The sequence below is a fragment of the Microvirga zambiensis WSM3693 genome (assembly GCF_016735695.1).
Taxonomy (GTDB): domain Bacteria; phylum Pseudomonadota; class Alphaproteobacteria; order Rhizobiales; family Beijerinckiaceae; genus Microvirga; species Microvirga zambiensis.
The window spans coordinates 56,723-112,710 of sequence record NZ_JAERQD010000019.1 but is presented as its reverse complement, the minus strand read 5'-3'; the positions used below and the strand labels follow the sequence as shown (position 1 = coordinate 112,710).

The 55,988-nt window shown below is 64.3% G+C and carries 56 protein-coding genes (2 of these 56 running past the window's edge); 25 read left to right on the top strand and 31 right to left on the bottom strand.

Going from position 1 to position 55,988, the window contains the following annotated elements; translation table 11 throughout:
• Both ubiB and ubiE read right to left on the bottom strand, forming a co-directional pair.
• A protein-coding gene (gene ubiB / locus JKL46_RS16235) for a 2-polyprenylphenol 6-hydroxylase (RefSeq protein WP_201834651.1) crosses the window boundary here: on the bottom strand, positions 1-732 show its beginning. 843 nt of this gene lie to the left of the window's left edge; only the first 732 of its 1,575 coding nucleotides appear in the window; the start codon lies at positions 730-732; the stop codon falls past the left edge of the window.
• A 3-nt stretch (positions 733-735) separates the two neighbouring features.
• A complete protein-coding gene (ubiE, locus tag JKL46_RS16230) occupies positions 736-1,485 on the bottom strand; it encodes a bifunctional demethylmenaquinone methyltransferase/2-methoxy-6-polyprenyl-1,4-benzoquinol methylase UbiE (RefSeq protein WP_201834649.1) in 750 nt (249 codons plus the stop codon).
• 95 nt (positions 1,486-1,580) lie between these two features.
• On the opposite strand from ubiE, the gene mutM reads away from it, so the two are divergent.
• The 10 genes from mutM to JKL46_RS16180 all read left to right on the top strand — a co-directional run bounded on the left by mutM (position 1,581) and on the right by JKL46_RS16180 (position 13,544).
• Positions 1,581-2,474, top strand: a complete 894-nt coding sequence (gene mutM / locus JKL46_RS16225) for a bifunctional DNA-formamidopyrimidine glycosylase/DNA-(apurinic or apyrimidinic site) lyase (RefSeq protein ID WP_201834647.1) — start codon at positions 1,581-1,583, stop codon at positions 2,472-2,474.
• A 282-nt stretch (positions 2,475-2,756) separates the two neighbouring features.
• On the top strand, positions 2,757-3,530 hold the full coding sequence (locus tag JKL46_RS16220; RefSeq protein WP_201834645.1) for an enoyl-CoA hydratase: 774 nt from the start codon (positions 2,757-2,759) through the stop codon (positions 3,528-3,530).
• A gap of 3 nt (positions 3,531-3,533) precedes the next feature.
• The gene (locus JKL46_RS16215; protein ID WP_425493277.1) at positions 3,534-4,337 is read left to right on the top strand and encodes a TSUP family transporter; all 804 of its coding nucleotides are present in this window, start codon (positions 3,534-3,536) and stop codon (positions 4,335-4,337) included.
• A 175-nt stretch (positions 4,338-4,512) separates the two neighbouring features.
• Positions 4,513-4,779 carry a 30S ribosomal protein S20 gene (gene rpsT, locus JKL46_RS16210; protein WP_099509771.1) on the top strand — a complete coding sequence of 89 codons (267 nt, stop codon included), beginning with the start codon at positions 4,513-4,515 and terminating at the stop codon, positions 4,777-4,779.
• Between the two features lie 851 nt (positions 4,780-5,630).
• Positions 5,631-7,061, top strand: a complete 1,431-nt coding sequence (dnaA, locus tag JKL46_RS16205; protein ID WP_246529349.1) for a chromosomal replication initiator protein DnaA — start codon at positions 5,631-5,633, stop codon at positions 7,059-7,061.
• 136 nt (positions 7,062-7,197) lie between these two features.
• On the top strand, positions 7,198-8,316 hold the full coding sequence (gene dnaN / locus JKL46_RS16200; RefSeq protein ID WP_201834641.1) for a DNA polymerase III subunit beta: 1,119 nt from the start codon (positions 7,198-7,200) through the stop codon (positions 8,314-8,316).
• A 258-nt stretch (positions 8,317-8,574) separates the two neighbouring features.
• On the top strand, positions 8,575-9,756 hold the full coding sequence (gene recF / locus JKL46_RS16195; protein ID WP_201834639.1) for a DNA replication/repair protein RecF: 1,182 nt from the start codon (positions 8,575-8,577) through the stop codon (positions 9,754-9,756).
• Between the two features lie 61 nt (positions 9,757-9,817).
• Positions 9,818-10,432 (top strand): LysE family translocator, encoded by a 615-nt coding sequence (locus JKL46_RS16190; RefSeq protein WP_201834637.1) that lies wholly within the window; start codon positions 9,818-9,820, stop codon positions 10,430-10,432.
• 196 nt (positions 10,433-10,628) lie between these two features.
• Positions 10,629-13,055 (top strand): DNA topoisomerase (ATP-hydrolyzing) subunit B, encoded by a 2,427-nt coding sequence (gene gyrB / locus JKL46_RS16185; protein ID WP_201834635.1) that lies wholly within the window; start codon positions 10,629-10,631, stop codon positions 13,053-13,055.
• Positions 13,056-13,136: 81 nt separating this feature from the next.
• A complete protein-coding gene (locus JKL46_RS16180; RefSeq protein ID WP_201834633.1) occupies positions 13,137-13,544 on the top strand; it encodes an ester cyclase in 408 nt (135 codons plus the stop codon).
• Positions 13,545-13,601: 57 nt separating this feature from the next.
• Here the strand turns inward: JKL46_RS16180 and JKL46_RS16175 are convergent, their stop codons facing one another.
• Positions 13,602-13,784 (bottom strand): hypothetical protein, encoded by a 183-nt coding sequence (locus JKL46_RS16175; RefSeq protein ID WP_201834631.1) that lies wholly within the window; start codon positions 13,782-13,784, stop codon positions 13,602-13,604.
• A 252-nt stretch (positions 13,785-14,036) separates the two neighbouring features.
• Here JKL46_RS16175 and JKL46_RS16170 point away from each other — a divergent pair, with 252 nt between their 5' ends.
• The 6 genes from JKL46_RS16170 to JKL46_RS16145 all read left to right on the top strand — a co-directional run bounded on the left by JKL46_RS16170 (position 14,037) and on the right by JKL46_RS16145 (position 21,007).
• Positions 14,037-14,672 carry a MarC family protein gene (locus JKL46_RS16170; protein ID WP_201834629.1) on the top strand — a complete coding sequence of 212 codons (636 nt, stop codon included), beginning with the start codon at positions 14,037-14,039 and terminating at the stop codon, positions 14,670-14,672.
• 166 nt (positions 14,673-14,838) lie between these two features.
• Entirely contained in the window at positions 14,839-16,008 is a 1,170-nt protein-coding gene (locus JKL46_RS16165) for a patatin-like phospholipase family protein (protein ID WP_201834627.1), read from the top strand.
• A 30-nt stretch (positions 16,009-16,038) separates the two neighbouring features.
• Positions 16,039-16,791 (top strand): acetoacetate decarboxylase, encoded by a 753-nt coding sequence (locus JKL46_RS16160; protein WP_201834625.1) that lies wholly within the window; start codon positions 16,039-16,041, stop codon positions 16,789-16,791.
• Positions 16,792-17,092: 301 nt separating this feature from the next.
• Entirely contained in the window at positions 17,093-19,492 is a 2,400-nt protein-coding gene (locus JKL46_RS16155) for a bifunctional diguanylate cyclase/phosphodiesterase (protein ID WP_201834623.1), read from the top strand.
• Positions 19,493-19,631: 139 nt separating this feature from the next.
• Positions 19,632-20,387 carry a bestrophin-like domain gene (locus JKL46_RS16150; protein ID WP_201834621.1) on the top strand — a complete coding sequence of 252 codons (756 nt, stop codon included), beginning with the start codon at positions 19,632-19,634 and terminating at the stop codon, positions 20,385-20,387.
• Positions 20,388-20,488: 101 nt separating this feature from the next.
• The gene (locus JKL46_RS16145; protein ID WP_201834619.1) at positions 20,489-21,007 is read left to right on the top strand and encodes a DedA family protein; all 519 of its coding nucleotides are present in this window, start codon (positions 20,489-20,491) and stop codon (positions 21,005-21,007) included.
• Here JKL46_RS16145 and JKL46_RS36585 read toward each other — a convergent pair whose 3' ends face one another.
• From JKL46_RS36585 to JKL46_RS16110, 8 genes are all read right to left on the bottom strand, one after another.
• A complete protein-coding gene (locus JKL46_RS36585; RefSeq protein ID WP_343074071.1) occupies positions 21,008-22,054 on the bottom strand; it encodes an efflux RND transporter permease subunit in 1,047 nt (348 codons plus the stop codon). It abuts the gene before it with no gap.
• Positions 21,981-24,176 carry an efflux RND transporter permease subunit gene (locus tag JKL46_RS16140; RefSeq protein ID WP_343074068.1) on the bottom strand — a complete coding sequence of 732 codons (2,196 nt, stop codon included), beginning with the start codon at positions 24,174-24,176 and terminating at the stop codon, positions 21,981-21,983. Before JKL46_RS16140 ends, JKL46_RS36585 begins: the two co-directional genes overlap by 74 nt.
• A complete protein-coding gene (locus JKL46_RS16135; protein WP_201834616.1) occupies positions 24,173-25,357 on the bottom strand; it encodes an efflux RND transporter periplasmic adaptor subunit in 1,185 nt (394 codons plus the stop codon). The genes JKL46_RS16140 and JKL46_RS16135 overlap by 4 nt, the downstream gene beginning before the upstream one ends.
• 90 nt (positions 25,358-25,447) lie before the next feature.
• Positions 25,448-25,759 (bottom strand): hypothetical protein, encoded by a 312-nt coding sequence (locus JKL46_RS16130; RefSeq protein ID WP_201834614.1) that lies wholly within the window; start codon positions 25,757-25,759, stop codon positions 25,448-25,450.
• A gap of 113 nt (positions 25,760-25,872) precedes the next feature.
• Positions 25,873-26,340, bottom strand: coding sequence for a DUF6790 family protein (locus JKL46_RS16125; RefSeq protein WP_201834612.1), 468 nt, complete (start codon positions 26,338-26,340; stop codon positions 25,873-25,875).
• A 74-nt stretch (positions 26,341-26,414) separates the two neighbouring features.
• Entirely contained in the window at positions 26,415-26,894 is a 480-nt protein-coding gene (locus tag JKL46_RS16120; RefSeq protein WP_201834610.1) for a DUF992 domain-containing protein, read from the bottom strand.
• Between the two features lie 146 nt (positions 26,895-27,040).
• Positions 27,041-28,417, bottom strand: coding sequence for an FAD-containing oxidoreductase (locus JKL46_RS16115; RefSeq protein ID WP_201834607.1), 1,377 nt, complete (start codon positions 28,415-28,417; stop codon positions 27,041-27,043).
• On the bottom strand, positions 28,414-28,878 hold the full coding sequence (locus JKL46_RS16110; RefSeq protein ID WP_201834605.1) for a DUF4126 family protein: 465 nt from the start codon (positions 28,876-28,878) through the stop codon (positions 28,414-28,416). The genes JKL46_RS16115 and JKL46_RS16110 overlap by 4 nt, the downstream gene beginning before the upstream one ends.
• A 156-nt stretch (positions 28,879-29,034) precedes the next feature.
• Here JKL46_RS16110 and JKL46_RS16105 point away from each other — a divergent pair, with 156 nt between their 5' ends.
• The gene (locus JKL46_RS16105) at positions 29,035-29,295 is read left to right on the top strand and encodes a hypothetical protein (protein WP_201834603.1); all 261 of its coding nucleotides are present in this window, start codon (positions 29,035-29,037) and stop codon (positions 29,293-29,295) included.
• Between the two features lie 811 nt (positions 29,296-30,106).
• Positions 30,107-30,772, top strand: coding sequence for an FABP family protein (locus JKL46_RS16095; RefSeq protein WP_201834599.1), 666 nt, complete (start codon positions 30,107-30,109; stop codon positions 30,770-30,772).
• Positions 30,773-30,869: 97 nt separating this feature from the next.
• Here JKL46_RS16095 and JKL46_RS16090 read toward each other — a convergent pair whose 3' ends face one another.
• Together JKL46_RS16090 and JKL46_RS16085 are read right to left on the bottom strand one after the other, a co-directional pair.
• Positions 30,870-31,295, bottom strand: a complete 426-nt coding sequence (locus JKL46_RS16090) for a DoxX family protein (protein ID WP_201834597.1) — start codon at positions 31,293-31,295, stop codon at positions 30,870-30,872.
• A 28-nt stretch (positions 31,296-31,323) separates the two neighbouring features.
• Positions 31,324-31,755 (bottom strand): VOC family protein, encoded by a 432-nt coding sequence (locus JKL46_RS16085; RefSeq protein WP_201834595.1) that lies wholly within the window; start codon positions 31,753-31,755, stop codon positions 31,324-31,326.
• A gap of 64 nt (positions 31,756-31,819) precedes the next feature.
• On the opposite strand from JKL46_RS16085, the gene JKL46_RS16080 reads away from it, so the two are divergent.
• Positions 31,820-32,530: a winged helix-turn-helix transcriptional regulator gene (locus tag JKL46_RS16080; RefSeq protein WP_201834593.1), complete on the top strand. Its 711-nt coding sequence runs from the start codon at positions 31,820-31,822 to the stop codon at positions 32,528-32,530.
• On the opposite strand, the gene JKL46_RS16075 is transcribed toward JKL46_RS16080, so the two are convergent.
• From JKL46_RS16075 to JKL46_RS16065, 3 genes are all read right to left on the bottom strand, one after another.
• Entirely contained in the window at positions 32,527-33,267 is a 741-nt protein-coding gene (locus JKL46_RS16075; protein ID WP_201834591.1) for a dienelactone hydrolase family protein, read from the bottom strand. The two genes, JKL46_RS16080 and JKL46_RS16075, sit on opposite strands and share 4 nt — an antisense overlap.
• Positions 33,268-33,340: 73 nt before the next feature.
• On the bottom strand, positions 33,341-33,631 hold the full coding sequence (locus JKL46_RS16070) for an HNH endonuclease (protein WP_201834589.1): 291 nt from the start codon (positions 33,629-33,631) through the stop codon (positions 33,341-33,343).
• Positions 33,632-33,701: 70 nt separating this feature from the next.
• Complete coding sequence (locus JKL46_RS16065) at positions 33,702-33,902, bottom strand: hypothetical protein (protein ID WP_201834579.1); 201 nt, start codon at positions 33,900-33,902, stop codon at positions 33,702-33,704.
• A gap of 172 nt (positions 33,903-34,074) precedes the next feature.
• On the opposite strand from JKL46_RS16065, the gene JKL46_RS16060 reads away from it, so the two are divergent.
• Complete coding sequence (locus tag JKL46_RS16060) at positions 34,075-34,890, top strand: MipA/OmpV family protein (protein WP_201834577.1); 816 nt, start codon at positions 34,075-34,077, stop codon at positions 34,888-34,890.
• A gap of 71 nt (positions 34,891-34,961) precedes the next feature.
• Here the strand turns inward: JKL46_RS16060 and JKL46_RS16055 are convergent, their stop codons facing one another.
• From JKL46_RS16055 to JKL46_RS16015, 9 genes are all read right to left on the bottom strand, one after another.
• Positions 34,962-35,351: a 6-carboxytetrahydropterin synthase gene (locus JKL46_RS16055; protein WP_201834575.1), complete on the bottom strand. Its 390-nt coding sequence runs from the start codon at positions 35,349-35,351 to the stop codon at positions 34,962-34,964.
• A gap of 213 nt (positions 35,352-35,564) precedes the next feature.
• Positions 35,565-36,197 (bottom strand): type B chloramphenicol O-acetyltransferase, encoded by a 633-nt coding sequence (gene catB / locus JKL46_RS16050; RefSeq protein WP_201834573.1) that lies wholly within the window; start codon positions 36,195-36,197, stop codon positions 35,565-35,567.
• Positions 36,198-36,275: 78 nt separating this feature from the next.
• Complete coding sequence (locus JKL46_RS16045; protein WP_201834571.1) at positions 36,276-38,207, bottom strand: putative bifunctional diguanylate cyclase/phosphodiesterase; 1,932 nt, start codon at positions 38,205-38,207, stop codon at positions 36,276-36,278.
• 32 nt (positions 38,208-38,239) lie between these two features.
• Positions 38,240-38,728, bottom strand: a complete 489-nt coding sequence (locus tag JKL46_RS16040; RefSeq protein ID WP_246529348.1) for a putative pterin-binding protein — start codon at positions 38,726-38,728, stop codon at positions 38,240-38,242.
• 248 nt (positions 38,729-38,976) lie between these two features.
• A complete protein-coding gene (locus JKL46_RS16035; RefSeq protein ID WP_201834567.1) occupies positions 38,977-39,915 on the bottom strand; it encodes a ring-cleaving dioxygenase in 939 nt (312 codons plus the stop codon).
• Positions 39,916-40,152: 237 nt separating this feature from the next.
• A complete protein-coding gene (locus tag JKL46_RS16030) occupies positions 40,153-41,589 on the bottom strand; it encodes a M20 family metallopeptidase (protein WP_201834565.1) in 1,437 nt (478 codons plus the stop codon).
• Positions 41,590-41,859: 270 nt separating this feature from the next.
• Positions 41,860-43,710, bottom strand: coding sequence for an ABC transporter ATP-binding protein (locus tag JKL46_RS16025; protein ID WP_201834563.1), 1,851 nt, complete (start codon positions 43,708-43,710; stop codon positions 41,860-41,862).
• Between the two features lie 188 nt (positions 43,711-43,898).
• Positions 43,899-45,443: a helicase HerA domain-containing protein gene (locus JKL46_RS16020; RefSeq protein ID WP_201834561.1), complete on the bottom strand. Its 1,545-nt coding sequence runs from the start codon at positions 45,441-45,443 to the stop codon at positions 43,899-43,901.
• Between the two features lie 144 nt (positions 45,444-45,587).
• Positions 45,588-47,099 carry an MDR family MFS transporter gene (locus JKL46_RS16015; protein ID WP_201834687.1) on the bottom strand — a complete coding sequence of 504 codons (1,512 nt, stop codon included), beginning with the start codon at positions 47,097-47,099 and terminating at the stop codon, positions 45,588-45,590.
• 199 nt (positions 47,100-47,298) lie between these two features.
• On the opposite strand from JKL46_RS16015, the gene JKL46_RS16010 reads away from it, so the two are divergent.
• From JKL46_RS16010 to JKL46_RS15995, 4 genes are all read left to right on the top strand, one after another.
• The gene (locus tag JKL46_RS16010) at positions 47,299-48,486 is read left to right on the top strand and encodes a DNA glycosylase AlkZ-like family protein (protein ID WP_201834686.1); all 1,188 of its coding nucleotides are present in this window, start codon (positions 47,299-47,301) and stop codon (positions 48,484-48,486) included.
• A 224-nt stretch (positions 48,487-48,710) separates the two neighbouring features.
• Entirely contained in the window at positions 48,711-49,463 is a 753-nt protein-coding gene (locus tag JKL46_RS16005; RefSeq protein ID WP_201834559.1) for a phosphatase PAP2 family protein, read from the top strand.
• Positions 49,460-50,005 (top strand): regulatory protein RecX, encoded by a 546-nt coding sequence (locus JKL46_RS16000; RefSeq protein ID WP_201834557.1) that lies wholly within the window; start codon positions 49,460-49,462, stop codon positions 50,003-50,005. Before JKL46_RS16005 ends, JKL46_RS16000 begins: the two co-directional genes overlap by 4 nt.
• Positions 50,006-50,081: 76 nt before the next feature.
• Complete coding sequence (locus tag JKL46_RS15995; protein ID WP_201834555.1) at positions 50,082-50,699, top strand: DUF2239 family protein; 618 nt, start codon at positions 50,082-50,084, stop codon at positions 50,697-50,699.
• Here the strand turns inward: JKL46_RS15995 and JKL46_RS15990 are convergent.
• The 5 genes from JKL46_RS15990 to JKL46_RS15970 all read right to left on the bottom strand — a co-directional run bounded on the left by JKL46_RS15990 (position 50,683) and on the right by JKL46_RS15970 (position 54,875).
• On the bottom strand, positions 50,683-51,222 hold the full coding sequence (locus JKL46_RS15990) for a GNAT family N-acetyltransferase (protein WP_201834553.1): 540 nt from the start codon (positions 51,220-51,222) through the stop codon (positions 50,683-50,685). The two genes, JKL46_RS15995 and JKL46_RS15990, sit on opposite strands and share 17 nt — an antisense overlap.
• 22 nt (positions 51,223-51,244) lie before the next feature.
• The gene (locus JKL46_RS15985) at positions 51,245-51,505 is read right to left on the bottom strand and encodes a TackOD1 domain-containing metal-binding protein (RefSeq protein WP_201834551.1); all 261 of its coding nucleotides are present in this window, start codon (positions 51,503-51,505) and stop codon (positions 51,245-51,247) included.
• A 9-nt stretch (positions 51,506-51,514) separates the two neighbouring features.
• A complete protein-coding gene (locus JKL46_RS15980) occupies positions 51,515-52,570 on the bottom strand; it encodes an HlyD family secretion protein (protein ID WP_201834549.1) in 1,056 nt (351 codons plus the stop codon).
• Between the two features lie 11 nt (positions 52,571-52,581).
• Positions 52,582-53,823: a glycosyltransferase family 2 protein gene (locus JKL46_RS15975; protein ID WP_246529347.1), complete on the bottom strand. Its 1,242-nt coding sequence runs from the start codon at positions 53,821-53,823 to the stop codon at positions 52,582-52,584.
• A 419-nt stretch (positions 53,824-54,242) separates the two neighbouring features.
• Complete coding sequence (locus JKL46_RS15970) at positions 54,243-54,875, bottom strand: DUF1345 domain-containing protein (RefSeq protein WP_246529343.1); 633 nt, start codon at positions 54,873-54,875, stop codon at positions 54,243-54,245.
• A 117-nt stretch (positions 54,876-54,992) separates the two neighbouring features.
• On the opposite strand from JKL46_RS15970, the gene JKL46_RS15965 reads away from it, so the two are divergent.
• Positions 54,993-55,415, top strand: a complete 423-nt coding sequence (locus JKL46_RS15965; protein WP_201834545.1) for an OsmC family protein — start codon at positions 54,993-54,995, stop codon at positions 55,413-55,415.
• Between the two features lie 116 nt (positions 55,416-55,531).
• Here the strand turns inward: JKL46_RS15965 and JKL46_RS15960 are convergent, their stop codons facing one another.
• Positions 55,532-55,988, bottom strand: partial view of a TRAP transporter substrate-binding protein gene (locus tag JKL46_RS15960; protein WP_201834543.1) — the final stretch only. The gene runs 527 nt beyond the window's last position; 457 of the gene's 984 nt are visible here — the last part of the coding sequence; the start codon falls outside the window, past its right edge; it ends in the stop codon at positions 55,532-55,534.

Here is a 55,988-nt window from a genome sequence, read left to right as displayed (position 1 = left end):
GGTGGTGAGCACGTCGCGGGCGGTCAGATCCCATTCCGGCTTCGGCACGCGGAAATCCGGATCGTCCTTGGTGTTCTCCGCCAGTTCGGAGACGGCGGCCGCCTCGAGTCGCAGGTCCATCTCGACGGCGACGGAGCGGGCAAGGGCCTCGACGATCTCGAGCGGCTTGAGGCGGCGCGCATCGGGCACCACGCGCTCGAACAGACGGGCGGCCGCGCGCATGGCCTGAAGATCGCGGGCGAAGCCCTCGCGCACGCCGGGCCGCACCACCTTTACCGCGAGGATCTCGTCGCCCTCGGGCGTATGGATGCGCGCCCGGTGAACCTGTGCGATGGAAGCGGCCGCAATCGGCTCGCTGAATTCCAGGAACAGCTCGTCGACGCTCCGGCCGAGCGCGGCCTCGACCATGCGCACCGCTTCCGCGCGTGGGAAGGGCGGCATGCGGTCCTGCAGGCGCTCCAGGTCGCGGGCGGCCGCCACGCCGACGATGTCGGGACGGGTCGCCAGGAACTGGCCGAACTTCACATAAGAGGGCCCGAGCCGCGTCAGCGCCTTGGAGAGCCGTGCCGCGCCGTCGCCGGCCTGCGGCCGCTCGATGATCCGCGCGATCCGCAGACCCAAGCGGGCGGAGGGCGGCAGGGCGCTCGGATCGACGAGGGCAAGCGCGCCTTCACGCGCCAGGACGAAACCGGCGCGCAGGTTGCGGGCAAGATGAACGAGGCTGCCGATCACGTGTCAGATCTTCCAGCCCGAATGAATGGCGACGACGCCGGCCGTCAGCGCCCGGTGCGTAACGCGCTTGAAGCCTGCCTCCTCGATCATGCGCGCGAAGGCTGCCGGCGTCGGGAAGCGGCGGATCGATTCCACCAGATACTGATAGGATTCCGCATCCCCCGTCACCATGCCGCCGAGCTTCGGGATGACGTTGAAGGAATAGGCGTCGTAGATTTTATCGAGAACGGGCACGTCGACCTTCGAGAATTCGAGGCAGAGGAAGCGTCCGCCGGGTTTCAGAACTCGATGCGCCTCGCGCAAAGCCGCATCGATGCGCGGCACGTTCCGGATGCCGAAGGCGATGGTATAGGCATCGTAGGTCTTGGATTCGAGCGGCAGTTCCTCCGCATTGGCCTCGACGAAATCGATGCGACCCTCGTACCGGTGCCCTGCCCGCTCGGCACCGACTTTGAGCATCTCGCCGTTGATGTCGAGCACGGTCACGCGGGTCTGCGGTCCGCTTTCGTCCAGGATCCGGAAGGCCACGTCTCCGGTTCCGCCGGCCACGTCGAGATGGCGGAACGGCCGGTCGCGCGGCGGGCGTAAGGAGGAGACGAGGGCATCCTTCCAGAGGCGGTGGAGGCCGGCCGACATGAGATCGTTCATGATGTCGTAGCGGCTCGCCACCGAGCGGAAGACCTCGTTGACCTTGCCCTGCTTCTCGCCGAGCGGCACGGACTGGAACCCGAAATGGGTGTTGTCGTCGGTCATGATCGTCAAGCCTCTCGTCGCCTGTTGTCGCGATCCATAGCGGAAGCGGGACCGGATGGCTATGTAAGGGGTATCAAGAACCCGAGAGATGGTTGATGCCCGAACTGCCCGAAGTCGAGACCGTTCGCCGCGGCCTGGAGCCCGCGATGGTCGGCGCCCGCTTCACCAAGGTCGCCCAGCGCCGGCCCGACCTGCGCTTTCCCTTTCCGGAGCGGTTCGCCCAGAGGCTCGAGGGGCAGGAGGTCCAATCCTTGAGCCGCCGAGCCAAGTATCTCCTGGCCGACCTCTCCTCCGGCGAGGTGCTGGTCATGCATCTGGGCATGTCGGGAAGGTTCCTCGTGACGCAAGGAGGGAAAACCCGCGCACCGGGCGAGTTCCACTACGAGCATGGAGGCCTGGGCGCCCACGACCATGTGGTGTTCGAGCTCTCCAACGGCGCGACCGTCACCTACAACGATGCCCGCCGTTTCGGCTTCATGGATCTCATACCGCGCTCGGGCATCGAGACCTCGAAGCATTTCGCCGGCATGGGGATCGAGCCCCTCGGCAACGAACTCTCCGGCGAGACCATCGCCAGGCTCTTCCAGGACAAGCGCACGCCGCTGAAGGCCGCCCTCCTCGACCAGCGCCTGATCGCAGGGCTCGGCAATATCTATGTGTGCGAGGCCCTGTTTCGCACCGGGCTGCATCCTGAAGCCCCGGCAGGCTCGCTCGCGACGAAGACCGGCAAGCCGACGGAGAAAGCGCATAGGCTCGCCGACATCATCCGGGACGTTCTCGCCGAGGCCGTCGAGGCCGGTGGATCGACCCTGCGCGACCACGCGCAGGTCGACGGATCGCTCGGCTATTTCCAGCATTCCTTCAAGGTCTATGACCGGGAAGGCGAGGCCTGCGTGACGCCCCAATGCACTGGCACGGTGACGCGCCTCGTGCAGTCGGGTCGGTCGACCTTCTATTGCCCAGTCTGCCAGAAGCGCTCGCGCGCCTGAGACTGGCCAACCCATGAGCCCTCATCCTGAGAGGCTGGCTCATGAAGAGTTTCCCGCCCCGTAGCCCTCATCCTGAGGGCCGCCGGAGGCGGCGTCTCGAAGGACGAGGGCGTCTCCAGTGCGCGCTGGATCCTCCTTCGAGACGATCGCTTCGCGATCTCCTCAGGATGAGGTCGAGATTTGTAGGCGGCCTTTACGACAGACGCGTCGCCCCGATTTGCTCTTGCCGCATCGTCCGCCCTCGCCTACCGGTGTCTCATCCAGCGATGAGGAGACGCGGGCATGGCTTTTGAGACGATTCTCGTTGAGACGCGCGGCAAGGTGGGACTGATCACCCTCAACCGGCCCCAGGCCCTGAACGCCCTCAATACGGCCCTGCTTAACGAGGTGAACCAAGCGCTCGACGCCTTCGAGGCGGATGCCGATATCGGCTGCATCGTCATCACCGGCTCGGAGAAGGCCTTTGCCGCCGGCGCCGACATCAAGGAGATGGCCGAGCTCACCTATCCCCATAGCTACATGGCCGATTTCTTCTCCGGCTGGGAGAAGGTGTCGGGGCGGCGCAAGCCGATGATCGCGGCGGTGGCGGGCTTCGCGCTCGGCGGCGGCTGCGAGTTCGCCATGATGTGCGACTTCATTATCGCGGCCGACAACGCCAAGTTCGGCCAGCCGGAGATCAAGCTCGGCGTGATGCCGGGCATGGGCGGCACGCAGCGCCTGACGCGCCTCATCGGCAAGGCCAAGGCCATGGAGATGTGCCTGACCGGGCGCATGATGGGCGCCGAGGAGGCCGAGCGCTCCGGCCTCGTCGCCCGCGTGGTGCCGCTTGGCGATCTCCTCACTGAAGTCATGAAGACGGCCGAGACCATCGCTTCGATGTCGCTGCCGATCGCCATGATGACCAAGGAGACCATCAACCGCGCCGACGAAGTCTCTCTCGCCGAGGGCATCCGCTTCGAGCGCCGCCTGTTCCACGCCATGTTCGCCACCGCCGACCAGAAGGAAGGCATGGCCGCCTTCGTCGGCAAGCGCCCGGCCGAGTTCAAGAATCAGTAAACAGTGATCGATATCGGCTTCGACATGATCGCGGCTCTCGCCGCGGTCTCCTTTCTTGCGGGCTTCGTGGATTCCATCGCCGGAGGCGGCGGGCTTCTGACCGTTCCGGCTCTGCTTCTTGCAGGGCTCGACCCGGCACAGGCGATCGCCACCAACAAGGTGCAAGGTGCCATGGCAGCAGCCTCGGCCACCTATACGTTCGGCCGCAAGGGATTGATCGAATGGAAGAAGGCCTGGGGCTTCACCCTCATGGCCTTCGTGAGCAGCATCGCCGGAGCTCTGTGCGTCCAGTTCCTGCCGCGCTCCTTGCTCGAGATGCTGATCCCGCTGCTCCTCATCGCCATGGCGATCTATTTCGCCCTCTCGCGCAAGATGAAGGATGCGGATGCCCATGCCCGGATGACGGCGCTCGCCTTCGGCCTGACGGCACCGGTCGCCATCGGCTTCTACGACGGCATCTTCGGACCCGGTGCGGGCTCCTTCTATATGCTCGCCTTCGTGACGCTGCTCGGCTACGGGGTGGTGAAGGCGACCGCCCATACCAAGCTTGTCAATTTCGCGAGCAATTTCGGCAGCCTCCTTCTCTATTCGGCGACCGGCGCGGTAGTATGGCCCGTCGGGCTCGTCATGGCGGGAGCCTCGCTGATTGGTGCACAGATCGGCTCGCACCTCGCGATGCGGCTGGGCTCCCGGATCATCCGGCCGCTCCTGGTTCTGGTGTCGAGCCTGATGGCGCTCAGGCTCCTTCTGGATCCGACCAATCCCTGGCGCCAGGCCCTTCAAAAGGCCTCGCTGGCGCTTTTTTGACGCGCAAAGTCCGGCGGACGTTGACGTTGGAAGGTATCGCGTCTATAAGCCGCCTCACATGAGCCCGCGCGTCCCGCGGGCTCTTCGGTTTCCATGCAATCAACCGATCGGCGCCGAAGCTCTCGACAGGCTTGGGCTTGGCGTATCGGGATTTTGAAAAGAACGAGGATGGGCCATGGCCAACACCGTGTCCGCCAAGAAGATGACCCGCAAGATCGCGAAGCGCACCGCGATCAACAAGTCGCGTCGCAGCCGTATGCGGACCTTCGTCCGCAAGGTTGAGGAGGCGATCGCTGCCGGCAACCAGACCGAGGCTGCGGCCGCCCTGCGCGCCGCCGAGCCGGAGATGATGCGCGCCGCCCAGAAGGGCATCGTGCACAAGAACACCGCGTCGCGGAAGGTCTCGCGCCTTGCGAGCCGCATCAAGACGCTGAGCGCTTAAAAAGCAGCTTCCAGAGCTGTCTTTTCATCGTCGATCAGACCCGGCCGAGAGGCCGGGTTTTTTCGTGACTGACGCCGGAATCCGGGGCTGAATTTTATCCACACAGGAGCTTGACTTTATCCCCGAACGACAGGGTGAAAGCTCCACAGATCGGATTCAAACCGCACATAAAAGATCAAGTCCGATCAAGAGCTTAGCAGGCAAAGCATCGCGAAGCATCAGAATCACCTGTCGATTCGAGCCGAATCGACCCTGAATCAAGGTTGCGGAAAGACTCTTTTTTCAGAGCTTTCGATGCGCTGCAGCGACACAGTGAATCAGTTGAAGAGTCAGGACTTTAAAGCCCCGATTCAAAACCTGTGGACGAGGCTGTGAACCCGATTGGAGGGTTGCAGCGGCTCATGACTCGACTCGGCCATATTGCACGCCGTCGCGCACCCTGTGTAAGGTCAACCTGCTTCAACGGCTCGCCGTTAAGTCCTTCACTCAAAGATCGAACTAAAACACCATAAGCGGGGGATCGGCCGTTGTTTCACTCTCTCAAGAAGCAAGCGAAGGCCTGCCCTTTACCGAGAGGTAAACTTGATAGACCTTGAGTGAAGCCGAAGGAGACGACAGTCCGTGAGCGTCTCCACTTAAAAGTATTCATATAATCTTTAGTACAATTGGGGGCGCCACGTTTTGAATAACCTGTGAGCCATCTGTGCTTTGGTGTTCAAAACGGGTCATGCGTGGGGGTTTCCGGCCTTGTTGGGTCGGGACCTCGTGGAGGAATATTGATGTATCGCAGCGAAGATCACCGCACCTTTGCCGCTCCCAGCGAGAACGGCAAGGAGGCTCCGGGCGAACAAATGGGATCGGATGTGTGGGCGCGGGTGAAGCGCCGCCTCCGGGCCGAACTGGGCGAGGACATCTTCGCCAGCTGGTTCGGCCGCCTGGAGCTGGATTCGGTGGTCGAGGGCTGTGCCTATCTGACGGTTCCCACCCGCTTCCTGAAGAGCTGGATCGAATCCCATTACGCCGATCGGGTGCTGGCGGTGTACCGCGCCGAGGCCGGCGAGGTAGAGCGCATCTCCATCGGCGTGCGCAACACGCTCGGACGCGATCCGGCCGCTGCGCAGCGCCGGATCAGCGAAGCGCCCCGCACGGCATCGGCGAGCTCGATGGCGATGCCGACGCCCGGCGAGATCAAGGCTCCCTCCCTGGCAGCGTCCCAAGAGGATCGCAGCGAAGCTGGAGATCTCGGTGGGGCACCGCTCGATTCCCGCCTGACCTTCGAGAGTTTCATCGTCGGCCGTTCCAACGCCCTCGCTCATGCCGCCGCCGACCGTGTCGCCCACGCCCAGAACGGTCAGGCTATCTACAACCCGCTCTATCTCCATGCGGGAGTGGGCCTCGGCAAGACGCATCTTCTGCATGCCGTCGGCCATGAGGTGCGCGCGCAGGGACGCCGGGTGATCTATCTCACCGCCGACCGCTTCATGTATGGCTTCGTCGCCTCTCTGAAGGCGCAGACGTCGCTTGCCTTCAAGGAGCGCCTGCGCGGCATAGATCTGCTCATCATCGACGACGTGCAGTTCATCCAGGGCAAGCAGATTCAGCAGGAATTCGGCCACACGCTGAACGCCCTCATCGATGCGGGCCGCCAGATCGTGATCGCCGCGGACCGTCCGCCGGCGGATCTCGAAAATCTCGACGAGCGCGTGCGCTCGCGTCTTGCCGGCGGTCTCGTGGTCGAGGTCAGCGCGCTCGACGAGGCCCTGCGCACCTCGATCCTCACCACGCGCATCGAGGCCCTGAAAACGATCCATCCGACTTTCGAGGTCGGCTCGAGCGTGATCGCTTACGTGGCCCGCGCGATCACCGCGAACGGCCGCGATCTCGAAGGCGCCGTGAACCGCCTGCTCGCCCATGCGACGCTCACCGGTTCCGCGATCACTCTGGAAACCGCCGAGATCGCGATCCGCGATCTCGTGCGCAACCGCGAGCCCAAGCGGGTCAAGATCGAGGACATCCAGAAGCTGGTGGCCTCGCGCTACAACGTCTCCCGCTCCGATATCCTCTCGGAGCGTCGCACCGCGGCCGTGGTGCGTCCGCGTCAGATCGCCATGTACCTGTCCAAGGTGCTGACCTTGCGTTCCCTGCCCGAGATCGGCCGCCGCTTCGGCGGGCGGGATCACACCACCGTGCTCCACGCCGTGCGCAAGATCGAGAAGGCCTTGGGGGAAGACCACGCCCTCTCCGACGAGGTCGAGCTCCTCAAGCGCATGCTGCAGGAGTAAGCCTTCCGGGCCGGGGTTTGCCCCGGCCTTGCTTTCTCGGTCGACAAAAGCCAATCTGCTGCCCTGCTTATCCCGCTCGGAGACATCGGTCTTCGTGGGATCGGCCAAGAATTTCACCGAAACCAGGTGCTAGGTTATGAGAGTTACCGTTGAGCGCGCCGCTCTGCTGAAGGCGCTGGGGCACGTGCACCGCGTCGTCGAGCGCCGCAACACCATCCCGATCCTTTCCAACGTCCTTCTGCGGGCGGATGAGGGCTCCCTGCGCCTGAAGGCGACCGACCTCGACATCGAGGTGACAGAGACGATCCCGGCCGAGATCACGGAGGCAGGCTCCACCACGGTGCCGGCCTACATGATCTACGACATCGTGCGCAAACTCTCGGAAGGCGCGCAGGTCTCGCTCGAGATGAGCCCCGACATGGGCCAGATGCAGATCCGTTCCGGCCGCTCGCGCTTCATGCTGCAGGCGCTGCCGGAGAGCGATTTCCCCGATCTCGCCGCCGGCGATCTGCCGCACCGCTTCACGCTGACCGCAGCCGATCTCAAGCGCCTGATCGAGAAGACCCAGTTCGCGATCTCGACGGAAGAGACGCGCTACTACCTCAACGGCATCTATCTCCACACCATCGATGCGGGCGGCACCGTCGTCATGCGCGCCGTCGCCACCGACGGCCACCGCCTCGCCCGCGTCGAGATCCCGGCGCCGAACGGCTCGGAAGGCATGCCCGGCGTGATCGTGCCGCGCAAGGCCGTGGCCGAGATCGTCAAGCTCGTGGAGGACGGCTCCGAGAGCGTGACCATCGAATTGTCCTCCGCCAAGGTGCGGCTGACCTTCGACGGCGTGGTGCTGACCTCCAAGCTCATCGACGGCACCTTCCCCGATTACCAGCGCGTCATTCCCGCCGGGAACGACAAGGTTCTGGTGGTCGAGCGCGGGGAGTTCTCGAAGGCTGTGGACCGTGTCTCCACCATCTCGTCGGAACGCGGCCGTGCGGTGAAGCTCGCGCTGGGCGACGGGCGCCTGACACTCACCGTCAACAACCCGGATTCCGGCAGCGCGACGGAAGAGCTCGAGGTCGATTACGATGCGGCGCCGATCGATATCGGCTTCAACGCCCGCTACCTTCTCGACATCGCAAGCCAGCTCGACGGCGATACCGCCCTGTTCAAGCTCGCCGATCCCGGCTCCCCCACCATCGTCCAGGACCGCGAAGGCGCCGCCGCGCTCTACGTTCTGATGCCGATGCGGGTGTGACGGACACGGCGGCGTCCCGGACGGCGTAGGCCGATCCGGGATCGGCTCCAGCATTAGCTCTACGTCATCACCTCCCCGGACTTGATCCGGGGATCGGTGCCGGTGATCTCATTTTGGTGAGGCGAGATGCTTGTCCCGGGATGGCCGGACAAGCCCGGCCATGACGCGTGATCGCGGTTGCGTCCCGAAAATCCGAAATGACGGTTCGGCCGTGCCGAAGCTTGATCTTTCGCGCCCGCTCCTCAATGAAAGGGGCGCATGTCCTCGTCGCCTGTTGCCGCTTCCCGAATCGCCCGTCTGATCCTCCAGGATTTCCGCACCTATGCGAGCCTGGACCTCTCCGTCACGCGCCCGCTCGTGGCGCTGGTTGGCGAGAACGGGGCCGGCAAGACCAATGTGCTGGAGGCGGTCTCTCTCTTCATGCCGGGACGGGGCTTAAGGCGCGCGGAACTCGCCGAAATGGCGCGCGACGAGGGGCCGGGATCCTTCGCCGTTTCCGTCACCCTCGACGCGCCGTACGGCGAGCATCGGCTCGGCACGGGAATCGAACATCAGAACGAGGGCTCCCGCGCCTCGCGGGAAGGCTCCCGTGCTTCACGGGTCTGCCGCATCGACGGCATGCCGGCCTCCTCGCCCACGGCCTTTGCCGAGTATCTGCGCATCGTCTGGCTCACGCCGGACCTCGACGCACTCTTTCGTGGACCTGCCGGCGACCGGCGGCGCTTTCTGGACCGGTTGGTTCTCGCGGTCGATGCGGAGCACGGCACGCGGGTCAATGCGCTGGAGCGCGCGCTGCGCTCGCGCAACCGGGTGCTGGAAGACAACCCCGACGACCGTCTCTGGCTCGATGCGCTCGAGCGCGAGGTGGCGGAGCTCGCCATCGCGGTGGCTGCCGCACGCCGAGAGACCGTCGAGCGCCTCGCGGCACTCGTTCTCGAAACCCGCGAGGAGGAATCCCCCTTCCCCTTCGCCACGATGAGCCTGGAAGGCGAGATCGACGCTCTCGTGGCGACCCTTCCCGCCGTCGATGCCGAGGATCGCTACCGGGCGATTTTGCGCGACAACCGCCCCCGCGACCGCGCCGCCGGACGCACTCTGGTCGGGCCGCAGGCCTCGGACCTCCTCGTGCGTCACGGACCGAAGGATATCTCCGCCAACACCGCCTCCACCGGCGAGCAGAAAGCGCTTCTCATCGGCCTCGTGCTCGCCCATGCCCGGCTCGTCGCCAGCATGAGCGGCATCGCCCCCTTCGTGCTCCTCGACGAGGTTGCAGCCCATCTCGACCCGCGCCGCCGCGCCGGCCTCTACGACGCCCTCGAATCCCTCGGCGGACAGGTCTGGATGACCGGCGCGGACCCGGGCCTTTTCGCGGAGCTGGAGGGGCGGGCCGACATTCTGCAGGTGTCACCCGGCGTGATCGAACCCATCACAAGAGCTTAATGGTCGGGCCGGCCGGTTCGTCCTATGATGGCGGGCGAATATCGCTCGTCGGTTGAGAACCATGGACCTCGCAGGCCTTCTGATCTTTTCCTCCGCCCTCTTCATCGCCGCGGCCTCACCGGGCCCGGGCATCGCCGCCATCGTGGCGCGGGTTCTGGGCCGTGGGCCGAAGGAGGCCGTTGCCTTCAGCATCGGCGTGGCCCTGGGCGACGTGGTCTGGCTGACCTTCGCGATCCTCGGACTTGCCGCTCTTGCGCAAGCCTTCCACGGGGTGTTCCTGGTCATCAAGTATCTGGGCGCGGCCTACCTGCTCTACATCGCCTACAAGATCTGGACCGCCCCTGCCCTCGCCAGGGACGTGACGGCGGACAGACGGGCGGAGCACCCGGCCAAGCTTCTGCTCGGCGGCCTCGCCCTGACGCTCGGCAACCCGAAGACTATCGTGTTCTATCTCGCGCTCCTGCCGACGATCCTGGACCTTACCCGGATCACCCTGCTGGGCTTCGCCGAGCTGGTGGCTGCGACCCTGACCGTTCTGGCCGTGGTCTTTGCCGGCTACATCGTGCTCGCGACCCGCGCGCGGCAGCTTTTCACGACGCCCAAGGCCATCCGGATTCTCAACCGGACCACGGGCGCCCTGCTGGCTGGCGCTGCGGCCGCCGTAGCGTCACGCTGACGGAACACTCGCCTGGGGCGATGAACCGCCCCTCGGATCCCATGATTCGGCAGTTTTTGGTGGATTTTTCCGCCCCTTTTCACGCGCGCATATGCGCGCGGGGGTGAAATTTCAACCATTCATCCCTAAATATCTGATCTGACGAATCAAAACCCTGGCGCGCCGGTTCCTTTTTGCGTGCCTTGAAGGATCCCAAATGGCCGAACCTGCTGTCAACGTGAATGCCGACGCCTATGGCGCGGAATCGATCAAGGTACTCAAAGGCCTTGATGCGGTGCGCAAGCGGCCGGGCATGTATATCGGCGATACCGATGACGGCTCGGGCCTGCATCACATGGTCTACGAGGTGGTGGACAACGCCATCGACGAAGCACTTGCCGGTCACGCAACGGAAGTCACCGTCACGCTCAATGCGGACGGCTCGGTGACCGTCACCGACAACGGCCGCGGCATCCCCACCGACATCCACCAGGGCGAGGGCATCTCGGCGGCCGAGGTCATCATGACCCAGCTGCACGCAGGCGGTAAGTTCGACCAGAATTCCTACAAGGTCTCCGGTGGTCTGCACGGCGTCGGCGTATCCGTGGTGAACGCCCTCTCCAGCTGGCTCAAGCTGCGCATCTACCGCAACGGCAAAGCGCACGAGATCGAATTCCGTCATGGCAACGCGGTTGCACCTCTGGCCGTCGTCGGCGACGCCGAGGGCAAGCGCGGCACGGAAGTCACCTTCCTGGCCTCGACGGAAACCTTCACCATGGTGGAGTACGATTACGCCACCCTGGAGCACCGCCTGCGCGAGCTCGCCTTCCTGAACTCGGGCGTGCGCATCATCCTCACCGATAAGCGCCACGCGGAGCACAAGCGCGAGGAGCTGATGTACGAGGGCGGCGTCGAGGCCTTCGTGCGCTATCTCGACCGGGCCAAGTCCCCGCTGATCCAGCAGCCGATCCTCATCCGTTCCGAGAAGGACAGCATCGGCGTCGAGGTGGCTCTTTGGTGGAACGACTCGTACCACGAGAACGTGCTCTGCTTCACCAACAACATCCCGCAGCGCGATGGCGGCACGCATCTTGCCGGCTTCCGTGCGGCGCTGACGCGCCAAGTGAACGGCTACGCGGAATCCTCCGGCCTGACGAAGAAGGAAAAGGTTTCCCTTACCGGCGACGATTGCCGCGAGGGCCTGACCGCCGTCGTGTCGGTGAAGGTGCCGGATCCGAAATTCTCATCGCAGACGAAGGACAAGCTCGTCTCCTCCGAGGTGCGCCCCGCCGTCGAGAACGTGATGAACGAGGCGCTCAACAACTGGCTCGAGGAGCATCCGCAGGAAGCGCGCACCCTCGTCGGCAAGGTGGTGGAAGCCGCCGCCGCCCGTGAGGCCGCCCGCAAGGCGCGCGAGCTCACCCGCCGGAAAGGAGCGCTCGACATCGCGTCGCTCCCCGGCAAGCTCGCCGATTGCCAGGAGCGCGATCCGTCGAAATGCGAATTGCTGCTCGTCGAGGGCGACTCCGCCGGCGGTTCCGCCAAGCAGGGGCGCAACCGTGCCTTCCAGGCCGTGCTTCCCTTGCGCGGAAAAATCCTGAACGTCGAGCGCGCGCGCTTCGACAAGATGCTGTCGTCTCAGGAGATCGGCACGCTGATCACGGCGCTGGGCACCGGCATCGGCCGCGAGGAGTTCAATCTCGACAAGCTACGCTACCACCGCATCATCATCATGACGGACGCGGACGTGGACGGCTCGCACATTCGCACGCTGCTCCTCACCTTCTTCTTCCGGCAGATGCCGGAGCTGATCGACCGCGGATACCTCTATATCGCCCAGCCGCCGCTCTATAAGGCGACCCGCGGCAAGTCCTCGATCTATCTCAAGGACGAGCGCGCGCTGGAAGATTACCTCATCGGCGAGGGCATCGAGAACGCCTCGCTGCGTCTCGAAACCGGTGTGGAATTCCAGGGCGATCAGCTCAAAAGCCTGATCGATGAGGCCCGCCTCGTGCGCCAGGTTCTGAACAGTCTGCACACGCGCTATAACCGCAAGGCCGTGGAGCAGGCGGCGACGGCCGGCGCATTGCGTCCCGATGTGGTCGACGATCCCTCCCGCGGTCCTGCCGCTGCGGCCTATATCGCCCAGCGCCTCGATGCGATCTCGGAAGAGCTCGAACGCGGCTGGACCGGCGAGGTTCACGAGGGCGGCTATGTCTTCTCCCGCACCGTGCGCGGCGTGACGCAGACCGCTACTCTCGATCAGGCTCTCATCGCCAGCCAGGAGGCCAAGAAGCTCGACGAGCGTGCCAAGTCCCTGCAGGACGTCTATGCCAAGCCGGCGAGGCTGGTGCGCAAGAACGACGAGATGCAGATCGACGGTCCGCTTTCGCTCTTCAATGCCGTTCTGGCCGCCGGCCGCAAGGGCCTGCAGCTCCAGCGCTACAAGGGCCTCGGCGAGATGACCGCGCAGCAGCTCTGGGAGACGACGCTCGATGCCGATGTGCGCTCGCTGCTGCAGGTGAAGGTGAAGGACACCACCGACGCCGACGACCTCTTCGTCAAGCTCATGGGCGACGTGGTGGAGCCCCGCCGCGAGTTCATCCAGGAGAACGCGCTCTCGGTGGCGAACCTGGACGTGTAAGCGTTATCCAGCGTTGCAGTCGAACCAAGAGCGGCGTGTCTCTCGCAGGGGCGCCGCTCTTTTCATGTCCGGATAAGGATCATGCCGAAAGCCGATCTCCCTGCCGTCTATCGCGATTACATCGCCTGCCTGAACGCGCAGGACTGGCCGATCCTGGAAAACTTCGTTCAGGAGGACGTGTCCCACAATGGCCGGCGGATCGGGATCGCCGGCTATCGGGCGATGCTGGAGAAGGACTTTCAGGACATCCCGGATCTTCATTTCAGCATTCTCCTGCTGATATCCGATCCGCCCTGCATCGCCTGCCGTCTCGGCTTCGATTGCACGCCGAAGGGAGAGTTCCTGGGCCTCCCGGTCAACGGAAGGAAAGTGTCCTTCGCCGAGAACGTCTTCTACGAATTTCAGCAGGGAAAGATTGCGCAGGTCTGGTCGGTGATCGACAAGGTGGCGATCGAAGCGCAGCTCCAACCCCATAGCGCAACTAAGTAGCGCGCCTTGGTCGACAGATCTGTTCTGCCAGAGCCACCAGTTTAAGCCGGCGTGACCTTATTCCGGCTCGCCTATCTCGTCAGGAAGATCCGGCGAGGCAACCATCGAGCCGCGCGGAAGCGGATTCTCGTCGATCTGCGCCTCAACATAGTTCGGCGGACGGTCCGCACTGCTCGACATGCAGCCCGAGACCAGGATCGCGATTGTGGCGAGAACCAGGAAGGACAGCTTGACTTGCATCGACTTCTCCCTTGTCAGACCGGACTTCGAATTGTCGTTGGTGCAACGGAACGGCAGGCCTTGAGGCAGCACGGGCAGGCGAGTTCCAGACCTGTCAGGGAGAGTGTGCTCGGCGGCAATACATTCGGTCAAGCGTTTCCGCCCGACGAATACGCCTCCTCAGCAAAAGGCATTATCGGCTTGTAGCCGGATGCGGCGCCGTTCATCCTTAATGCGGCGCTTCCCGAGAGGCGCGGCAGAGCAAATCGAGACATGCTGGAAGATCAGGCCCTGTTGCTGAACCAGTTCTTCACGCTCTGGGCGATGCTCGACCCGGTCGGGCATCTGCCGCTGTTCCTAGGGGCGACGGAGGAACTCACGCGCCAGGAGCGACGCAGGGCTGCCGCACTCGCCGTCATCATCGCCTTCTGCGTTCTCATCTTCTTCGGCGTGGCCGGTCAGTTCCTGCTCCACGCCATGGGCATATCGCTGCTGTCTTTCCAGATCGCAGGCGGGATCATCCTGCTTCTGTTCTCGACCTCCATGGTGCTCGGAGAACCGCGATCCGGTCCGTCGTCGTCGGGCGAGTCAGGCAGCAACGCATTGAGGGTTGCGATCTATCCCCTGGCAACGCCGATCATCGCCGGGCCAGGCTCCATGCTGGCGATCATCATCCTCACCGACAATCACCGCTTCACCCTGCCCGAGCAGGTCTTCACCTACGGCATCCTCGCCACGGTTCTGACCCTGATGCTCGTCGTCTTCCTCCTTGGCAACGTGATCAGCAGGATCATCGGCCGCGGCGGCGCGAGTGTCATTCGCCGCATCATGGGCGTGATCCTCGCCGCTCTGTCCGTGAACCTCATCGTCAGCGCCCTGGCGCAATGGCTCAAGCTGCCTCCGATCTGAAGGCATGTGATGCCTCCCAAGAAGCATTGCGGTGCATGCAGCCCCATGCCAGTCTCTCTCTGCTACCTGCGTGTACCCCATCATGCCGATCGCTCATCACGGACGGACCGTCTGAACCGCTGGACCCTGATCGGCGCGGGCGGTCCTTCGTTCTTGTGAGGTTTCCATGACGACGAGAACCGGGATCAGGCCCGTCACCGAACGCCCGCAATTCGAGCGCCTCGCGCTGGTGCTTCAGGGCGGCGGCGCCTTGGGCGCCTATCAGGGCGGGGTCTATCAGGCTCTGGCGGAGGCGGATCTGCATCCGAACTGGATCGGCGGCATCTCGATCGGAGCCATCAATGCCGCGATCATCGCCGGCAATCCGCCGAAAGAGCGGGTTGCGCGCCTGAGAGCATTCTGGGAGCAGATCACGGCACCGCCGCCCTGGATGCCCTCGATCGGATCGTCGATGCTGGGCGCCCTCGAATTCGGCAGCGACTTCCTTCACACCCTCGTCAACCAGACGCAGGCCTGCAACACCCTCATGAACGGAGCGCCCGGGTTCTTCTTTCCCCGCCAGATCCCGCCGTTTCTCGGCGGGGCAGATATCGAGTCCAACAGCTTCTACGATGTGAGCCCGCTGCGGACGACGCTGGAGGAGCTGGTGGATTTCGACCGCATCAATGCGCGCGAGACACGCTTCGCCGTCGGCGCCGTGAACATCCGCACGGGCAATCTCGAATTCTTCGACAATGCGGAGCGTATGCTCGGGCCCGAGCACATCATGGCGAGCGGCGCGCTTCCGCCAGGTTTTCCCGCAATCCGTGTCGACAAAGATTATTACTGGGATGGTGGGCTCGTCTCCAACACGCCGCTGCAATGGATGCGCGATTCCAGGCCGCGCCAGGATTCGTTGGTGTTTCAGGTCGATCTCTGGAGCGCGAGGGGCGAGATCCCGCATGATCTCGTCGGGATCGACCTGCGCCAGAAGGATATCCGCTTCTCGAGCCGTACCCGCAAGAACACCGATCAGTTCAAGCAGGAGCAGCGCCTGCGCCGCGCGGCCCATCGCCTGCTCCAGATGGTGCCTGACCAGGATCTGCTGAGCGCCGATGCCGAGATGGCACTGCTGCGGGGAGAGGCGGACGAAACGGTGCACAACATCGTCCACCTGATCTACCGCGCCAAGAGCTATGAAGGCTCGTCCAAGGATTACGAGTTCTCCCGCGAGACCATGGAGGAGCATTGGTCCGCGGGCTACGCGGATACGGCACGTACGCTACGCCACCCCAACATCCTGAAGCGGCCGACGACGCCCGATGGGGTCGCGACCTTCGATCTCTCCGAGTCCTGATCCCTCACCGACAGACCTCATGAGGAAGCCATGAAGATCTCTGAAGTTCGCGAAAAAGCCTTCGCCATGCCGCTCAACGACCCGGCTTATCCGAAGCCGCCCTATCGGTTCTACAACCGGGAATTCGTCGTCATCACCTATCGCACCGATCCGGAGGCGCTGCGCGCCGTCGTGCCGGAACCGCTCGAAGTCATCGGCGATACCGTCGCCTACGAGTTCATCCGCATGCCCGACTCGACCGGCTTCGGCGATTACACCGAGACGGGGCAGGTCATTCCCGTGCGCTTCACCACCCCGTCGGGCGAGGTGCAGGAAGGCGGCTATGTGCATGCCATGTATCTCGACGACAACTCGCCGATTGCCGGCGGACGGGAGATCTGGGGCTTCCCGAAGAAGCTCGCGAGCCCGAAGCTCGTGCACGAGCAGGAGACGCTGGTCGGCACCCTGCATTACGGCTCGGTGCTCTGCGTCAGCGCCACCATGGGCTACAAGCATCGCGAGGTCGATCTCGCGACGGTCGCGAAGGGCATGGCCAAGCCGGCCTTCATGATCAAGATCATCCCGCACGTGGATTGCACGCCCCGGATCTGCGAGCTCGTCCGCTATCATATGGAGGATGTGCAGCTGAAGGGCGCCTGGACGGGGCCCGCTGCCCTGCAGCTCTTCCAGCATGCGATGTGCGACGTCGCCCGCCTCCCCGTGAAGGAGGTGGTCTCCGCCAGCCACTACATCGCCGATCTCACCCTCGGCCTCGGCGAGGTCGTCTACGACTACCTGGAATAAGATCGAGACGGTCCGTTCGACCGGATACGGGGCGTTAACCGATTCAGCGAGCCGCAGGCCACGGGATGGAGTCTCGCGTTGACTCGGTCCGGCCGCCACAGAATAGTGGTACGTCGTCAAAGACAGGCCAACGATGGCGGATTGGACGTCGCTCAGGCGATGCTGTCCAAAGGCATGATGCTGCTCCGCCATACCGGTGCGAACCCGGTATATGTCCCATCCGCCATTTTCAGGATCGAAGCTTCGAATCGAACCGCCCTGCGCCGGGGCCGTCTCGAGGACGGAGGCGTTAGGGTTTGTCATGCTGACGGTCTATAACTGCATCGTTGAGGACCACGACCTCCGGCTCGTCGCTCTGGCAGCCCTGGTCTGCGGTCTCGCATCCCTCACGGCAGTTCATTTGCTTCATCATGCGCCCCGTTCCATGGGCAACCGGCAGGGCCTGTGGCTCGGGATCGCTGCAACGTCCACCGGATTCGGCATCTGGGCAACGCATTTCATCGCAATGCTGGCCTTCGCACCCGGCCTGCCCACGGGATACAACGTCGCGCTGACGATCCTCTCCCTGCTCGCCGCCGTCACGTTGACGGGCGTCGGGTTCTGCATCGCTCTCATGCCCGGACGCGTCTGGGCCGGTCTCGGAGGCGCCGTCGTCGGAGGCGGCATCGCCACGATGCACTACACCGGAATGGCCGCCTTCGAAGTGGCCGGCACCATCGCCTGGGATCCCGTCCTCGTCGCGGTCTCGATCCTGCTCGGTGCCGCTCTCGGCGCCTGCTCCCTTTCGATAGGTCTCAAAGACCATACGATGCGGCGGAAATTCATCGGCGCCGGATTGCTGACGCTGGCAATCTGCAGCCATCATTTCACGGCCATGGGCGCCGCCGCGATCACACCCGATCCCTCCATCGAGCTTTCATCTCTGGCCCTTCAGTCCGAATGGCTCGCCATCGGGGTCGCCTTCATCAGCCTGGTCATTCTTTTGCTCGCCATCGCAGCCCTGAGCCTCGACCTGCGGGAGCGTCGGCGCGCGGCGCTCGAAATGGAGCGGATGCGGGATCTCACCGACGCCGCGGTCGAGGGACTTGTGCTCTGCAAGGGTGAAGTCATCGTCTCCATCAACCAGAGCTTCGCACGGCTCGCCAATCTTGCCCCCGAGCAGATCTGCGGAAAGAATCTGGCCGCCTGCCTGCCGGATGCCAAGAGGCGGGAGGCGCTCTTTGCCGTTCCCGGACAGGCGATCGAAGCCGATCTTCTGGATGGCTGCGGCGCATCGATCCCCGTCGAACTGATCACACGGCCGATCAGCTATAATGGCGAACCGCACAATGTCGTGGCGTTCCGCGACCTGCGCGACCGCCGCAATGCCGAGGCGCAGATCCGGTATCTCGCCCATCACGATCCTTTGACCGGACTGGACAACCGCGCGAGCTTCGACCAGCGGCTCAACCGTGAGATCAAGCTGCATCGCAGATCGGGCCAGCAGCTTGCCCTGCTGTGTCTGGATCTCGACGGGTTCAAGGACGTCAACGATCTCTATGGCCATGCGGCCGGCGATCAGCTTCTTCAGCACATCGCCAAGCAATTTTCCTCCGTCCTGGCCGAGGACCACATGCTCGCCCGTCTGGGCGGGGACGAGTTCGCCATCGTCGCGCCTCACGTCGGCGATCCCGACCAGGCCGGGCAGCTGGCGGAGAGCCTGCTGAAATGCCTCAAGGGTTCCGACTCGGGTAAAACGCCTGCCGGCATCGTTTCGGTCAGCATCGGCATCGCGCTCTACCCGTCCGATGCGCGGGACCGCACGGAGCTTCTCTCCAGCGCGGACGCAGCGCTTTATCGCGCGAAAACCGAAGGAAAGGGTGTCTACCGCTTCTTCGAGGCCGCCATGGGAGCGCAGATCCGCGAGCGCCGCAGCATGGAGCACGACCTGCGGCATGCCATCGAGAACGACGAGCTCCGCCTGGTCTTCCAGCCGCAGGCACAGGTCGAAACGGGCGAAGTTCTCGGCTTCGAAGTTCTGCTCCGCTGGATCCATCCGGTCCGTGGCAGTGTCTCGCCATCCGTGTTCATCCCCATCGCAGAGGAAAGCGGGCTGATTCTGAAGATCGGCGAGTGGGTTCTGCGCGAAGCCTGCCAGGAAGCCGTTCGGTGGATGCGCCCTCTGAATGTCGCCGTCAATGTTTCGGCCCTGCAGCTGAGCAGCGACAGCTTCGTCGAACTTGTGCGAGGCGCGCTCGAGGAAACCGGCCTTGCTCCGGAGAGGCTGGAAATCGAGATCACCGAGACAGCTTTGATCCGCGATCCCAACCGCGCGCTCCTGGCATTGCAGAAGCTCAAGGCTCTCGGCGTCAGCATTGCGATGGACGATTTCGGAACCGGCTACTCGTCACTGTCCAATCTGCAGGCGTTTCCTTTCGACAAGATCAAGATCGACAGATCCTTCATTCAGGCCGTTCACACCAAGCCGCAGGCTGCTGCGATCGTCCGGGCCGTGCTCGGTCTCGGCCGCGGCCTCGGTCTTCCGGTCATCGCCGAAGGAGTCGAGACGGCCGAGGAGCTGAGCTTCCTGGGCCTGGAAGGATGCACGGAGGCCCAGGGCTATCTTGTCGGCCATCCCGCGCCGATCCATGAGCTGACATCGCTGATCTGCGACAATGTGGTTGCGCTGCCGAAGCCAATTCTCAGGGCCGTGGCCGAGTGAGTACGCGCGGCGAAGGATCGGAGACGACATGATCCCGAGGTGACGGCCGCTCCCTGTCGTCCCTTCGAGGTCTTGACGCAGATGGGCTAAAAGCCTCCTAATGCCTGCGGCGCAAGGATGGAGGGTTGCAGGCCTGCCCATGAATTCAGTGCTGATCAGCCTGTTGACCTTTCTTGCGATTTTTGGCGGAGCCGTACTCGGAATAGCGCTCTCGCGCCAGCTGCCGACAAACCATTTGAGCGTCGAGACGCGAACGGCCGTCTCGGTTTCCATGGCTGTCGTCGGCACCCTTGCGGCCCTCGTGATCAGCCTGATGATCAGCACGGCCAATACCGCGTTCAGCGCCAGAACCAACGCGATCACCACATTGGCGATCGATATCGTCAAGCTCAACCGGGTTCTGGCCCGCTACGGAGGCGATGCAACGGGCATTCGCGACGAGCTGCGCAAATATGCGGAGGCGAAGGCGCTTGAACTGTCGACGGACCGGGCCGACGACACGTTGAGCCTCGACAATCTCTACATGCTCGAGACCATCAGCGACCGGGTCAGCGAGCTGCGTCCGGGCGACGACAGGATGCGCCAGATCCAATCGCGGGCCCTGGAGCTGATCGATGCGATCTCGGATGCGCGCTGGATCCTCGTGGAGCGGACAAGTGTTTCCACCCCTCCTCCCTTTCTGATCCTCGTCATCTTCTGGCTGTCGCTTCTGTTTACGAGTTTCGGCCTCTTCGCTCCCAACAACAAGACCGTGATCATCATCCTGATGTTATCCGCGCTGGCCATCTCCGGAGGCATCTTCATGATCCTTGAGCTCGGTTCGCCGACGCGTGGATTGATCAGGGCGTCCGTTTCCCCGCTGTCCGATGCCATCGACGAAATCGAGGCACGCTGAAAGGAGCGCTTTCGCTTCGGGTCTCGATTAGGTCAACCTGGCGAGCCACATCCCGAAAGGTGCTTGATGACAACGACGCTCACTACCGTCCGGAAGGCCCGATGAGCCTGTTCCAGGAAGCTCTCGGATGGATCGAACCCGCCGTTACCCGATACGGCGCCTTCGCCGTGTTCTTCACGATCTATTTCGAATCCTTCGGGGTCCCGCTTCCGGGCGAGAGCGCGCTCATCGCCGCCTCCCTACTCGCGGTTCGCGGCGATCTTGCCATCGAGCATGTTTTTCTCGCGGCCTGGCTCGGCGGCGTGCTCGGCGACAGCACGGGCTACATGATCGGCCGGTTCGGCGGCCGCGTTCTGCTCCAGCGCTTCGGATCCCTGGTGAAGCTGACACCGGAGCGGTTGGCGAACGTGGAGACGATGGCCCGCAAGCGGGGCTTCATCATGGTGCTGACGGCCCGCTTCGTCGTGGTGCTGCGACAGCTCAACGGACTCGTCGCCGGGTCGGTCGGCATGCCCTGGAGCCATTTCGTCATCGCCAATGCCCTTGGCGCTTTGCTCTGGGCCGGGTTCTGGACGTTCGGGCCCTATCTCTTCACCGACCTGTTCCGCAAAATGCTGTGATCAGGCCGCTTCGCCGCTCGGAGCAGGCGGGCTTTCCGCCGTTGCAGCCTTCCGCTCGTCGGGCACGCCGAAGGTCTTGTCGCCGATCCACTGGAACATGACGTAGAGGCCAGGCACGACGAGAATGCCGAAGAGAGTTGCCGCGACCATGCCGCCGAGCACCGTAAAGCCCAGATCGATGCGGCTGTTGGCACCCGCACCCGTCGCGATCACGAGAGGCACGAGTCCAATGATGAAGGCGATGGCGGTCATCACGACGGCACGGAAGCGCATCCCGGCCGCAGCGAGCGCCGCGTCGTAACGGGTCTTGCCGGCATCCCGCTGCTCGCGGGCGAATTCCACGATGAGGATCGCGTTCTTGGCCGACAGGCCGATGAGGAGAACGAGGCCGATCTGCGTGTAGAGGTCATTGCCGAGGCCGAGCAGCGAGACGGTCACCACGGAGCCGAGAACCGCGATCACGATGGAGGTAACGACGGCGAGCGGAACCATCCAGCTTTCATAGAGACCGACGAGGAACAGATAGCCGAACACCAGAGCGAGGCCGAAGATGAGAGCGGTGCCCGCCCCCGTTTGACTGGCCTCCTGGAAGGAGAGGCCGGACCAGTCGAAATTGTAGCCGGAGGGAAGCGTTTTCTCGAAGGCTGCGGCCATGGCCGCCATCGCGTCGCCCGAACTGTGGCCCGGTGCGGCATCGCCGGAGATCTGGGCTGATGGAAATTGGTTGTAGCGGTAGACGAGATCCGCGCCGAGCTGCATGCGGATATCGGCGACGGTTCTCAACGGCACCATCGATCCGGCTCTGTTGCGAACGTAGAGGCGGGAGATGTCGCTGACCCGTGAACGATAGGCGGCATCCGCCTGGATGTTGACCTGAAACGTTCGGCCCAGATAGTTGAACTGGTTGACATAGAAGGAGCCGAGCATCGCCTGCATGGTCGCGAACAGATCGCCGACGGACACGCCGAGGCTCTCAGCCTTCACGCGGTTCACGTCCATGAAAAGGCGCGGAACCGATGCCGAATAGGTCGAATAGGCATGAGCGATGCGCGGATCCTGGTTGGCGGCGGCAATGAGAGCGCAGAGCGATCGCAAGATCCTCCGGCGTTTGATTGCCCAGCGCCTCCAGGCGGAAATCGAAGCCGCCCGATGCACCCAGGCCGGGAATAGCCGGCGGCGGGAAGGGCGTGACATTGGCTCCCGGCAGCGCCGCATACTCGCTGCGGAGTTTCTGATAGATGGCGCCGAGGCTCGTCTCGGTGCTGGTCCGTTCCGACCACGGCTTGAGCACGACGATTCCCAGACCACTGCTCGACGAGGGCGAGCTCGTCAGAAGGCTGTAGCCTGAGACGGTGATGACATTGGCCACGCCCGGGAGCGAGCGCGCGATCGAATCGACCTGCCCCATGATGGCCTCCGTCCGCGGCAGGGCTGCGGCATCCGGAAGCTGCACGTCGACGAACATGACACCCTGATCCTCGTTCGGAAGAAACGAGGTCGGCAGCCTGATGAAACCGAGTGCCGCTGCGGCGCCCGCGACGAGAACGATCAGCCCCGCCACCAGGGACCGGCGTGCAATCAGGCCGGCAACGCCGACATAGTGATGCCGAACCCGGTCGAGACCGCTGTTGAACAGGCCGAAGGCGCCGCTCGTGCGGTGCTTGGGCGGCCTGAGAACCACGGCGCAAAGCGCGGGAGAGAGCGTCAGCGCGTTGACGGCCGAAATGGCGACTGCCGCCGCGATGGTGACGGCGAACTGCCGGTAGAGCTCACCCGTGATCCCAGGAAGGAAGGCGACGGGCCCGAACACCGCAAACAGCACGAGGGTCGTCGAGACGATGGGACCTGTGACCTGCTCCATGGCCCTGAGCGAGGCCTCGCGCGGCGAGACGCCTTCCTCCTCCATGATGCGCTGCACATTCTCGACGACGACGATGGCATCGTCGACCACGAGCCCGATGGCGAGCACGATGGCGAACAGGCTGATCGTGTTGGCGGAATAGCCCACGATCTGAAAGATCGCGAAGACGCCGATCAGCGACACCGGGATCGTCACCGCGGGGATGATCGTGGCGCGCAGGTCCTGGAGAAAGATGAAGACGACCAGCAGCACCACGACTGCCGTCAGCCCCAGCGTTTCGACGATCTCCTTGATGGAAGCCGACACGAACAGGGTCGAATCGTAGATGACTTCCGCCTTCAGGCCCGCAGGAAAGCGGCTCTCGAGCTGCGCCAGCTGCGTACGCACCTGCCGGGCGACGCTCAGCGCGTTGGCGTCTGGAAGCTGGTAGATCGCCAGTGTGGCTGCCGGCACCCCGTTGAGACGCGAGTTTTGGGTGTAGGATTGCGCGCCGAGCTCGACCCGTCCGATATCGCGGATGCGCACGATGGCGCCGCTGTTGCCGGATCGCAGCACGATGTTCTCGAACTCGGACGGCTCGAGAAGCCTGCCTTTCGTCTCGACCGTATATTGCAGAACCTGGTCCGAGCCGATCGGCGCGCCCCCGATCTGGCCGAGCGAGGCCTGGATGTTCTGCCCCTCGATGGCCGCCGCCACATCGCCAGGCGTGAGGGACAGAGCCGTCATCCTGTCGACATCGAGCCAGATCCGCATCGAGTAGTTGAGGGCTCCGAACAGAGTCGTCGAGCCGACGCCTGGCACGCGCGCCAGCGCCGGCTGCAGGTTGATGCTCGTATAGTTGGAAATGAAAATCGGGTCCTGCGACGGATCGTCGGAATAGACGTTGATCACGGCCAGCATGCTGGTCGATTGCTGCTGCACGTTGACGCCGAGGCTGTTGACGATGGCCGGAAGCTGCGAGGTCGCAAGCGCCACCCGGTTCTGGGTGTTGACCTGGGCGAGGTCGGGATCGGTGCCGAGAGCGAAGGTCACCTGCAGCGTATAGGTGCCTGAGGACGAACTCGTCGACGACATGTACATCATGCCCTTGACGCCGTTCACCTGCTGCTCGATCGGCGCCCCGACGGTCTGTGCAATCGTGGAGGCGTCGGCACCCGGATAGGAGGCGGTGACCTGAACCACCGGTGGCGTGATGTTCGGGTATTGCGCGACGGGGAGCGTGAACAGGCTCAGAAGGCCGGCAATCGTGATGACGAGGGAGATGACGATGGCGAGACGCGGACGTGCGATGAAGACGCCCGAAATCATCGGCGGGGTTCCGCGGAATTCGGTTCGGCGGCCGCGACGGGCTGCACGACGATTCCCGGACGAGCCTTCTGGATGCCGTCGACGATGACGGTTTCGCCCTCCTGCAATCCGCTCTCGACCGCATAGCCCGTATCGGTGCGGATGCCAGTCTTGATCGGGCGCTTCTGGACGCGGTTGTCCTTGTCGACGATATAGACGTAAGGCCCCTGCTCGTCCCGCATGATGGCCGATTGCGGTACGTTGGGAAGCATCTGCGCGCGGCCGATCTGCACGGTCACCGACACGAACTGGCCTGGCAGAAGAAGGTTATCCGGATTCTCGAAGACGGCACGCACGGCGACCGTGCCGGTCGAGGAATCGATCTGGTTGTCGATGAACTCGATCTTTCCGGCATGCCCGTATTCGGTTCCATCAGGCAGGAGGAGGTGAGGCGCGAAAAGATCGAACGAGTTCGCGGCACTGCGCCCGTCCGGTCCCGACAGATACTTCATGAGCGCGACGTAGTCCCGTTCCGGGATGGAGAACACAACCCGGATCGGCGACATCTGAACGATGGTGGCGAGCACGCCGGTGCTGGGTGAAACGAGATTGCCGATCGTGGCCGCGGATTTGCCGATGCGGCCGGCAATCGGGGCCGCAATCGTCGTATAGGACAGATTCAGGTTCGCAGTGCTGATCTGCGCCTGGGCCGATTGAATCTGTGCATTCGCCTGCTGCACGGAAGCTGCGGCCTCATCGCGCTGCGCCGTGGCCTGATCGAGAACCGCCTGCGAGGCGAATTGCTGCCGCGCCAGGGTCGATTGGCGCTCGAGCTCGGCCTGCCTCGCCGTCAGGGTCGCCTGTGCGGATGCAAGCTGCGCCTCGGCCGATGCGAGCGCCGCTTTGGACTGATCGAGCGAAGCCTGATACGGCCCCTGCTCGATCTGGTAGAGCATCGCTCCCGTCTCGACGAAGCTCCCCTCGGCGAATGCCACCTTGTCGAGAAAGCCCTCTACGCGGGCTCTCAACTCGACCTGTTGAGTGGCCTCGACATTGCCGATGAAATGGACGCGGTCGGTGACGTCCTGCGCGCGAATCGGCGCCACGACCACCGATGGCGCCGGGCCCGCCGGCTGGGCCGAAGCAGGAAGATGGGGGAGAACGCAGGCAAGCAAGACCGCGATGGCCAGGAAATTCGACAATCGCGGCGCTCGGAAAGACGGTGGCCCAGGGCTTCGAGCCAGAAACGGCAATGGACCCATTGTCATTTTTCCAGCCCGGGCCGTCACGCCTCACATCGGCTTTTCACGGGCGCCAAGGCGGAGGCATTCGAGAATGTCCACATAGCTCGGGCCGCCGCCGATCTGCGTCTCGTCGATGCAGCGGTCGCGGAGACTGGCCGCGAAGGTTCCCCATTGGCTTTCGATTTCCGCCCGTGCGCTTCTTTCGTCGGCGATGCATTGCTGCACCGTCTGAACCTGCGAACTGCCCACCGCCTTGATCGCGGCCTCGCAATTCCGAGGGGTGTCGAATTCAGGGAGCCTGTCGGCCACGCCGATCGTCAGCGAAGCGATGAGGGAAAGCACTGGTGGGATGACAGACATCGAACCGTCCTTTCATGCGAAGGCATGCATCGGATGGGCACCGTACCATTTTCCTATCCTGCCATCCGACGAACTGGGATTCAATAGCACCGGGCTTGGGATTTTCCTCCAGCTCATGCGTGCCGAAGGAGAATTGCGACGATCGCGATGCCGACGATCAGCGCGACGAACAGATCGGTCACCATCGCGATGGTCTCTTCGCGCGTCCGGTCCTTCGATGCGATGTGCTTGAGGCCTGCGAGACCGAGATAGAGCCCGCCGGCCACGCCGCTCGGAACAAGCCAGTCCGGGGCGGCGAGCGAGACGATGCCGATCAGGCCCATGGACAGGTTGCCGAAGCCGATCTCGGAGACGAGGTTCTCGGCCTCGGGATCCTTGATCCTGAAGATCGTCGCTGCGGTGAAGGACGGCTGCAGGACCTGGCGTATGCCCGCCAGGAAAAGACGAATCCCGATGGCCCAGAACACGAACCATTTGCCGATGAGCGGCAGGCCGAGCGCGGCTCCCCACACGAGCGTTTCGAACAGGATGGAAGCGACGGGAAGAACGACCGTCAACCCGAGGACGATGACAAGATACATTGAACCTTCCAGATTCTGAGATCAGCGCCGTCGTTCGAAGTCGAAGCTCTCTTGCGAAGCCGTCGGACCGGGCCTCAGATCGCGGGTCTCAATTCGATGGTCCTGATTCCCGCAGCGATGTTGATGCCTACCTCGCCTTCGACCGAGACCGGCTGGAGCGAGAAGGCGCGGCCGGTTCCTCCGATCAGCGCGCTGGCGCCGGCACCTGGGCCGAGAGCGGCATCCGCGGCAACGCCCGCGTAGGTTCCGGCAAGCGCACCGGCGGGAATGCCCTGCGTTTCGGCTGCGACGGCCCAGACGAGATGTCCTCTCGCGACCCCGCCGAGCTCAATTCCGTATTCGTTGATGGTCCCGGTATATCTTTCGACAGGTCCGCCACCCGTGCGCCGAAAGCTGCAGATCATGGATTGCTTCTGCATCAGGATCAGCCCGATTCCGGCCGAAAGATCGCATGACAGCAGGCCGACCTGTGCGGCAGCGCGCGTATCCGCGGGAGTGGACGCGATGAGAATGGCGAGAACGGGAGCGGTTGTTACAAGATGACGCAATGCCATGGCAAAACCTCCGGCTCGAATCTGTTGACGATGCGGTTTACGCCCCAGCTTACCTGCCAAGAGACCGTTGCAAGGCACTCTTTTGGATAAGCTTGCAATTTGTATCGCGCGGACGGCGAACCGGATCCACTTCGCCGAAAAGCGCTCTAGGTTACGGGCTTCAGGTCGCCCAGAACGGTCGGGATCAGCTCCGAGACGGTCGGGTGGATCGGCACCGCCCATTGCAGGATCGGGTAGGCCGTCTTGGCGTGCATCGCGTCGAGGATGCCATGGATCGCCTCGTCGCCGCCGGTTCCAAGAATTGCGGCGCCGAGGATCTCCCTCGTCTCGGCATCGGCGACGACCTTCATGAAACCCTTCGTCTCGTCCTTCTCGATCGCGCGCCCGACGCGCGTCATCGGGCGCTTGGAGATGAGAAGCCTGCGGCCGGACTTCCTCGCCTCCGTCTCCGTCGTGCCGACGCGGCCGAGCGGCGGATCGATGTAGAGCGCATAGCCGAGGATCCGTTCGCTGACGCGCCGCGCCGCGCCGTCGAGCAGGTTGGCGGCGACGATCTCGTAATCGTTGTAGGCCGTGTGCGTGAAGGCCCCGCGGCCGTTGCAATCGCCCAGAGCCCAGATGCCGGGCACGTTCGTCTCGAGTGCGTCGTTCACGACGATGGTGCCGCGGGCATCCGTCGCCACGCCGGCCTTGTCGAGACCGAGATCGTCGGTGTTCGAACGCCGTCCGACCGCGAGCAGTACATGCGAGCCGACGACGAAGGGATCGCCGGAGGTGCAATCGACATCGACCGCGATGCCCTCCGCATGAGGCTTGAAGCCGATGCAGGTCGCATCGGTGCGGATGGCGATGCCCTCGGCGGTGAGGATGTCGCGAATGGCCTCGGACACATCCTCGTCCTCGCGGGCGATCAGGCGGGGGCCTTTCTCGACGATGGTCACCTCCGCGCCGAAGCGGCGGTACATCTGCGCGAATTCGAGGCCGATATAACTGCCGCCGACCACGACCAGATGGCGCGGAACCGCATCGAGCTGCAGGATCGAGGTGTTGGTGAGATACTCGACCGCGCCGACGCCCGGCATGTCCGGAACGCTCGCCCTTCCACCCACATTGAGGAAGATGCGCGGAGCCTGCAGCAGGTCTTCCCCCACGCGCAGCGTGTCAGGCCCTTCGAAGCGGGCATGGCCTTCGATCACCGTCAGGCCGTCCATGCCGCGCAACCATGTCTCGATATTGGTGCGCGCATTCGTCGAGACCTTGTCGGCGCGGGATTTGACCGTCTTCATGTCGATGGTGACAGGCCCTGTCGCGATGCCGTAATCCGCGCCTCTGCGTGCCAGATGCGCCGCGTAGGCGCTCGCCACCAGGGTCTTGGTCGGCATGCAGCCGGTGTTGACGCAGGTTCCCCCAAAAAGCTTGCGCTCGATGATGGCCACCTTCATGCCCGCCGCGACGAGACGGGCGGCGAGTGAGGGCCCGGCCTGACCGGCGCCGACGACGATGGCATCGAAGCTTTGTGTCATGGCAGCGCTCCCACGATCAGCACGGCGCCGAGGATCGCGACCGCATCCTCGATCAGGGCGGCGGGACGGTCCTTGCCGAAGGCAGCGGCCAGACGCGCGCGGCCTTCCGCTCCTCCCAATGTCCCGATGATACCCCCAACCGCACCTGCAACGACACCCCCGATGAACGAGCCGCCCTGTGCCGCGATGGCGCCGCCGCACAGGCCGCCGACGATGATCCTTGTGGCGAAGGGCATCAGCGTCTTGCGGCTCGGCGTGGTGGGTAACTGATCGCCGATCAGTTCGCCGATGGCGAGAACTGTCATGATCCAGGGCGTCCAGCGATAGCCGAGAAAGGCGAGCCAGGTGCCTTCGAGATTGAGCAAGCCGAGCGAGGCCGCCCAGCTGATCACTGCGGGCGCCGTCATCGCACGCAGGCCGGCGATCACGCCGATCAGAAGCGCCAAAAGGTAAAGGACCATCGCTCTTCCCCGCTTTTGCCGGCAGCTTGCATGGCCAAGCTGAGTTTTTCAATCCTGTCCGAAATCGCCTCGTCCACGCCCGGCAGGTGACACAAAGATACATATGCCGGTATAAGGCTCACTGTTTCGGTTCTCGCTCTTGAGCGGATGGCAGCCATGATCGCGATGCGGCACTGGTCCCTCCGGCAGCAAATCACCCTGCTGGTCGGCGTGCTGTGCCTTGCCCTCGTCTGCATTCTGGCTGCAGGGGCGGCCTATATCGCCCAGAGCCGGGTCCGCCAGCTCGTCATGGACAACGAAGCCCAGGACGCGATCCTGACCGCGAACATCCTCGACCGCGGCATGTTCGAGCGTTTCAGGGAAGCGCGCAATCTGGCCGCGATGCCGCCCCTGCAGGATATCTGGACCGGACGCTGACGATGACCGGGACATTCAGGACGTGATCGCGCGTGCGGACGATGCGCTCTACAGGGCGAAGGCGGCCGGGCGTAACCGCGTCGTCATCGACGGGCTGCATGTCCAACTCGCCTCTGCGGTCGCCTGAGCGAGGAATGCGCTCGGAAATCAGACGTAGCCGCACTTCTCGTATTCGCAGTATTCGTCGGTCTCTAAGTATAGGCACCACATCTCCGAGCCATCCATGATGGCAGGCGGGCAATGCGCCGCGCTTGCATAGGTCGGAGACCGGCGGACCCGCATCCGGCCCGCGCGCGTCGCGAATGCCCTCGGCCTTTGGGGCACAGTCAGGTCGGATTTGCAATGGAAGCACCGGATCGCTTCGGGATGAATGCTCTCCCTGCACAGGGGACACGTACCGTCGTGGGTTGGCCTGGGCGGGATGTCGGCTTGGCAGTGAGGACACCGGGAAGCGCCTTCCTTGATGGCCTCCCGGCACAAGGGACACTCGTGGGCTATGGTCTTCTGTTCGGACATGGCACCCGCCTTGCGTCACAAGCCTGGCGGAAGCATCCACCGGAGATGATGGTAAGGATCGAGATCGAGTCTTGGCAACAATAATCGATTGAGATGGGCGCTTGTGACTGTTCGGCTGGTTGGCGGGAGCTGATCGAGCATCAGTGCCACCAATCCCTCGGCCTCGACAATGACTGCGCGATGAGCTGACTTATTCAATCGCGGGCCCTCGAGCTTTTGGTTTCACGCTCATGCCCAACAAGTTCCGTTTGTCGGTATCCGCCTGCGCCCCACCCGTAAGCAGAAAGGTCGCTCCATGTCTCCTTTGCCTGTGACTGCTCTCACCGACGTCTTCACCGAACCCAGCGACGTCGATCCGGAAACGCTCAACAATCTGGGTCCCTTGCGGCGTCTGGCGGGTCGTTGGCGAGCGCGCAAGGGCGTCGACCTCAACCCCAAGGCAGACGGTCCGGAGCGGCGCGTGTTCATCGAGAACATCGATTTTCAGGCGATCGACCCGCAGACGAACGGGCCGCAATTGCTCTACGGCCTGCGCTACCACATCCACATCACGACCGAGGAAGAGGACATCACCTTCCACGATCAGGTCGGCTACTGGCTTTGGGAGCCGGCCACCGGCCTCGTCATGCAGACCATCGCCATTCCACGCGGGCAAGTCGCCATCGCGTCGGGCCAGGCGAAATCCGATTCGGACGAGATCGTCGTGAAAGCAAGCCGCGGGCAGACCGAATATGGCATCTGCTCGACAATCTTTCTGGAGCAGGCATTCCGCACGAACAGCTACCAGATCACGATCACCTTCCATCCGGACGGGAGCTGGAGCTACGTCACCGATACCGAGCTGCTGGTGCATGGCCGGGACGCGCCTTTTGCCCATCAGGACCGGAACACGCTTCACCGGGTCGGTGACGCGAAGCCCAATCCTCTGGCGATGATCTTGGCCAAGCGAAAGGAACGTTGAGGGGGGTCGGCGCAGCCCGCGGAAAATCGCTCCGTCGCGAACTTTTCCCTCTTGCGGAGGGCGCGCCGCGACGGCTTTTTTCGTCACCCTTCGTGAGCTACCGCGCCATCGGCAGCAGAGCCCGCACACGCGGATCGCGCAGCCAGAGGCCTGCCCAGAGAAGAACCCCGAGATAGACGCCGAACAGGGTGTGGCTGAACAGCGGCGAGCCGACCCGCATATGGGTGGCGACGGCGCCGCCGAGATAGGCGGTGATCAGGATCGCGCCGAGCACCGACGTGCGCGGATAGGCATAAAGCAGGGCGGACGCGATCAGCACGATGCCGAGCGCACGCCAGGTGGTCGCGTCCGTCGGCCAGCCGAGCGGAATGACCGTGTCGATCACCACCTGAAGCGGAACCAGTTTGATCGCGGCGTCGAACAGGAGAAACAGGACGACGAGGCCGCTCAGGACCCGACCGGTCCAGAGCAGACCGCCTCGGCCTTCCGTCGATACTGCCGCCACGTGCTGCGCTGCCGTCATCGACTCGCCTCCCTTGGAACTCGCTCGGTTACGCCACCGTTTCACCGCTCATCGCCTGCTGCGCGGCCGCCAGGTCCATCCACATGACTTCCCAGATGTGACCGTCGGGATCCTCGAAGCTGCGGCCGTACATGAAGCCGTAATCCTGCTGCGGACCCGGATCGGCCTTGCCGCCGGCGGCGGTCGCTTTGGCAAGCGTCGTATCGACCTCGTCGCGGCTGTCGGCGGAGAGGCAGATCAGCACTTCGCTCGTGCTCTTCGCATCGGCGATGGCCTTGGGCGTGAACTGGCGGAACTTCTCGTGCGTCAGAAGCATCGCATGGATGGTCTCGGAGAAGACCATGCAGGCGGCAGTATGGTCGGTGAACTGCTCGTTCTTCACCGCACCCAAGGCCTCGTAGAAGGCGATGGACTTGGGCAGGTCGGCAACGGGCAGGTTCACGAAGATCAGCTTGGGCATCGGAATATGTCCCTCTCGGCTTGTGGTTTGACATTGATTCCATGGAAAGTTATAAATAGCAACTATGAAGTTAGACAAAATAACTGAACCTTCGGAGACTCGCAGCAGGCGCCATTACGAGGATGCCTGCGCGGCCGCCCATGCCCTCGACCTCGTCGGTGAGCGCTGGGCGCTCCTCGTGATGCGCGAGCTCATGCTGGGACCGAAGCGCTTCAGCGACCTGCGCGAGAGTCTTCCCGGGATCAGCGCCAACGTTCTCACCCAGCGCCTCGAGAGTTTGGAATCGGCGGGCGTGCTCTTCAAGCGCCGGCTCCCGCCGCCGGCCGCCTCGCAGGTCTATGAGCTGACCGAGTGGGGATACGAGAGCGAGCCGATCTTCCAGGCCCTCGGCCGCTGGGCCGCGCGCTCACCGTCGCACAACCCCGCCCTGCCCTTCAGTGCGGCCTCGTTCTTCCTTTCGCTCAGGACGATGCTCGATCCGGAGCGGGCAAAGGGCGTCACAGGGCGGATCGGCTTCCGCCTCGGCGAAGAAACCTTTCTGGCGCATCTGGCCGATGGCAGGATCGAGATCGCGCGCGGTCCGGTCGACGGAGCCGATCTGGTTCTCACCGGCACGGCGCCGGTCCTGGCAGGCACGATCTATGGCGGCCAGCCGCTCGAGGTGCTGGAACAGGCCGGCGTGCTTCAGGTGGAAGGCGACCGGGCGCTGGCGGAAACATTCATCGGCCTGTTCCCACTGCCCGCCAAGGCGTCCCTTCGCGGAGGCGCTGTCTAGCGCAGCGTCTCGCCGAAGAGGGTGAGCAGACGCGTCCAGTGCCGCTCGGCGCCCCGCTCGTCATAGACGCCGTGATCGGGAACGGCCCAGCCATGAGCCATACCGACATAGTTCTCGATGACATGGTCGATCTCGGCCCGCCGCAGGGCCTCCGCCAGCAGGGCCGACTGCTCGGGCGGGAAACTGCCGTCGACGCCCGCGCTGCCCACATAGACACGCCCCTTGATCGTCGCGACGTGCCGGTGCGGGCTGTCGGGCGCATCGCTCGCAAGGCGGCCGCCATGGAAGCTCGCCGCCGCTGCGATACGGTCGGGATAGGCCGATGCCGCATGAATGGCTCGGCTGCCGCCCATGCAATAGCCGACCGTGCCGATGCGTCCGCTCGCTCCTGCATCCGTCAAAGCAGCGATGAAGGCGCCCGAGTCGCGCCGTGTCATGTCCTGGCTCGTGCCGTCGATCATGCGTCTCAGCGCATTGCGGCTCGATTCTTCGGAAAAGGCCGTCTTGGCATCGAAGGGGTCGTAATCGCCGAAGCGATAGAAGAGATCTGGGACCAAGACCAAATAGCCTTCGCCGGCGAGGCGCTCGGCCATGGCATCGAGAGCCGGGCGCGGCCCGAACGCATCCATGTAGAGGATCACGCCGGGCGGATTTGCAATCCGCTCGGAACCCGGTTTGAACAGACCTGCCTTGGCGGTTCCGTCCTCCGTGCGGATGGTGATGTCCTCTTTGGCCAAGATGCTCTCCCGCTCCCTCGGCGCCGCTACACGCGAGCGCTCCCCGCTGTCTTATGGCATGGGCGCGCTTGTTTCAAACCGGCGTCGAGATCGGCTCGTCCCGCCCAGCAGCCTTCAGCGCCCGGAACGCCGCCGCATCCATGGTTCCGCGCTCGTTGTTGCAGGCGGAACAGGCGAGCACGAGATTGTCGCGGGCGAGCGGGCCTCCGGCGGACCGTGGAGCCACATGATCCAGCGTCGCAAGATCGGGCGCGCGTTTCACGCCGCGCCCAGGGCGGCGCGCCGGCTTCCCGCAATAGACGCAGCACCCTTTATCGCGGGCATAGACATCCCCGAAGAGCTTGATGCGCTGCGCTGGCTTCATCTGCGGAAATTCGCTCCCGTGCCGATATCTCCTATCGCACGTCAGGACCGATCCGGGCAGCCCGGAAATCTCATGGGACTTCGGGCGGCAGCATCGGATGGATGACCGGCTTTTCGGCGTCCGGCTGTTCCGGAAGGCATGAGGGAGCGCTCGGCGGAACCGGCGGCAGGGGCGTCTCGGGAGGCATCGGCATCGTGGGCAGCGGCTCGGTCGGCGGCGGCTTGGGGTAGAATTCGTCAGGCTGTGGCCGGCTGGCATCTCTCACGGACAAGAAGCTCTCCCTTTGCAACGATCTATCCGTTCTTCAACCGCTCTGCCCTCCGAAAGTTCTCATGATGATCTTCCGAACCGTCACAATGGCGAAACCATAGGCGCAACGGATGCTTGACCTTACGGACGTTTGCGGCCACCACGGCAGGGTGGAGTCTCGAAACGGAAGAGCTATGCGCGCTGCCCCATCCCTTGCCCTCCTCGCCGTCCTCGCGACCGGCGCCACCGCGGCTCAGGCAGCCGATCTCTTCTCGCCGGAACCGATTCAATCCTCCCAGGGCTGGATCGTCACCGTGAAGGGCAATCTGCGGGTGGGTCCGTCATATCCGGGCTCGGACGAATACAGCTTCATCGGCTATCCCTCGCTCAGCTTCCGCCGCCCCGGCACGGTCGAGCGCTACAGTGCCCCCGATGACGGCCTGAGTTTCTCGTTCCTGGACGAATCCGTGTTCCGCGTCGGCGTCGTCGGCCGCTTCGTGGGCGGGCGCTATCTTCAGGACAATCCGGAGCTCTTCGGCCTGGAGAAGATCGACTGGGCGGTGGAGCCCGGCGTCTTCGTGGAATATTGGCCCCTCGAGTTCCTGCGCGCCCGGGCCGAGATCCGGCGCGGCTTCGGCGGACATGAGGGCTTCGTCGCCGATTTCGGCCTCGATGCAGTCCAGAGATTCGGCGCCTTCACCGTCTCGATCGGTCCGCGGCTGTCCCTCGGCGACAGCGAGTTCACCCGCACCTATTTCGGCGTCACGCCCGTGGAAGCGGCCCTGAACGGCCAGGTGACGCCTTATGATCCCTCCGGCGGCATCACCTCGGTCGGAGCGACGGGCGCGCTCACCTACGAATGGTCGCCGCAATGGTCGACGACGACCTTCGTCACCTACAAGCGTCTCGTGAGCGATGCGGCCGACAGCCCGATCGTCAAGCGCTTCGGCTCGGAGAACCAGTTCGGCTTCGGCCTGACCGCCGCCTATTCCTTCGCCTACACGCCCTGAGGGCGAAAACCCCGCCGCTCATGAAAAAGCCGCCCGTTCGGCGGCTTCTTTCGTTCCGGATAATGGATAAGTCAGGCCGCGAGACTGCCGGCGCGCGCGGCTTCCTCGCCGCGATAGATGCAGCCTTCCTGCGAGCCCGACATGCCGCGCTTGAGCTCGACCTCCTCCAGCCCCGGGAACCGCTCCTTCACGAGCTTCCAGACGTATTTGGTGACGTTCTCGAGGGAGGCGACGCCGATCGCGGGATTGAGATCGAGGTTGCCGTGATCGAGGCCCGACCCATGCTCGCCCTTGATCTCCTTGATGTAGTTCTCGACGTCATAGAGGTTGACCGGCCAGCCATAGACCTCGTCGACGGCGCCGCCGAAGGTCAGCCGCACGATGAAGGTATGTCCGTGCAGCCCGGAATAGGGAGCAACGGAATGCGCTGCATCGAACGTGAACTCGCAATAAGTCTTCATCGAACCTGCTCCCACGAATCGCTGTCGTCTGTTGTCTCGGCGTGAAACGCGGTCCGCCCCCACGCGCTCATGCCGGAATGACGCTCCGGCAGGTTGATTCTGGGTAACATAGGTCGCCATCCCGGGCAAAGAGCGGCAAGGCATTTTCTCTCATGGCCTTTCGCTCATGTGGCCGTTCGCTCATGCGACATCGCGAGCGTGGTGTCCCTTGCTCTACGCCTCATGCTCGCGCCAAAAGCGATGGAGGCCGGCAATGTCCGATGCGCACAACAGCGGCATCGCATCCTTGATCTGCTCGAGGGGCCAGTCCCACCAGGCCAATTCAAGCAGCATGGCGATCTCCTCGTCGGAAAAACGCTTGCGGATCGGCTTCGCCGGATTTCCGGCAACGATGGCATAGGGCTCCACGTCACGCGTCACGACCGCCCGGCTGCCGATGATGGCGCCGTGGCCGATCGTGATGCCCGGCATGATCATCGCCTCGGCGCCGATCCAGACATCGTTGCCGATCAGGGTATCGCCGGCCGGCAGAAACGGATCCTGCGGACTCCCGAAGGCGCCATCCTTGTTCATATAGAAGAATGGAAAGGTGGAGGCCCAGTCTCGCCGATGCCCCTGATTGCCGTGCATCATGAAGGTGACGCCCGTCGCGATGGAGCAGAAGCTGCCGATGATCAGCTTGTCGACCTCCGGCTCGTCGGCCAGCAGATAGAGGGCGCAATCGTCGAAGGAATGGCCGTGGTAATAGCCGGAATAATAGCTGTACCGTCCGACCTTGATATGCGGATTGGTCACCTGCTCCGACAGGGGAATCCCCTGCAGGGGGCTTTCGAAAAAATTGGTCATCACGCCCCATCTTAGGAGAGGAGCCTGGCACAGCCAAGCTTGGGGATCCCGTCTCTCATCGGTTCCGGATCGCTTCCGTCAGGCCACCTTGGCCTTGTGCTTGAGGGCGGCAAGCGTATGAACCAGCTCCCGTGCCGGCTTGGGCCGCCCGAAATAATAACCTTGAGCGTCGGTGCAGCCCGCCGCCTGGATCTGGCGCAGCTGGTCTTCCGTCTCGATGCCTTCGGCCACGGTCGGCATGCCGAGGCTCGCGCCGAGATTGGCGACGGATTGCACGATCGCGAGGCAGTCGGTGCGCTGGGACATCTCCCGCACGAAGGACTGGTCGATCTTGATCTTGTCGAAGGGAAAGCTGCGCAGATAGCTCAGGGACGAATAGCCGGTGCCGAAATCGTCCATGGCGATGCGCACGCCGAGCCGCCTCAGCTGGTGCAGGGTGGAGACGGTGGTTTCGCTGTCCTGGAGCAGGACCGATTCGGTGATCTCGAGTTCGAGCCGATGCGGCGCCAGCCCCGATATCGCAAGAGCCCGGGTGACGCTTTGCACGAGGCCGCGGTTGCGGAACTGTATCGGTGAAAGATTGACCGCGACGTTGATGTCCCGCGGCCAGGAGGCCGCTTCCTTGCAGGCTTCCTCGATGATCCAGTCACCGAGCGGTCCGATGAGCCCGGTATCCTCGATGACGGGGATGAACTCCGCCGGGGGGACGAGACCACGCTCGGGATGGTGCCAGCGCAGGAGCGCCTCGAAGCCGCCGATCTCGTTGGCTTCGATATTGATCTGCGGCTGGTAGTAGAGCTCGAACTCATCGTTCCCCATCGCCTTGCGCAGGTCGACCTCGAGCACCCTGCGGGCCTGGAGCTGGGCGTCCATTTCCGGCTCGAAGAAACGGAACGTGCCGCGCCCATCCGCCTTGGCGTGATAGAGCGCCATGTCGGCGTTCTTCAGGATCTGGCTCGAGTTCATGTGCCGCTGGGCCAGCGCGATGCCGATGCTCGTGCCGATGAAGATCTCCTGGCCGTTGACGCTGAACGGCTCCTGCAGCGCTTCGACGACGCGCTTCGCGAGAACGGCGCTCTCCTCCGGCCTGCGGATCCCGGTCTGCAGGATGGCGAACTCGTCGCCGCCGAAGCGGGAGATCAGGTTGCGCACCTGGCCGTCGCCGGGAGGAATGCAGGAACGCAGCCGGTCGGCCACGGCCTTGAGCAGTTCGTCGCCGGTCTCGTGGCCGAAGGAATCGTTCACATCCTTGAAGTGATCGAGATCCAGATAGGACACGGCGACGGTGCGGCCCTGCGGCCTCATGCTCGCAAGAGCCTGTTCCAGCTTCTCGCGCAGAACCACCCGGTTGGGCAGGCCGGTGAGCGCGTCCTGGTGGGCCAGCACGTGCAGTTCCTGATGGGCGCGCCCGAGCAGGCGGTTGTGCCGATTGAGGAGGGCGATCAGGACGATTCCGATCAGGATCAGGCTGGCCGCGATGGCGGAGAAGACCCAGTGCAGACGGATGAGCTCCTGCTGGTCCCTGCGGATCACTTCCGAGCCGTACATGAGCGCCGTCGATGCGATCTGCGACAGGCTGCCCTCGAAGGGCTGCAGCACCTGCATGATCTGCGTGACGGTGCCCGGCTGGCCCAGCTCCTTGATCAGCGGCTCGATGGAGGTGAGAGCCTGTTCAAGCGCGCGCAGGGTGACCTGATGCTCCGGGTCGCGCCGGAGCAATTCGTGGAAGTCGCCCTCGTTGAGCATGTGTACGCGCCCGGCGAGGATGTCGTAGCGCAGTTCGACCTCGTCCTTGTCGACGCCGCTGTCCGGCCGCTCGACCTGTGCGAGCCGGTGCTCGAGGCGGATGAATTCGGAGGCCGCCTGACTTGCTTCCCAGGCGGGGTTGTAGGCGGAGATCTGCCGCAGCGCACCCTGGCGTTCGACCACCAGCACCGAAATATAGGCGCCGGCGATCATGAAGCCGCCAATCACGATGGCAATGACCGTTTTGAACGTGCGCAGCGACAAATGGGCAGCCTCCGGAAGCAGCCTTGCCTTCGCTATCTCACATCGATCTTGGCGACCTGCCAGGCCGAGCGGGCATAATAGGTCTGGCTCTTCAGCTCGGGATCGCTGTCATAAGGATAGATGATGAACAGGGGACCCTTGTCGCGCACCGGCATGTACTCGCCATTGCGCTTGATCGCCAGAATGACTTTGTACTTCGCGAAATCCTCCATCGGGATCTCGGTGGTATAGTCGTTCAGAGCCGTCACGACGACGCGGTCGCCGGTCGCGCCGACCTGCTTCATGAGCTTGTCGACCGGAATGCCTTCGAACTTGACCTTGCCTTCGTGCCAGGGAGTGGTCGTCTCGACGGCCACCATACCGAGGGATTCCAGCATCGGGCGGTCGAACTGCGCCGTGTTGTCCTTGTTGGTCACGGCGATCTTGCCCGTAATCGTCAGGACCGCCCGCTCCGTCGGAGCGGCGAGAGTTGCGGCGTAAGCCACCCCAATGACGCCGACGAAAGCGACAAGCGCCCCCATCAGACCCGTTTTCACCTTGCCCCTGAACATGCCGATCCCCTACGGAAAAGTAATACAAGCGATAGCAACACATAAATTTGAGCAAAGTGTTACACAACTCTGTCGCGCAAGTAAAAGCGGCGAATCTGCAGGTGTTATTTTGTAATAGTTATTGAAGCGTAGCGGTAACGTAAAGGCCGCCTCAACGCTAGGCTGAGACGGCCTCATCCGGAAATCCCTTGAGTTGGGCGGTCGGAACGCAAGACCTTTTAAAGAGGCTTCAGCCCCGCTTCGATCTGGGCCCGCCGCGGCTCGAGGAACGGCGGCAGGGCGAGGCGCTCGCCGAGCTTGTCCATGGGCTCGTCGGTGGCGAATCCCGGGCCATCGGTGGCTATCTCGAACAGGATGCCGTTCGGCTCACGGAAATACAGGCTCTGGAAGTAGTAGCGGTCGACAGGTCCGCTCGACGGCGCCTTCAGGGACTGCAACCTCTCCCAGCATTCCTGATAGGTCTGCTCGTTGGGCGTGCGGAAGGCCACGTGATGCACGCCGCCTGCGCCCTGACGGGCGGGGGACAGACCGGGCTCGACCGCCACATGCAGCTCGGCGGCAGGACCGCCCTCGCCCATCTCGAACACATGGACCGGCGTATCACCCACGTGATATTCGCGGGCGGCACGCATATCCATGGCCTCCGTCAGCACCCGGGCAGTACGCTCGAGCTTCGGCACGCTGAGGCGGATCGGACCGAGGCCGCGGATCTGGTATTCGACCGGAACGGGGCTGCGCTCCCAGGGATGGAACTCGCCCTTGCCGCCATCGTCGACGAGGCTCAGGCGCTGGCCTTCGAAATCCTCGAAGTCGAGGGAGAGCCGCCCGTCGCGCTCCACGATCTTGTCGCTGCGGATGCTCAGGCTGTCCAAACGATCCTTCCACCACTTCAGAGCCTCCTCGCCGTTCACGCGAAGCGCGGTCTGGGCGATGCTGTGGGTGCCGCGCTTCTCGCGCTCTACCGGCCAGTCGAAGAAGGTGATGTCGGTGCCGGGCGAGGCTTTGCCGTCGGCATAGAACAGGTGATAGGCGCTCACATCGTCCTGGTTGACGGTCTTCTTGACGAGCCGCATGCCCAAGGACTGGGTGTAGAAGGCATGGTTACCTGCGGCGTTGGCCGTCACGGCCGTCAAATGGTGAATTCCGGTCAGCTTCATGGTGCTGTCTCCATCAATGTTGCGATGAAGATAGACCTGCAAAGATGCCGTTACGAGCCCGCAGGATGCCAAGGCGATCTTGCTGAAATGCAAGCGCGAAAATTGGCGCAGCAATTCTCTTCCGTCATGGCCGGACCTGTTCCGGCCATCCACGTCTTTGCACAGTTGCAGAACAAGGCGTGGGTCCCCGGAACAAGGCGTGGGTCCCCGGAACAAGTCCGGGGATGACGGCGAGAGTTAGGCGGCTTTCGCGCGCAGATCGTCCGGCGTGACGTCCTCCGGGATCGGGCAGAGATAGTCGCGCCCGCCGTTGCGCTCCTTCAGTTCCGCTTTGGCGCGGGCGACGAGATCGGGATTGCGTAAGACGTCGGCAGCGGTGGCCGCCATGGCCTTGGCCGCCAGCACCATGCCCTTGTGCGCCGCGGGCAGATTTCCTTGCGCGACAAGCTGCCAGGTGTGGAAGGGCGTGCCGATGGCGAAACAGGCCGTGTGGCATTGCACCGTCGGCACGATCCAGCTCACATCACCCACATCGGTGGTGCCCATCATGACCTCCTCGCGTGCCGGCATGGCGAGCACGCCCTCATGCAGCACCTTGGTCTTCAAGGACAGATCGTGCGGCTTCACGCTGGCGAGGATCTCTTCCTCGGTCAGCGCGTCCTTCTGCAGCTTCTGAGCGAAGGCGATATCGGCCTCATCGAAGGCGGGCGGACCGAGGCGGCGCATGTTCTCGTACATGGCCTCCTGCAAGGCCTTGTTGGGCAGAACGTTTGAGGTGGCGTCGGTGATCTGCACGGCGACGGAGGTTTCCGTCATCAGCGCGGCGCCTTCGGCGATCCGCTTTACGCGCTCGAACAGGCGCTCCGCATCGGGCAGATGCGGCGAGCGCACGAGATAGAGCGATTCCGCGAAGGCTTGCACCACGTTCGGCGCGCTGCCGCCCGTATTGGTGGTCGCATAATGCACGCGCGCGTCGGAAGGCATGTGCTCGCGCATGTAGTTGACGCCCACATTCATCAGCTCGACCGCATCGAGCGCCGAGCGCCCGACATGCGGTGCTGCGGCCGCATGCGCCGCGCGGCCCCTGAAGCGAAAGTAGGCCTGGATGCAGGCAAGCGACGAATTGGTCTGAACCTCGTTGACGACGCTCGGATGCCAGCAGAAGGCGGCGTCGAGATCATGGAACAGGCCGGCACGGGCCATGAAGGTCTTTCCCGATCCGCTCTCCTCCGCCGGGCAGCCGTAATAGCGCACGGTGCCGGCGATGCCCTCCGCCTGGAGCGCATCCTTCAGCGCGACGGCGGCCAACGCCGAACCTGCTCCGAGCAGGTTGTGGCCACAGCCATGGCCGGGCGTTCCGGCGGTGGTCGGCTTGTGTTCGGTGACGCCGGAGATCTGCGCGAGATCGGGAAGGGCATCGAACTCGCCGAGGATCCCGACGACCGGACCGCCAGAGCCCCATTCGGCGATGAAGGCCGTCGCCATGCCGCCGACATCGGTGGTGATGCGGAAGCCCTCGCGCTCAAGCATGGCGGTCTGCTCGGCGACGGCGCGGTGCTCCTCGAAGGCCAGTTCCGGCGCCGCCCAGATGCGGTCGCTCAAGGAGCAGTAATCTTCGGCCTTGGCATCGACATGGCGTGAAATGGCCTCAAGGCTCAGGCGATCATTATTCATAATGTTATTATATCTCGCAAAAGATGAACGGCGCGACAATATCGAGGTTCGCGCCGGCATGAAAGGGCGAAGGAGGTTCATCTTTCGCAGGGCAGGCGAGCGGCGGCCGCATGCGGGAAGGCACAAGCCTGTGATGACATTCGCGATGTCATGGCCGGGCTTGTCCCGGCCACCCCGATTCTGTGAATCACGACGCCTTTCGAATCGAGATCACCGGCACGAGGCCGGTGATGACGTCGGGGCTGTACAGACCTGGATGCACCCCAACTGTTAAACCGCCTCGTCCGCTACGCCCCTGCGCGGCGCGAACCCGCCGGACTGGCGCGACCACAGGCCGGCATAGAGGCCGCCGTTCTCCAACAGCTCCTCATGCGTCCCTTCCTCGACGATGCGCGCATCGTCCATGACGATCAGGCGGTCCATGAGCTGCAGGGTCGAGAGCCGGTGCGCGATGGCGATCACCGTCTTGCCCTCCATGAGGGTGGCAAGCGATTCCTGGATCGCCGCCTCGACCTCGGAATCGAGCGCCGAGGTCGCCTCGTCGAGCACCAGGATCGGCGCGTCCTTGACGATCACGCGGGCGATCGCGATGCGCTGGCGCTGGCCGCCGGAGAGCTTGACGCCGCGCTCGCCCACATGCGCTTCGAACTCGCGCCGCCCGCGCCCGTCGGCGAGCCGCTCGATAAATGCGGTGGCGTGCGCCTGGCCGGCTGCCGCGATCATCGCATCCTCGCCGGCATCGGGCCGCCCGTAGAGGATGTTCTCCTTGATCGAGCGGTGCAGCAGGGAGGTGTCCTGCGTCACCACGGAGATCTGCGCGCGCAGGCTCTCTTCCCTGACGCCGGCGATATCCTGGCCGTCGATCAGGATGCAGCCACCTTGAGGCTCGAAGAAGCGCAGGAGCAGGTTCACGAGCGTGGTCTTGCCGACGCCCGAGCGTCCGACGAGGCCGATCTTCTCGCCCGGGCGGATGGTGAGGTCGAGACGGTCGATAACCGTGTCGCCCTCGCCGTAGCTGAAGCTGACGTTCTCGAAGCGGATTTCGCCGCGCGACACGGAGAGCGGCTTCGCGTCGGGCCGGTCCTGCATCGTGAGCGGGCGCGAGATCGTCTTCATGCCTTCCTGCACCGTGCCCACATTCTCGAAGATGCTCATGACCTCGAAGGCGACCCAGCCGGACATGGAGACGACCTGGGTCGAGAGCAGGAGCGCCGTGGTCATGGTGCCGGCATCGATCCGGTTCGCGCTGAACAGCCACACCGCCGTGGCGCCGGTTCCGACCAGAAAGATCGCGTTGAGGATCGTGAGCGCCGCAACGTAGAACGTGTTGATCCGCTGCTGGCTCATGAAGGCGTCGTTGAGTCTGCTGTAGCCCTCGCTGATATACTCGTCCTCGTCCTTGCGCCGCCCGAAGAGCTTCACCGTCATGATGTTGGTGAAGCTGTCCACCACCTTGCCGGTCACGGCCGAGCGCGCCTCGCTCGACACGCGCGAGCGCTTCTGGATGCGCGGCAGGGCAACGAGCAGCAGAACCCCATAGAGCGAGAACCATCCCGCCATCGGCAGGGCGAGGCGGATGTCCTGCGTGCCGAGAAGGCCGATGGAGGCGGCGCCGAAGATCATGATCTGCCACACGGCGCGGGCGACCGACAGAATGCTCTCACGCAAGGGCCGGCCGGTCTGCAGCACCCGGTTGGCGATGCGGCCGGCGAAATCCTCCTGGAAGAAGCCGAGCGGCTGGCGCACCACGTGCCAGTAGTTCTGCCAATGCACCATCGTGGTGAAGGAGACCGCCAGCGAATGGTTGACGACGAGCCGGAACAGGATCGTCCCGAAGGGCCGCACCAGCAGGATGACCGCCGCCATGGTGATCAGCAGCGGACCGGCCTCGCGGAAGATGCCCTCGGGCGAGGTGTGCGAGAGCGCGTTGACGAGACGGCCGATGAGATAGGGAATCAGCGCCTCGACGACCGCGAGCACGAAGCCCATCGCGAAGAGTGCGATGAAGAGGCCTTTCGCCTGGGCGATGAAATGCCAGTAGAACCCCCAGAGCGTATCCGGCGGCGATTCCTTGGGCGGCTGCTTCCGGAAATCGATCCGGGACTCGAAAAAGCGGAACATCGGCTTGAGCTCATCGTCTCCGCCCGAATCAGACGGGCGAGGGGCGCAATGATGCAACACTCTTTGGCCGGGCGGTGACGGATACTCTACAAATTGATTGATGGATCCGATCAATCAGCTGCCATCGTCCTGGAAAGGCAGAAGCGGCTGAAGCCGTGATCGCTTCAAACGTTCGTGATGATCGCTTTCTACCCCACCGCGAACAGATCCCGCGGCTCCGGCGCCTGCGGCTCCTCGAAGGCGTTCGGATCGCCGGGACCGGTCTCCCAGCCGAGGTCGGGGAGCGCGATGATGCGCAGGCCGCGCGGGTCGTTGCGGGTCACGACGATGTTGCGGCTTTCCATATAGGCGATGAGGCGCCGGGCGCGTCCCGGCGAGCGGCTGCCGCAGGCCCGCGCGATCTCGCCGTCGGGCGGGCAGGCCGAGCCTTCCATGGCCGCGCGGGCGAGGAGCAGGAAGACGCCCTGGATGTCCTCGGCCAGATCGGCGGCGTAGGCGACTGCGCGGTCCCATTCCGAGCCTTCGGCGGTCGCCGTATCGACGCCGGCGCGGGCGACCGCGAGGCGGCGGCGGAAGGCGTTGAGGTTGAGCGGCTCGCCGGAGACGCGGCGGATGCGGCAGCGGACGAGAAAATCCTGATACAGAACGGCGACCGAGCGGAACGCGGCTTCGGGATCGTCCAGGATCTCGCGCAGGATCGCATCGAGAGCGGCCTCGCGCTCGGCCTTGGATTGCGCGGTTTCCTCTGGCTGAGGCTCCGGTGCGGCAGCGGGCCGCGTGCGGGCGAGCTGGGCCAGGAGATCGTTGGTCGAGGGAGCAGGCGGCGGCGGGGGCGCGCGGCGCGGCATGACCGGCCGTGCCACCACCTCGTCCTCGCCGGCCTTGAAGATGAGATCGCGGGCCTCTTCCTTGGGCTGCTCCGGCAGCGGCATCAGCTTGAAGGTGCCGCTGCGGGTCGAGGTTTCGACGGCGCCGATGCGGATCGGCAGCGGGCGGCGTGAGAGGGCGGGACCGAGCGCCACGAAATGGCCGCGCTCGAGGTCGCGGAACATCTCGGCCTGGCGGCGCTCCATGCCCAGAAGGTCGGCGGCGCGGGCCATGTCGATATCGAGGAAGGTGCGGCCCATGAGGAAGTTCGAGGCTTCCGCCGCCACGTTCTTGGCGAGCTTGGCGAGGCGCTGGGTGGCGATGATGCCCGCCAATCCGCGCTTTCGGCCGCGGCACATGAGGTTGGTCATGGCGCCGAGGGAGACTTTTCTGGCCTCGTCCGACACGTCGCCGGCGGCAGCGGGCGCGAAGAGCTGCGCCTCGTCGACCACGACCAGCATCGGATACCAGTAATCGCGTTCCGCATCGAAGAGGCCGCCGAGGAAGGCCGCGGCGCAGCGCATCTGCGCCTCCGAATCGAGGCCCTCGAGGCTCAGCACCACCGAGACCCGGTGCTGGCGGACGCGGGCGGCGATGCGCTGCAGGTCGCCCTCGCTGCGTGACGCATCGACCACCACGTGGCCGAATCTGTCGGCGAGGGTGACGAAATCGCCCTCGGGATCGATGATGGCCTGCTGGACGAGGTTGGCGCTCTGCTCGAGAAGACGGCGCAGGAGATGCGACTTGCCGGAGCCGGAATTGCCCTGGACGAGCAGACGCGTCGCCAGAAGCTCTTCCAGGTCGAGCAGCGCCGATTGTCCTCCAGGGGCGGAGGACGCCGCTCCCATATCGATGCCGACCTTCATCAGCCTCCCTCTTGCATTGCCAAAACCGGCACGGTCCTAACACGGCAAGGCTTAAGGAAGTGCCGGGGGAAACCAAGCTCTCCACAGGGGAGATGCCCTATCCCCAGCCATGACGCCGCAGAGCAGGGAAACCGGCGGGGCCGATCAATCGGCGATCGCGGCTTCCGCCGCCTTGACGGCGCTGCCGCGCAGGGGCCGCTCCTCCATGGCGAGGAGAAAGGCGAGCGACAGGCCGAAGCCGACAAGCGCCGCCATGAACACGTAGCTGAACACGTGGCCGAGATCGACCCCGCTCTGGGCCGCCGCAGCACCCAGCGCCTCGAAGCTCGCGGCCCCGCTCAGGCCCGAGCCGCCGATCACGATGGCGCCGAAGATCGCGACGATGAAGGCGCCGCCAAGCGAGCGGAAGAAGTTCGCCGTGCCGGTCGCGGTGCCCATCTGGTGCGGCGCGACCGCGTTCTGCGTCGACACCATGGTCACCGGCAGCACGGTTCCGAGGCCGACGCTGATGATCGCGAGGACGATCTCGACGGAAACGATGGAGAGGGACTGGCCATAGGCTGCGAGCAGGCCGGTTGTCGCCATGGCGACGAGAAGGCCGGCAATGGGCAGCCGCTTGTAATGCTTCACCTTCGCCATGGTACGGCCGGACATGGTGGCTCCGACAACGGTCCCGGCCATGAGCGGGATCAGGGAAAGGCCGGAATGGCTCGCCGAGAGGCCGCGCACGGCCTCGAAATAGACGGGCAGGTAGATCGTGAGCCCGATATAGGTGCCCATGCCGAAACAGGCGGAGAGCACCGCCATCCGAACCACCGGATTGTGCAGCACGCCCGGCGGAATCAGCGGCTCCGGCGCCATGCGCATGCGTATGGCGAAGAGACCCCAGAGCCCGAGCGAGGCGGCGAAGAGCCCGAGCACCGGCAGGGAGGCCCAGGGAAAGCGGATCCCGCCCCAGCTCAGACCCAGAAGCAAGGCGACGGTGGCCGCCACCAGAAGGGCTGCGCCGAGCAGATCGAGCCGGTGCGGACGGTCGTGGCGCGGCAGCTTCTTCAGGCTGTGGAAGGCGATGAACAGGGCGATGAAGCCGAGCGGAATGTTGATCCAGAAGATCACCGACCAGTGCAGGTGCTCGGCGAAGAAGCCGCCCAGCACCGGGCCGAGCAGGCTCGAGGTCATGAAGACGCTGGCGAAATAGACCTGATAGCGCCCACGTTCCCGCGGCGCCACGATGTCGGCGATGATGGTCTGGGCGAGCGCGATCAGGCCGCCGCCGCCGACCCCCTGCAGCGCGCGCGCCAGGATGAGGACAAACATGGTCGGCGCCAGTGCGCATGCGATGGACCCGGCGATGAAGATGACGATGCCGATCAGCATGGTGACGCGCCGGCCATAGGAATCGCTGAACTTGCCGTAGAGCGGCGTGACTGCGGTCGAAGTCAGGAGGTAGACGGTCACGATCCAGGGCAGGTGCTCCAGGTCGCCGAGCTCGCGGCCGATGGTCGGCAGCGCCGTCGCGATGATGGTCTGGTCGAGCGCCGCGAGAAACATGGCGAGCAGGACGCCGAGGATGATCGTGCGGATCTCGGCATGGCTGAGGGCGGGAGCCGGGCTGCCCTGCGGACGCTCGTTCGGTGATTGGTCCATCGTGTCCATCGTGTTCGGAAGAGTGCCCATCTAGGCCGCGCGCAAAGATTTTGTCCGCCTGCCGATTGCAGGGCAGATATGCATTCGCCCCGACGATCAGGTCAAAGCGGAAGAGCCATCCACAGGTTCCACCTGCCCGGATGCCTAACCCTATCCCGCGCCTCTGGCCTCCGGCAATCCCGTTCCTGTATTGTTCGCCGCCATGGCAATCCGGACCCGATTCTCCCTCGCCCAGGCGCGGCGCATCGCGCTCGCCGCCCAGGGTTTTCACGAAGGCCGTCCCAGCGCGGCGACCCGGCGGCACCTGAGCCGCGTGCTGCAGCGCTCGCACCTGCTGCAGATCGATTCGGTCAATGTGCTGGTGCGTGCCCATTACATGCCGCTGTTCTCGCGCCTCGGCGCCTATGACCGGGGCCTGCTCGAAAAGACCGCCTACCACCCGAAGAAGCGCGAAGCCTTCGAGTATTGGGGTCACGAGGCCTCGCTGATCAGGCTCGACCTGCATCCGCTCTTCCGCTGGCGCATGGCGCGGGCGAGGCGCGGCGAGGGCGTCTATGGCGGGCTTGCCCGATTCGGACGCGAGAAACGCGCCTTCATCGAGGAGGTCCGGCGCGAGATCGAGGCGCGCGGCCCCTTGGCCGCGGGTGAGCTCTCCGGAGGGCACAAGGGCCAGGGCTCCTGGTGGGGCTGGAGCGACGGCAAGCGTGCGATGGAATGGCTGTTCTGGGCCGGCGAGGTGACCACCGCCACGCGGCGCGGCTTCGAGCGCATCTACGATCTTCCGGAGCGCGTCCTGCCGAGCGAGATCATCAACGCGCCGACCCCCTCCGACGATGAGGCGCAGCGGGAGCTCCTGCGGCTCTCGATCCGCTCCCTCGGCATCGCCTCGGAACGCTGCCTGCGCGATTATTTCCGCATCGAGCCGCAGGATGCCAAGGCCCGCATTCCCGAACTGGTGGAGGCGGGCGACCTCATTCCCGTCACCGTCGAGGGCTGGAACGGGCCGGTCTATCTCGATCCGCAGGCCAAGTTCCCGCGCCGGGTCGAGGCGCGGGCGCTGGTCTCGCCCTTCGATCCCATCGTTTGGGAGCGCACGCGCACGGAGCGCCTGTTCGATTTCCGCTACCGGATCGAGATCTACACGCCGGCCGAGAAGCGCGAATTCGGCTATTACTGCCTGCCTTTCGTGCTCGGCGAGACGATCGTCGCCCGGGTCGACCTCAAGGCGGATCGCGCGGCCGGCAACCTCATCGTCCATTCCATCCACCCGGAGGCGGGCATTCCGCCGGAGGAGATCGCGCCAGCGCTCGGCGAGGAGCTGCGTCTGATGGCCGAATGGCTCAATCTCGGCAGCATCACTGCGCCGAAGGCATGGCGGAAGCGGCTCGCGGTGTGAGAGCGAGGCGGGAGCCCGAGACAACACTTCCCACGTCATCACCTCCCCGGACTTGATCCGGGGATCAGTGCCGGGGATCTCGATTAAGAAAAGCGCGGTGCCTCACAGGATCGGGATGGCCGGCACAAGGCCGGCCATGACGTGGAGGATGGCCGTCATGGTTTAGCACCGCATGCGCCCCCTCCCCTCGCCAGATGCTTCAAACTTTCCTATCTCAAGAAGCCATGAACTCGCTTCTCGCCCCCGCCACGCGCCTGTGGCTCCGCCTGCGGCTCAATGAAATCGGACCGCTGCTGTCGCTTTCCGCCTGCGGCTTCTTCGCCTGGGCGTTCATTGAACTCGCCGATGAGGTGCGAGAGGGCGAGACCCATGCCATCGACAGCCAGCTTCTGCTCGCCCTGCGCGATCCGCAGAATCCGGCCAATCCCCTTGGGCCGTCCTGGCTGGAGGAATCGGCTCGGGACATCACGGGCCTCGGCGGCTACGCGATCCTGACGCTCATCACCCTGGCCACCTGGCTTTACCTGATGATGACCCGCAGGCAGGGAATCGCCCTCCTGGTGCTCGTCGCCATCGTCGGAGGCACATTGATCTCGACGGGATTGAAGATGGGCTTCGAGCGCCCCCGTCCCGATCTCGTGCCTCATGCGACCCGGATCTACACAGCGAGCTTTCCGAGCGGCCATGCCATGATGTCGGCCATTACCTATCTGACCCTCGGCGCCCTGCTCGCCCGGGTAGAGAAAAGCCGGCGCGTCAGCGCCTTCATCATGACGCTCGCCATCGTCGTGACGCTCCTCGTCGGCGTGAGCCGGGTCTATCTCGGCGTGCACTGGCCGAGCGACGTTCTGGCCGGCTGGGCCGTCGGCGCGGCCTGGGCATCCTTGTGCTGGTTCGTGGCGCTCCAGCTGCAGCGGCGCGGCCGGGTGGAGAAGCCGGGCGAGATATCGCCTTCCACCGACGCGAAGCCGGAATGAGCGACGAGAGCAAACCGCTCCGAAAGCCGCCGCGCAAGGTGACGCCGGCCTATCTGCAGCGGGCGGCGCTGGCCTATCTCGAGCGCTATTCCTCCTCGGCCGAGAACCTCCGCCGCGTGCTCCGCCGCAAGGTCGACAAGCGCTGCCGCCTGCGCGGCGAGGACCCGGCCGAGTTTTCCGAGGCGATCGACGAGGTGGTGGCCAAATGCCTGCGCAGCGGCCTCATCGACGACACGCGTTACGCCGAGGCCCGCGTCGCCACCCTGCGCCGCCGAGGCGGTTCGGCGCGGGCGATCCAGGCGAAGCTTTCCGCCAAGGGCGTCGATCGCGCCGCCATCGCCGCGGCCTTGGAAGGCGAAGAGGGCGATGAGCAGGAGGCCGCCCGCGCCTTCGCCCGCCGCCGCAAGCTCGGACCGTTCAGACCCGGCGAGCGGGCCCCTTATCGCGACAAGGACCTTGCCGCCATGGCCCGGGCCGGTTTCCGCTTCGACGTGGCGCGGGGCGTGATCGATGCGGAGCCTGACGAGGATGCGGATTCTTGAGCGGTTTTACCCGGATATTATTGACAGATTAATTTAACCCGGGTAAAACACGCCGACCATTCGATCACGGCGGGGCATGACCATGACTAACGATCAGAACTCATATACGGCTTTTGCCGGCAGCCGGCGGGTTGCCTCCGGCGACCTGGCTTCCGTGGCCAAGGCGACGAAGGCGGCGCTGGAACGCGGCGAAGACGCGCCGATCGTCATTCTCGACGACGAGACATCCCGCGTCGTCGAGGTGGATTTCCGCGGCACGGCGGAGGATGTGCTGGCGCGGCTGGGGACAATCTCCGGCTCTCCCGTCGAGACTCTGGAGCCGCGCGGACCGGGCCGGCCGAAACTCGGCGTCGTCGCGCGGGAGGTGACCCTGCTGCCGCGGCACTGGGAATGGCTCAACGCCCAGCCGGGCGGCGCATCGGTCGCCCTGCGCAAGCTGGTCGAGGAGGCACGGCGCGGCAGCGAATCGAAAGACCGCGTGCGACAGGCACAGGAAGTGCTCTACCGGTTCATGTCGATTCTTGCCGGCAACGAGGCCGGCTTCGAGGAAGCCGCGCGGGCGCTCTTCGCCGGAGACAGGACGCTGTTCACCGCTCTGATCGGCCTATGGCCGAGGGACCTTCGCGCCCATGCCGAAAAGCTTGCCGACAGCGCCTTCGCGGAGGAGCCTTCAACAGCTACCGCACGAACATGATCGTCGGGTTGCCCTTGTAGGTGGTGTGCTGCAATTCGCGAAAGCCGCATTTCTCCGCCACGCGGAGCGAGGCTTCGTTCTCCGGCGCGATGATGCAGGCCATCTGCCTACCGTCGAAATGTTTTTCGCCCCAGGCGATGGCCGCCCGCACGGCTTCCGTCGCATAGCCTCTGCCATGGCTGTCGGGCGCCAGCACCCAGCCCATCTCCGGCATTCCGTCGAGGGAGGGTTCGATCTCGCGCCTGAAATCGGCAAAGCCCACCTCGCCGAGAAAGCGGCCGCTGTGTTTCTCGGTCACGACCCAATAGCCGAAGCCTAGGAGGGCCCAGAGGCCCGCATAGCGCAGAAGGCGCGCCCAGACTTCTTCCTGGGTCGACGGCCTGCCGCCTATGAACCGCGTGACCGATTCATCGGTCCAAAGGTTGAAGCAATCGGCATAATCGTCGACGCGATGGCCACGCAGGACGAGGCGCTCGGTCTCGACGATCGGGACGGAAACGGTAGCTGAGGTGAGAGGAGACATCGTTTGAACTGGCAGATCCGAATCATGCGTCTTGAGCGGGATCATGAGGCACGATGAATTCGGTTTCGCATAGCCGGCAGCGCGCGCTTTCACCGACGATCTCCGCCGCACGGTCATGATTGCGCAAGGCTCGCAGGCATTTCGGGCAGCGATGCCCGCCGGTGGTTTCGAAATCGTAAGAAGGCCCCACATAGGCGCAGATCAGGTGATGGACGATCGGCGCCGTCTCGATCTCGGAACTGCCACAAGCCGGGCAGACGATGCGGATAGGGTCGGGCTGCATCCTCACGCCTCAATCGAGATTGAAGAGGTGCACGAAGCTCTCCGCGACGCGGCTCGCGATATCGGTGTAGTACATGTAGACGTTCACCGTCGCATTGAGTGCGGGGGGATGTACGTCCGGATCGAGACGGATGCGCGCGACCTGACCCCGCTGCGGATCGCGCAGGAGCGAGCTGCGGCGGCTCTCGAACGTGTCGGAGATCGGCAGGATCTCGCCGATGGTGCCGAGCACGCGGTTGCGGCCGATCCCGATGACGACCCGATAGCCGGGCTGCGGATCGACGAGCCGGAAATCCGGGATGTACCAATCCACATAGACATTCCCGTCCTGGAAGATCTCGGCGATCGATGAGCCGGCAACGACGGTTTCACCGGCCCGGGCGATATGGGTGGCGACGATGCCGTTCACCGGCGAGACCACGCGGCCACCGTCGAAATCCTTTTCGGTGCGATCGAACTGGTTCTGGATCTGCTGACGCGTTTCCGCGAGGCGCAGGACCTGCGTCGAGGCTTCGTCCGCCTCGGCCTCCAGCGCCACGGCATTCTGCACGGCCTGCGCCCGTTCGCGATAGACCTCGGTGCGATAGGCGACGCTGGCGCTGTCCGGGTTGGCCATCGACTCGAGACGGCGCTGATTATCGTCGGCGATGCGCAGGCGCGAACGCGCGGCGTCGAGGGAGTCGCGGGCAAGCCGCGCCTTGATCCGCAGTTCCGCTTCCCGGGTCGTCACTTCGGCAAGCGCGCGCGTGAGATCCGCGAGCGTTTCGCTCACCTGCGGCGAGCGCACGAGCGCCACCGGCATGCCCGCCTGCACCTTGGCGCCCGGCGCCACGTCGACCCGCTGCACCTGGACGATGTAGGGCACGGACACGACTTCGCGCGGGGCCGAGACGATGCCGGGTCCGCTCAGGAAAACGAGCGGAGCGCTGAACCGGAACACGAAGAAGCCGAGCACGCCGATCACGCCGAGCGCATAGATGAAGCGCACCATGCGGCCGGTGGCCGAGCGACGGCTCTCGACGGGATCGGGCACGTTGGGATCGAGGCGGCGAAGCTGGATGTTCATGGCACGGCCTTTCACGTGCGCTGGCCCATCAGAACACGCCGGACGCGAGGCGGAACGTAGTCGTCGGAGCGCGAAGTGGAGAACAGGATCTCGGACGAATAGGCCACGAAGCGCGTGAGCTTCATGGCAATACCCTGGTAGAACGGGAAGACGAGGGCGACCGACAGGCCGAACAGCGTCGGCGAGCGGCCGAACAGAAGGCTCGCGAGCGCAATGTTGAACAGGGCGATGCCGAGCAGGAGCGCATAGACCGCCACGAGGAACAGCAGGGTCTGCGGCCCGAAGATCAGCGTGCAATAGACGAGGTAGAACGGGAACGACAGCGTCGGCACGAGATCGAAGACGATGAAGTCGAGGCGCTGAAGGCTGTCGGACAGCCGCTCCGGCTTGAAGATCTCGACCTCGCGATACTCGATGAGCCGGATCCGCAAGGCGTCCCGGTCCCAGCGCTGGCGCTGGCGGATGAGACTCACCGGATTGTCGGGCACGAGGGTATCGGCCCAGGCCTCGGACACGAACCGCACCCGGTAGCCGAGACGGCGCAGGCGAAGCGTCATCTCGAGATCCTCGCCCGGACCGGGATCGAGCCCGCCCCGGTCCAGGAAGATGTCGCGGCGATAGACCGAGCACGCGCCCGAGCAGCAAGAGACCGCCCCGAGAACGTTGAGGAAGGATTTTCCGGCGCTGATCGACATCAGGTATTCGAGCCCCTGCAGCGCCGTGGTGAAGGAGGCGTCCTCGTTGCTGACGCCGAGATTGCAGCATGCGGCGGCAACGCGCGGATCGTGGAAGACGGCGGCGAGGCGTGCCAGCGCATGGGGCGCAAAGACCGTGTCTGGATCCATGGCGAGGATCAGGTCGCCGCGGGCGAAGCGGGCACCCGCATTCACCGCCGGGCTGCGCCCGCAGCGGGTGCCGTGGTGGATGACCATGTCGATCAGGCCGGCGGCCTGGGCCTGCCTTGCCAGCGCCAGGGTATCGTCCGTCGAACCGTCGTCGACCACGATGATTTCGAACGGCTTGAACGTCTGCCGGTGCAGGGAGGCGATGGACTGCATCAGGCCGGGGCCGCCGTTGAAGGCCGGCAGGATCACGCTGATGGTGACGCCGCCCTCTGCCTCCAGGATCGCAGGCCGCCGGGGCCAGTTCAGCGGAACCAGCGAGACGAGCGAGATCGTGTAGCGCGGGATGTCGAGCACGAAGACGGAGAAGGCAAGCAGCAGCCAATCCGCATGGCTCAACAGCAACAGCATGTCGTTCAAGGGAAAGGCCCCGCTTCGGTTTTGATTTTTTGGCGATGACGTTGCGTCATTCTCGAGTCCATCCTGGGGCCCAGATAATCGGGTCCCAATCTGGGCTGTTCGGTTAAGTGCTCAAGAAGGGGATTCGTTCCTTCGTAACGTTACAGCCCCGACGAGACGGTCGTGACTTAAGTTCGAGTTCTGCTGGAGGCCGGCACACCGTCATTCCGGGGCCGCGCAGCGGAACCCGGAACCCATAGCCGCCAGCCTTGCAGAAAGAGGCGCAACGCCGCTCATCTCTATCTTGAGCCGTCGTGGCTATAGGTACCGGGTTCGACCTACGGTCGCTCCGGAATGACAGGATGGAGCCAACTTAAGCCACTACCGACGAGACCGGGGCCGCCGCTGGATGGATGGGAGGCGTGCGGGGGCTACAGCAGCCCTGCGCCGACATTGACGGCGAGAGCCAGGATCGTGGTGTTGAAGAGGAAGGACAGAACCGTGTGGGCCAGCGCCAGACGGCGCATGCGCTTGGAAACGATCACCACGTCGGAGGTCTGTGCCGCCGCGCCGAGATTGAACGAGAAATACAGGAAATCCCAGTAATCCGGCTTGTCGTTGTGCGGGAAGGCGAGGCCCTGCCGCTCGCCTTTGTCGCCGTAATATTCATGCGCGTAATGGATCGCGTAGATCGTGTGCACGAAGAACCACGAACACAGGATCGTGATCCCGGCGATGGAGAGGCGCGATCCCTGCTCGTCCGCCGGGAGGCCGTGAATATTGGCCAGTTCCACGGCAATGGCGCCAAGGCTGGCGATCGAGGCCGCGAGGGTGAGGATGAGCACGACGATCGCGCTCTCGTCCTCCATCGCGGCCCGCTGCTGCATCTGGGCGGTGGTGGAGGTGAGCGCCATGGTCCAGGCGAGGACGAGATAGCAGACGATGCCGATGTCCCAGGCGATCAGCATGCGCGTGATCACCAGCCAGGACGAGGGCAGCAGGGCGAAGACGAGCAGGGCGATGCCGGTGGAACCGAGAAGCCGCGGGCGGAGGCGGGCCTGCATGGGGATCATCATCTGAAACGCCACCTGAATGAGACGCATCGTCGAATGCGGAAGGCCGGGTCCACTTTTTCCGACGACGCGCTAGATCACCAATCCTATCCGCAAAAGGAGATCAGGATGAACCGCAAAGCAAGAGCCGTCTGGCAGGGCACGGGCAAGGACGGCACCGGCCAACTTACCACGGATTCCGGCGTCCTGTCCGCGACGCCCTATTCCTTCAAGACCCGGTTCGAGAACGAGAAGGGCACGAATCCGGAGGAGCTGATCGCCGCCGCCCATGCCGGCTGCTTCACCATGGCCCTTGCCTTCCAGCTCCAGGGCGCCGGCTTCACCCCGACCGAGCTCGCCACCGAGGCGGTCGTCTCCCTCGAACAGGAGGGTAGCGGCTTCGCGATCAAGAAATCGGCGCTGACGCTCAACGCCAAGGTCCCGAACATCGACCGCGCCAAGTTCGAGGAACTCGCCCGCGCGGCGGAAAAGAACTGCCCGGTCTCCAAGGTGCTCAACGCGGAGATCACGATGGAATTCACGCTGGCTTGAGTTTCAAGATCCTCGCCGTCATGGCCGGGCTTGTCCCGGCCACCCACGTCTTTAGCCGATTTAAAGACGTGGGTGCCCGCAACAAGTGCGGGCATGACGCGACGACGAAACCAAGACTACATCGCAGCCTTCTTGTAGCCGTCGACGATGGCCTGTCCGTCGGTGCCGGCTTTCTTCAGCCAATCGGTGGTGAGCTGCTCGCCGACCTTCTGCAGGCCCGACTTCAGCTCTGCGCTCGGCGGCTGCACCTTCATGCCCTTCGCGGTCATCTGGTCCACGTACCACTTGGTCTTTTCCTGCGCCGTCTTCCAGCCGCGCTCCTCCGCAATCTTGGCGGCCTTCAGCACCGCCTCCTGGGTCGGCTTGTCGAGGGCATCGAAGGCGGCCTTGTTGACGAAGGTCAGGTTCTTCGGGATCCAGGCCTGGGTATCGTAAAAGTGCGAGAGCGATTCCCACACCTTCGAATCGTAGCCCGTCGCGCCCGATGTCATGAAGGTGTTGACGACGCCGGTGGCGAGCGCCTGCGGCAGGTCAGCCGCCTGCACGGTCACCGGCTGCGCGCCGACGAGTTCC

What these genes read in the sequence shown, in the direction of transcription:
- dnaA (WP_246529349.1), top strand. Translation starts at nt 5,631, where the DNA reads ATGGGATCGGATGTGTGGGCGCGGGTGAAGCGCCGCCTCCGGGCCGAA.
- JKL46_RS16155 (WP_201834623.1), top strand. Translation starts at nt 17,093, where the DNA reads ATGCTGACGGTCTATAACTGCATCGTTGAGGACCACGACCTCCGGCTC.
- JKL46_RS15980 (WP_201834549.1), bottom strand. Translation starts at nt 52,570, where the DNA reads ATGAACATCCAGCTTCGCCGCCTCGATCCCAACGTGCCCGATCCCGTC.
- JKL46_RS15970 (WP_246529343.1), bottom strand. Translation starts at nt 54,875, where the DNA reads ATGCAGGCCCGCCTCCGCCCGCGGCTTCTCGGTTCCACCGGCATCGCC.
- JKL46_RS16125 (WP_201834612.1), bottom strand. Translation starts at nt 26,340, where the DNA reads ATGTATCTTGTCATCGTCCTCGGGTTGACGGTCGTTCTTCCCGTCGCT.
- JKL46_RS16000 (WP_201834557.1), top strand. Translation starts at nt 49,460, where the DNA reads ATGAGCGACGAGAGCAAACCGCTCCGAAAGCCGCCGCGCAAGGTGACG.
- recF (WP_201834639.1), top strand. Translation starts at nt 8,575, where the DNA reads ATGTCCTCGTCGCCTGTTGCCGCTTCCCGAATCGCCCGTCTGATCCTC.
- JKL46_RS16165 (WP_201834627.1), top strand. Translation starts at nt 14,839, where the DNA reads ATGACGACGAGAACCGGGATCAGGCCCGTCACCGAACGCCCGCAATTC.
- JKL46_RS16145 (WP_201834619.1), top strand. Translation starts at nt 20,489, where the DNA reads ATGAGCCTGTTCCAGGAAGCTCTCGGATGGATCGAACCCGCCGTTACC.
- JKL46_RS16040 (WP_246529348.1), bottom strand. Translation starts at nt 38,728, where the DNA reads ATGGGGGCGCTTGTCGCTTTCGTCGGCGTCATTGGGGTGGCTTACGCC.
- ubiE (WP_201834649.1), bottom strand. Translation starts at nt 1,485, where the DNA reads ATGACCGACGACAACACCCATTTCGGGTTCCAGTCCGTGCCGCTCGGC.
- JKL46_RS16110 (WP_201834605.1), bottom strand. Translation starts at nt 28,878, where the DNA reads ATGGTCCTTTACCTTTTGGCGCTTCTGATCGGCGTGATCGCCGGCCTG.
- JKL46_RS16190 (WP_201834637.1), top strand. Translation starts at nt 9,818, where the DNA reads ATGGACCTCGCAGGCCTTCTGATCTTTTCCTCCGCCCTCTTCATCGCC.
- JKL46_RS16015 (WP_201834687.1), bottom strand. Translation starts at nt 47,099, where the DNA reads ATGGACACGATGGACCAATCACCGAACGAGCGTCCGCAGGGCAGCCCG.
- JKL46_RS16030 (WP_201834565.1), bottom strand. Translation starts at nt 41,589, where the DNA reads ATGAATAATGATCGCCTGAGCCTTGAGGCCATTTCACGCCATGTCGAT.
- JKL46_RS16085 (WP_201834595.1), bottom strand. Translation starts at nt 31,755, where the DNA reads ATGCCCAAGCTGATCTTCGTGAACCTGCCCGTTGCCGACCTGCCCAAG.
- JKL46_RS16105 (WP_201834603.1), top strand. Translation starts at nt 29,035, where the DNA reads ATGATCGCGATGCGGCACTGGTCCCTCCGGCAGCAAATCACCCTGCTG.
- JKL46_RS16130 (WP_201834614.1), bottom strand. Translation starts at nt 25,759, where the DNA reads ATGTCTGTCATCCCACCAGTGCTTTCCCTCATCGCTTCGCTGACGATC.
- JKL46_RS16180 (WP_201834633.1), top strand. Translation starts at nt 13,137, where the DNA reads ATGCCGAAAGCCGATCTCCCTGCCGTCTATCGCGATTACATCGCCTGC.
- JKL46_RS16080 (WP_201834593.1), top strand. Translation starts at nt 31,820, where the DNA reads ATGAAGTTAGACAAAATAACTGAACCTTCGGAGACTCGCAGCAGGCGC.
- mutM (WP_201834647.1), top strand. Translation starts at nt 1,581, where the DNA reads ATGCCCGAACTGCCCGAAGTCGAGACCGTTCGCCGCGGCCTGGAGCCC.
- JKL46_RS16140 (WP_343074068.1), bottom strand. Translation starts at nt 24,176, where the DNA reads ATGATTTCGGGCGTCTTCATCGCACGTCCGCGTCTCGCCATCGTCATC.
- JKL46_RS15975 (WP_246529347.1), bottom strand. Translation starts at nt 53,823, where the DNA reads ATGCTGTTGCTGTTGAGCCATGCGGATTGGCTGCTGCTTGCCTTCTCC.
- JKL46_RS16020 (WP_201834561.1), bottom strand. Translation starts at nt 45,443, where the DNA reads ATGAAGGTCGGCATCGATATGGGAGCGGCGTCCTCCGCCCCTGGAGGA.
- gyrB (WP_201834635.1), top strand. Translation starts at nt 10,629, where the DNA reads ATGGCCGAACCTGCTGTCAACGTGAATGCCGACGCCTATGGCGCGGAA.
- JKL46_RS16035 (WP_201834567.1), bottom strand. Translation starts at nt 39,915, where the DNA reads ATGAAGCTGACCGGAATTCACCATTTGACGGCCGTGACGGCCAACGCC.
- JKL46_RS16025 (WP_201834563.1), bottom strand. Translation starts at nt 43,710, where the DNA reads ATGTTCCGCTTTTTCGAGTCCCGGATCGATTTCCGGAAGCAGCCGCCC.
- JKL46_RS16120 (WP_201834610.1), bottom strand. Translation starts at nt 26,894, where the DNA reads ATGGCATTGCGTCATCTTGTAACAACCGCTCCCGTTCTCGCCATTCTC.
- JKL46_RS16005 (WP_201834559.1), top strand. Translation starts at nt 48,711, where the DNA reads ATGAACTCGCTTCTCGCCCCCGCCACGCGCCTGTGGCTCCGCCTGCGG.
- JKL46_RS16055 (WP_201834575.1), bottom strand. Translation starts at nt 35,351, where the DNA reads ATGAAGACTTATTGCGAGTTCACGTTCGATGCAGCGCATTCCGTTGCT.
- JKL46_RS16175 (WP_201834631.1), bottom strand. Translation starts at nt 13,784, where the DNA reads ATGCAAGTCAAGCTGTCCTTCCTGGTTCTCGCCACAATCGCGATCCTG.
- JKL46_RS15990 (WP_201834553.1), bottom strand. Translation starts at nt 51,222, where the DNA reads ATGTCTCCTCTCACCTCAGCTACCGTTTCCGTCCCGATCGTCGAGACC.
- JKL46_RS15965 (WP_201834545.1), top strand. Translation starts at nt 54,993, where the DNA reads ATGAACCGCAAAGCAAGAGCCGTCTGGCAGGGCACGGGCAAGGACGGC.
- JKL46_RS16170 (WP_201834629.1), top strand. Translation starts at nt 14,037, where the DNA reads ATGCTGGAAGATCAGGCCCTGTTGCTGAACCAGTTCTTCACGCTCTGG.
- JKL46_RS15985 (WP_201834551.1), bottom strand. Translation starts at nt 51,505, where the DNA reads ATGCAGCCCGACCCTATCCGCATCGTCTGCCCGGCTTGTGGCAGTTCC.
- JKL46_RS16070 (WP_201834589.1), bottom strand. Translation starts at nt 33,631, where the DNA reads ATGAAGCCAGCGCAGCGCATCAAGCTCTTCGGGGATGTCTATGCCCGC.
- rpsT (WP_099509771.1), top strand. Translation starts at nt 4,513, where the DNA reads ATGGCCAACACCGTGTCCGCCAAGAAGATGACCCGCAAGATCGCGAAG.
- JKL46_RS15995 (WP_201834555.1), top strand. Translation starts at nt 50,082, where the DNA reads ATGACCATGACTAACGATCAGAACTCATATACGGCTTTTGCCGGCAGC.
- JKL46_RS16220 (WP_201834645.1), top strand. Translation starts at nt 2,757, where the DNA reads ATGGCTTTTGAGACGATTCTCGTTGAGACGCGCGGCAAGGTGGGACTG.
- dnaN (WP_201834641.1), top strand. Translation starts at nt 7,198, where the DNA reads ATGAGAGTTACCGTTGAGCGCGCCGCTCTGCTGAAGGCGCTGGGGCAC.
- JKL46_RS16060 (WP_201834577.1), top strand. Translation starts at nt 34,075, where the DNA reads ATGCGCGCTGCCCCATCCCTTGCCCTCCTCGCCGTCCTCGCGACCGGC.
- JKL46_RS16150 (WP_201834621.1), top strand. Translation starts at nt 19,632, where the DNA reads ATGAATTCAGTGCTGATCAGCCTGTTGACCTTTCTTGCGATTTTTGGC.
- JKL46_RS16160 (WP_201834625.1), top strand. Translation starts at nt 16,039, where the DNA reads ATGAAGATCTCTGAAGTTCGCGAAAAAGCCTTCGCCATGCCGCTCAAC.
- JKL46_RS16090 (WP_201834597.1), bottom strand. Translation starts at nt 31,295, where the DNA reads ATGACGGCAGCGCAGCACGTGGCGGCAGTATCGACGGAAGGCCGAGGC.
- catB (WP_201834573.1), bottom strand. Translation starts at nt 36,197, where the DNA reads ATGACCAATTTTTTCGAAAGCCCCCTGCAGGGGATTCCCCTGTCGGAG.
- JKL46_RS16115 (WP_201834607.1), bottom strand. Translation starts at nt 28,417, where the DNA reads ATGACACAAAGCTTCGATGCCATCGTCGTCGGCGCCGGTCAGGCCGGG.
- JKL46_RS16095 (WP_201834599.1), top strand. Translation starts at nt 30,107, where the DNA reads ATGTCTCCTTTGCCTGTGACTGCTCTCACCGACGTCTTCACCGAACCC.